Genomic DNA, 56935 nt, shown 5'->3' with positions numbered 1-56935 from the left:
TCACGGCTTCGATCGCCTCGCTCGCCTGCAGCCCCTCGGCACGGTCGCCGATTTCCCGAAGCGCGGGCGCGATCAGACGATCGAAGGCGCCGATGTCCCGAATCTGCGCGGGTTGAAGCGGACCCTGTCTGGTCCGTTGCAAGGCATGCGCGTCCCGTTCCGCGTCGTGGATCTCGGTCGCCGGCATGACCAGCGTTCGCTGCGGCGCTTCGACCTCGACGATGACGCTCTGCACATACACCGGCCCTGCGCTCATGTTGGTCACGAAGCAGCGCGCGGCGAGACCTTCGCCGGGGCCGCGCGTGATCAGCAGCGTGGCGCGAAGCTGTCGACGGTAACTGCTGACGAATACCTGCAAATAGATGACCCACACCAGCAGCGTGCCGACGCCCGTCAGGGCGGTGATCAACTGGCTGTGGTCGCTAATCCATTGCAAGACATGCTCCTCGAAGCCATCAGAGGCGGCCGTCGTCCACGGGGTCGGCATGCCCCGGAGCGCGATTGAGCAGAAGCGTGCGCCGGTTGGCGCTCAACGACAGGTAGCGCTCATATTGGCGCAGGATGTCGGCGATGATTTCCTCGCCGCGCAGGTACTGGATGTCGTACCCCTCCCGGCCATCCTCGAAGAAGGTGATGGGCTCGTACACATGCGATCGGCGCTCGCTCGACTCCGCCGCCTCTCGCATCAGGAACGCCGGCAGCGTGCGGCGCACCGGCCTGACGCCGTAGACGAAATCCCGCAGGCCATCGACCGGAATGGTCAGCCGCACGCCACCATCGCCCGCTTCTTCGAAATGCACGCTGGACTCGACGCCGCGGTGGCGCAGTTCCTTGCTGACTTCGTGCAATGCCGGCAGGACCGTCTCGCGCAGGAACTGGCGCACGTCCTTTTCGGTCGGTTCATGGACGATCTGCGCCAGCCGCTTGCGCCAGTGCTGACCGCTCCAGAAATTGGTCGCCGGCGCAAAGTCCCGAGAGTAGTGGGCGCGGTCGGCGACCAGGCCGCGCCATAGCCCGTAGCACAGCGCCAGCATGATCAACGCCACCGGCAATGCCGCGACCAGCGTCATGGCCTGCAGGGCCTTCAGGCCGCCGGCCACCATCAGCACCGCGGCGGTGGTGCCCAGTACCGCGGCCCAGAACAGCCGTTGCCAGGCCGGGGACCCGGGTGCGCCGCGGGAAGCGATGGTGTCGATGACGTAGGCGCCGGAGTCGGCGGAGGTGACGAAGAAGACCGTAATCAACACGATCGTCAGCCACGACAGCACCGTGGTCAACGGCAGGTAGTCGAAGAACCGGAACAGCAGCGCGTCGACGTTGGTCGCGGACTCCGCCAGCGCGCCCATTGCGGCATGGGTGTCGAGCCAGATCGCGCTGTTGCCGAATATCGTCATCCACAGCAGGTTGAACGCGGTCGGCACAAGCAGCACGCCAACGACGAACTCGCGAATGGTGCGGCCGCGCGAAATGCGCGCGATGAACATGCCGACGAACGGCGACCACGAAATCCACCACGCCCAATACAGGATCGTCCAGCCGCCGAACCAGCCCGGGTCTTGCGTGGGCGTGTACGAATAGGTGCGGAACGACAGATCGACGAGGTTGGTCAGGTAGTTTCCAATGTTGTCGCTCAGCGCCTCGAACAGAAATTGGGTAGGGCCGCTGATGGCGACGAAGGCGAGCAGCAGGAACGCCAGTATCAGATTCATTTCGCTGAGCCGGCGCACGCCCTTGTCCAGACCCGATGCCGCCGAAATGCCCGCGAGCGAGATCACCACCACGATCAGGCCCACGCGGAACGTCGACGAGGATGTCTCCCAGCCAGCCACCGTGCTGAGGCCCGCGCTCAGCTGCAGCACGCCATAGCCAAGCGTGGTGGCGATGCCGGCGATGGTGCCCACCAGGCCGAAGGTATCGACTGCGTGGCCCAGCACGCCATCGATCCGCCCGCGCAGGATCGGATACAGGCCGGACCGCAGCGTCAACGGCAGGTTGTAGCGAAAGCCGAAGTACGCCAGCACCAGGCCCATCACGCCATAAATCGCCCACGCATGAAAACCCCAATGGAAGAAGGTCATCAGCATCGCCTCGCGGGCCGCCGCCGTCGTTCCGCCTTCGGCCAACGGAGGCTTCAGGAAGTGCTGCATCGGCTCGCCGACCCCGAAGTACATCAGGCCGATGCCCATGCCGGCGGCGAACAGCATGGCCGTCCACGACACGAAGCTGAACTCCGGCTTGGCATCGTCGGGTCCCAGCTTGATGTCGCCGAAGCTGCTGGCCGCGATCAGTACCAGGAATACCAGGAACAAGGTGACCGACAGCGTGTAGAACCAGCTGAAATGTCCGGTGACCCACGACTGTGCCGATGAGAACACCGCGCTGGCGCGGTCGGGAAACAGCGCGCACAACGCAATCAAGGTGCCGATCAGCAGGATGGAGGGCACCATCACCTTGAAATCGAAGGTCGTGCGGAACCCTCGGGAAGGCGCCGGTGAAGTGCGTTCGTCCGCGGTGGCTGACGGATCGCCGGCAGAAGGGTTAGGTGCGGAACGCGGCGGCTCGGCGGTGTTATCGGGGTGGTTTGGCATGATCGAGAATCCTCATGTTGGCCGCCCGGCAAGGCCGAGCAAAATTGCCGGCCTTGTCCGATAGCGAACAAGGCGCGGCAATGCTGAGGCGCCATTATCCCACTCTGGTCGTCATACCGAGCCGCTGGACGGCCTGCACAGACCGCCGCACCCGCCGCACCCGATGCGCCGACCCGCTCAGCCGCCATGGCGAAGCGCCGCGCGAAAGCTCGGCGCCGCCTTGCCCAGATGCGCCCACAGACGGTTCGCGACAGGCCCATGCGGGCGATCGCGCCGGCGGGCGGCGACCAGTTCCTCGACACGGCCGGGAAGATAGCGCCCGGCGATCGACAGCAGTTTTCCTTCCGCCAGCTCCTGCTCGATGAGGAACCGGGGCAAGTGGCCCCAAGCCATTCCCTGCAGGATGATTTCCTTTTTCATCAACGGATCGGGCACCGTGCATTGCGGCGCGCCCGCAATGACGAAATGCTCGACAGCCAGTGGTTGTCGGGCGCTGTCGCGGATCACGCACTGCGTCAGCGGGCGCAATTGCTCGGGGCGGATCGCACGCGATACCGGAAACGGCAGAAAGCCGGGCGCGACCACCGGGACCAGCTCGATCTTGCACAGATCCACCCATTCGATCCGCGTATCGCTTTTATCGACGCGATGCACGATCAGATCGGCCTCACCTTCGAACAGCCGCTCCCACGGTCCGGTCACCGCTTCGACGTGCAGGTCCAGCCGCGTTGCGGCGTATTCCGCGAAGAACGGGCCCAGCAGCCGTAGCGTCTGCGACGGCGGACACAGGTCGCCGATCACCACGCGCAGTTCGCTTTCCTCTCCCATCGCCAATTGCTCGGCGTGAAGCTGCAACGCGTGCAACTCGCGCAGTAGCGACTGCGCGTGCCGATGAAAGGCACGGCCGGTTTCCGTCGGCGTGACCCGGTACCCGCTGCGATCGAGCAGCGCCAACCCGAGCTGCCGCTCCAGCCGCGCGACGGCCGCGAATACCGCCGGATGCGTTCGATGCAGAACCGCCGCAGCGGCCTGGAAACCTCCCTCGCGCACCACGGCATCGAAGCACTGCAGATCCTGCAGGGTGAATCGGGACATTGTCGTATTCCGTGACAGAGATATTGAGAACTTTGTAATTTTCGCAGATTCGATCCGCCGCTACGATGACTCCTGTGATGACCCCGGCGTCGACCTGCGCCGGGCCACTACTTTCCAGGAGAACCGAGATGCAAGCGTTTTCGACCTTCACGACCAGCGACGCCCAACGGATTGCCTACCGGCTCGAAGGTGTGGCTGGCCGCCCGGTGCTGATGCTGTCCAATTCGATCGCGACCGATTTGTCGATGTGGGACGGCGTGATGCCACACTTGCTGGAACGCTTCCGCGTGCTGCGCTACGACATGCGCGGCCACGGCGCCTCCGACGTGCCGGCCGGCGCCTACTCGCTGGATCGACTCGGGCTTGACGCGCTGGAACTGATGGATGCGCTCGAACTCGAACGCGTCCACTTCCTCGGGCTATCGCTCGGCGGCATGGTCGCGCAATGGCTCGGCGTTCACGCGCCCGAGCGAATCGACCACCTGGTGCTGGCGCATACGGCGGCTTACCTCGGCCCCGCCGCGGATTGGGAGCCGCGCATTCAAACGATCCTCGCCGCGACGCCTAGCGAGACCGCCGACGCGTTCCTCGGCAACTGGTTTCCCGCCGAGATGCGCGAGAGGAACGATCCGGCCATTCGGCCGTTCAGGGAGGTTCTGCTGAAGACGGACGCCCGCGGTATTGCCGGCGCGCTGGCAGCGGTTCGCGATATGGACATGCGTCGAACGCTCGCGCTGATCCCACGGCCGACATTGGTGCTTGGGGGCAAATTCGACACCGTTACGCGCGCCGAGCACAGCGAAGAGATCGCGGCCGCAATTCCGGGGGCGAAGCTGGTGTTGCTGCCGGCGGTGCATATGTCCAATGTGGAATTGCGCGAGGCGTTCCTGGCTGAGATCGGCGCGTTTTTGCCCTGAGATCCCGACCCGGAAGGCTCAGTTCAGCTTCGTCCGCCGTTCAACGATCAAGGCGCTGCCCTAAGCGTAGTCAGCCGTGTCACGAGTTCTCCCACGCCCGTGTACGGCTCCGGCGCCATTTCGGCCGTGAATCGCCGGCTCAGCTCCTCAGCCCGTCGCGTCGCGGCGTCAAGCTGGTCCCGTTGGCGAACCCTTGCCGAATGATCCCGCGCCATCAGTGACGTCGCCCGATATCGCCGCGCACGAACGGGATGCCGCCATATCGGCCGATCAGATATCCGCGCTCCAGCGCTTCATTCTTGCGAGGGCTGAATTCTGCGAGCGCGATCAGGTTCGAGGCTTGTTCGTTGTCCTTTTCGACAAGCCAGATCTGATCGCGTCGGAAGAGATCCGGAGCATCGAGCAGGGAGGTATCGTGGGTCGTGAAAATCAGCTGCGCGCCGCCGGTATTGATCTCGGGCCGGTGAAACATTCGGACCAATTCGCGAACCAGAAGCGTATGAAGGCTGGTGTCGAGTTCATCGATCACCAATGTCTGACCCTTCTCGAGAATGTCCAGGACGGGACCGGCGAGGAACAGCAGGTTGCGTGTCCCGCTTGACTCATCCATTAGATCGAACACGGCTGTGCCGCGGCCGGTGGTATGCGAGAACCGCAATTGCTGCTGTTCCACTTCCTCGTACCGCAACTCGGACTTGCCGGCGGCGACATCGAAATGCATCGTCTGCCCCGGCACCTTGCGCGTCACGACTTCGATGTCGGCAATGCTGATGTCGGCCGAAGTCAGGAAATCGCAAATCCGCTTGCGTCCTCCAGGCTGCTTGAGCATCTCGATCGAGACCTGCGGGTTGAGCAGCGCTTGCTCGTTGAAGAGGACCAGGCTGCTGGCAAACCAGTCGAATAGCGGCCGCAGCGCTTCGCTGTTGAGCTGCGCGGCCATCGACAGAAATAGCGCATTGGAGCGGGTGGCGTTTTCCCAAAGCGTCTTCGAGCCCTTCAGCCCGGTCCCGAACTCGTAGACGTCCTTGCCCGAGCTTGCGTCGTAATGCCGCTCGAACCAACGCTGCGGCTTGAAGGCTTTATAGACGAGCAGATGTTCCCTGACGATGCGTTGTTGCGTCATGGCAAATCCGTACTGGTGCCGCACGCCGGACAGGATGACGGTCACCTCGAACTCGCTCGGTTCCTCGGCAGAAGCAGTGTCGAGGCGGAATGGCTGGACGGCATATGTTTGCCCCGGCTGTACGACCGTGGCAGATTCCACGACCACGCCACGCATGTATTGCAGCGCCTTGATCAGATTGGATTTGCCGCTCGCGTTTGCGCCATAAACGACAGCGCTGCTCAGAAGCCGGGGAGCGGCTTTGAGCCCGGATTCGACCGTGTTGGTGTCGGCCAGAGAGGCGTCCTTCGACGCCACAAGGCTGAGGACCTGCTCGTCACGAAGGCTGCGGAAGTTCTTGACGCGGAACTCGACGAGCATGTCATTGACCCGGGTGGCGTTGGAATAAGCGGGAATTTTGCGTTTTTTGCGCAGGAAGTCAAGATATCCGTGCCGCTTAACCTCGAATAGAGTTCGGTAGTGTCGTGTCGGAGACGGGTACTGAAGAGCGTTACAGTGCCTTGGCGAGCACTCGAATAGATGGGCTTAAAAAAAAAAGCGCCGCCCAAAGGCGGCGCAATCAGGCTTCGTCCATTAGCCCAAGTGTCGATCATCATTCCGACCCGGATCAGAACCGGTAGGTAACACTCCCCACCACCGTCCGGCGCGAGCCGAAATAGCAGTCGCCGCGGGACAGGCAGGTGGTCAGATATTCCTTGTCGAACAGGTTGTTCACGTTCAGTGCCACGCGAACGGGGCCGTGGTCGTAGGCCAGCACGGCGTCGACCAGCGTGGCGCCGCTGACCTTGTTGCGGTCGGTGCCGTCGTAACTGGAACTGAAATACCGCACGCCCGCGCCGGCCGAAAAGCCCGGCTTGTCGAACAGGTTGAACTTGTAGGTGCCCCACAGCGACGCCATATGCTTCGGAATGCTGGCGATGCGCTTGTCGACTTCGGCGGGGTTGCCGGCGAGGATGCGGGTGTCGAGGTAGGTGTAGTTGGCGAGCAGGTCGACACGGTTGTTCAGCGACGCCAGCGCTTCGACCTCGAAACCGCGGGTGCGGGCCTCACCGATCTGCACGGTGTCCGCCACGCCGTTGACGATGCCGGAGGCACGACGGTTCTTCTCGCGCATATCGAACACCGCCATCGTCACCATCGCATTCTTGCCGGGCGGCTGGTATTTGATACCGGCTTCCCATTGCTTGCCGCGCAGCGGCTTCAGTGGGCCAGCGCGGTTGTTGCCGGGTACGCCCTGGAAGGATTCCGAATAGCTGATGTACGGATTCAGGCCAATGTCCGAGCGATACATCAGCCCGGCGCGCTTGGTCAGTTCGTTGTCATCGCGCGAGCCGGCCGGCGTGTTCACCTGCGAGGCGCGCGACCAGTCGTAGCGCAGGCCGACCATCAGCAGCCATTTGTTCCACGACATCTGGTCCTGCATGTAGATGCCGGTCTGGATCTGCTTGGTGGGATTGACGTGGGCCAGCGTCGGTGCGACGTAATTGCCGTAGACCGGATTGACGATGTCGATCGGCGCGGCGCTGCCGGTACCGTTGATGCCTCGGCGCCCGTCGATATCGGCGTGCTGATAGTCCAGGCCCGTCAGCAAGGTATGGCGCACGCTGCCGGTGTTGAAGTTCGCTTGGGCCTGGGTGTCGACGAGGAAGGTTCGGAGCCGCGGGTTGTCCCAATAGACGGTGCGGTTCAGCAGCCTGTCGCTGCCGGGAACCCAGCCACCGTTGGGCCCATTGAATCGCGCATAAATGCTGCGGTAATCCACCGTGCTGTACGAATACCGCAGGTTCTGCCGAAACGTGAATACCTCGTTGGCCTTGTGCTCGAACTGGTAGCCGATCGCCGCCTGTTCCGCCTTGAAGCGGTCGAAGCCCGGCTCGCTGACGAACAGGCTGTCGCGAATCTTCAGGCCGCCCGGGTTCGGGTAAAGCATCCCGCTCCAGGGGAAGAAGCCCGCAGTGGTATTGCTGTCATCGCGCTGGAAATTGGCCAGCAGCGTAAACGACGTATCGTTGTTCGGCCGATACGTCAGCGACGGCGCAATCAGATAGCGATTGTCCTGGGCGAAGTCGACATGCGTGTCGCTGTCGCGCGCCAGCGCAACCAGTCGATACAGCCATTTGCCATCCGCATCGAGCGGGCCGGTCAGGTCGGCCTGCACCTGCTTGCGGTTGTTATTGCCGAACTGCACGCCGATTTCGCGGGCGGCTTCGGCCTGCGGCCGCTTGCTGACCAGGTTCAGGATGCCGCCGACCGCGCCCTGGCCGAACAGCATCGAGGACGGACCGCGCAGCACGTCGATCCGCTCCAGCGCGTACACATCGGGGCGGACATTGTTGTAGAAGCCGACCGCGTTCAGCAGCCCATCCTGGTATTGCGTGAAATCGGTGCCGCGGAATCGTCCCCAGTCGCCGCGATTGTCGTTGCCGTAGAGGCCCGCGTGGACGCCCGCGGTATAGCCGATCGCCTGCTGCACGGACTGAGCGCCTTGCGCCTCGATGCGGTCGCGGGTGATCACGGTGATCGACTGTGGCGTCTCCATGACCGGGGTATCGGTCTTGGTGGCGGTGGCGCTGCGCTTGGCGACGAAGCCGAACACCGGGCTGGTCGCCGTTTCGTTGTCGCTGGTGGCGCGCACGGTGACCGCGGGCAATTCGCCGGCCGCCGTGGCGGTTGCGGTGGCAGAAGCGGGGGAGGCGGGAGCGGCAGCCGGTGCGGACGCATCGCCCGGGGCGGACTGCTGGGCCCAGACCATGCCGGCGGCTTGCAAGCCCAGGGCGAGAGTCGTCAGGCGAAGGGCATGGCCGCGGTGGCGGCCGCGGCGAAGAGATGCACGCTGTGGCATGGTCGGTTCCGTCTATATTTTTTTCAGAACGCCCGCGGAATGCCGCCGCGGTGCGGCGGCGCGGATCGTGACGTCGATCCGTGCGGGTCGGAGGCTCAGGTCGCGAACGATAAATGCGAATCGTTCTTGTTAACCTTCGCATTGTAACGGTATGTGTCGAGCCGGACATAAAAGGGTGACCGCGTCACGGGGTTAATCGCCGGGCGTGCACGTCGCGAAGCCTTGTCGCGGCATGACAGCGCCCCGGGGAGCACCAAACAGGACAGGAGGGCCGCGATGCCGCTGCCGCCGTTTTTCGCCGATCGCCGGGAAGCCGGCGTCCATCTGGCGCGTCGCCTCAGTGAACTCGGCTATGCAAGGCGCGAGGGCGCCGAGCCGCCGCTGGTGCTGGCGCTGCCGCGCGGCGGCGTGCCCGTCGCGTTCGAGGTTGCCCGCGCGTTGGGCGCCATGCTCGACGTCCTGCTGGTGCGCAAGATTGGCGCGCCCGGCTATCCCGAACTGGCGCTTGGGGCGGTGGTGGAGGGCGATGCCACCGGCTCGCCGCCGCATACCGTGGCCAACGACGATGCATGGACGCGCCGCGCGGTCGACAGCGGCGCCTTCGAACTGGAGCGCGGCCGGCAATTGGGAGAGATCGCCCGGCGCCAGCAGCGCTATCGCGGCGGCGCGCCGGTGGCGGCGATGCGTGAGCGGGTCGTGATCATGGTCGACGATGGCGTGGCGACGGGTGCGACGATGCGCGCGGCGCTGGAAAGTGCGCGCCATGCCGGGGCGGCTCGGGTCATTGCGGCGGTGCCGGTCGCTTCGGTCGAAGGGCTCGCGTCGCTGCGGGATGCGGCCGACGAATGCGTTTCGCTGTGGGTGCCGGAGGGCTTCGGCGCGGTGGGCGCGTACTACGCCGATTTCGAGCAGACCACCGACGAGGAGGTGATGGCGCTGCTGCGGGAGGCCCGCAACGCCTCGGGCGGTTGAGTGCGGCTGAGCGCGGTTCAGTGGGGGGGGCAGGCCTGTTGCTGCGCCAGCCGCCCCTTCAGATGCGGAATCAGCCCGCCGGCGCGCAGCATGTCGAGCAGAAACGCCGGGATCGGCTCGCACGGTACGTGGGTGCCATCGGCGAGCACGATGGCGGCGTCGTCCAGTTCCAGCGTTGCCCGCTCGCCATCGATCAGTCGGCTGGTGTCCGCGCAGACCAGCGCCGGCAGACCGAGATTCAAGGCGTTGCGATAGAACAGACCGGCGAACGATGGCGCGATCACCGCCGCCACACCGAGATGGCGCAACGCCTGCGGGGCCTGCTCGCGCGACGAGCCGACGCCGAAATGCCTTCCGCCGACGACGAGGTCGCCCGGCCGTACGGTCGAAGGGAACTCCGGACGCAGACCGGCCAGGCAGTGGCGCGCGATCTGTTCGATGCCGCCTTTCATCTGCGTGGCGGGGGCCATCGCATCGGTATCGACGTTGTCGCCGAAGCGCCAGATGCGGCCAGCGGCCGGCTGTTCGGATGCGGTATTGCCAAGCGTATCCATGCGGATTCCGGTCATCACAACAGCGTGCGCGGGTCGGTGATGCGGCCGGTCACCGCCGATGCCGCCACGGTCATCGGCGAGGCCAGCCAGACGGCGCTGCCGGCATCGCCCATGCGCCCCGCGAAATTGCGCGCGGTCGAGGCAATCGCCCGCGTACCTGCGGCGAACCGCGTAGGCCCGTAGCCGGCGCAGGCATTGCACGCATTGGGCAGCAATTGCGCGCCGGCATCCAGCAGCGCCGCCAGCGTGCCTTCGCGCTCGGCCTGCTGCTGGTCGCGCAGCGAGGCCGGTGCGACCTGCAGCGCGACGCCCGGCGCGACCTTGCGCCCACGCAGCATCCGCGCGGCCATGCGCAGGTCTTCGAGCTTGGCGCCGGTACAGGCGCCGAGATAGGCGATATCGATCGCTTCGCCCTCGGTCTCGGTCACCGGCACGCCGTTTGCCGGCGAGTGGGGCGCGGCCACCTGCGGCTCGAGTGCGGCGGCGTCGAAGCGATGCACCTCCAGCACCGGCGCGTCGGCATCGCTGCGCCAGTGCTGAAGATCGATCTGCGCCAGCGTGGCGGCGGGCACGCCGGCCTGTTCCAGCCAGTGCAGCGTGGCGGCATCGGGCGCCACCAGGCCGGTCTGCGCGCCCAGCTCCGCGCTCATATTGGTCAGCGTCATCCGCTCGTGCATCGACAGCGCGCTTACCGCCGTGCCGGCATATTCGATCGCCTCGTAGCGGCCACCGCCCAGCCCGAGCCGGGCGCACAGGAACAGCATGATGTCCTTGGCGCAGACGCCATCGGCAAGCGCGCCATCCCATTCGATGCGGAGGGTCTGCGGTACGCGCAGCCAGATCTCGCCGGTGGCCAGCACGCCCGCCATCTCGGTGGCGCCGATGCCGAACATATAGGCGCCGAACGCTCCGCCGGTAGGGCTGTGGCTGTCGCCGCCGACGATGAACTGGCCCGGCAGCACGTAGCCGCGCTCGGGCAGTACCACGTGGCAAATGCCTTCGTTGTCGATCAGATGCGGCAGGCGCTGCTCGCGTACCCAGTCGCGCGTGAAGCGGACGATCGCCTCGGCCTCGGCATCTGCGGCCGGCACGAAGTGATCGGTCACGACGACGAAGCGCTCGGGGTCCCATACCTTGGCGCCCAGTTCCCGCAGCAGCGGTGCGACGCGGCGCGGTCCGCTGGAATCGTGCGACATCGCCAGATCGACCTTGCAGGTCACCACGGTGCCGGGCGTCACGTTGCCCAGGCCCGCGGCGCGGGCAACCAGCTTCTGCGCGAGGGTTTGCGCCGGCGCGGTCGCGGCGCGGGCAGGGTTCATTCCACCTTGGCTCCCGAATACCGGACCACGGTGGCCCAGCGCTTGATGTCCTGCTTGACGAAGGCGCTGAAGGCCTCGGGCGTACTGGCCACCGGTTGGGCGCCATCGCTTTCGAGGCGCCTGGCCACCGATGGCGTTTCGAGGCCGCGGCGCGCCGCCTGATACAGCGTGCGCGTGACCTCGGGCGGCAGTCCCGCTGGACCGAACAGCCCGAACCAGGCATTGGACTCGAAGCCCTTGACGGTCTGCGCGATCGGCGGCACACCGGGCAGCTGTGGTAGCGGCGCAGGGCTGGTGACGCCGAGCGCCTTGAGCTTGCCGGTCTTGATATGCGGCAACACGTTCAGGGTGCTGGCAAACATCAGCTCGACGCGGCCCGACAGCAGATCCGTGACGGCCGGCGCCGTGCCCTTGTACGGAATATTGACGATGTAGGTGCCGGTCATCATCTTGAACATGTCGCCGGCCAGATGCACCGACGAACCGACCGCGCCGATGCCGAAGTTCAGCTTGCCGGGCCGGGACTTGGCCAGCTGGATCAACTCGGCGACATTGTTCGCCGGCAGCGACGGATGGGCCACCAGAACGCTCGGCACGCTGGCCACCAGCGTGATCGGGGTGAAATCGGCCACCGGATCGAAGGGCAACTGCTTGTACAGCGTCGCGTTGATCGTATGGCTGGTGAAACTCATCAGCAGCGTGCTGCCGTCCGGCGCGCTCTGCGCCACCAGCTCGGCGGCGATATTGCCGCCGGCGCCCGGGCGGTTCTCGACCACGACCGACTGGTCCAGCAGCTTGCCCATCTCATTGGCGATGGTGCGGGCCAGCGTATCGGTGGTGCCGCCGGCCGGCGCGCCGACCAGGATGCGGATGGTCTTGCCGCCGGCGATCTGGCCAAGCTGGGTGGCCGTGCCGGTTTGCGTGCCATTTCCCCCGGTTGCGCCGGTGGCGCCCAACGCGTTGGACGGGACCAGCAGCGACAGCATTGGCGTCAGGGATGACACCAGCGACGACAGCAGCGTGGCCGCGCCGAGCCCAAGCGCGGCGCGGCGGGCCTTGACGTGGCCAGCGGTGTGAGCCGATGGCGGCAGGGAACGGCTAACTCGGTGCAGCGGCATGACGCGAGTCTCCTTGTCTGATCGTCAAAGCGCGCAGCATGGCGCGCCTGCGTCAGTCGCGCAAGCTGGTCCGGGTCCCGTTGTCGACCCAGACGTTGGCGCTGTCGCCGCCCGCCGGCGAGAGTTCCATCCGGTATTCGTAGCGGTCGGGACGGTACTGTCCCAGCAGCAACTGAATCGGCCGGCCGGACTTGTCCTGCACCACCCGCCGCGTGGCCAGCAGCGCCGCGCCGACCGGCACGTCGAGCAGCGGGGCCACCACCACGTCGGCCAGCCGGGCCGACAGCACCTGCGTGGCGCGACCGAGCTTCAGGCCGCCGCGGTTCTCGAGCAGCCGCAGGATCGGCGTGGTCTCCAGATCCTTGCGGGTCAGATGGCGGCCCAGATCGGCAGGCACATAGACGGTGATATGGGACAGCGGCTCGCCGTGGTAATGGCGCACCCGCACCACCTTGGTGACCGGGTCGCCGGGCTGCAGGCACAGCGATTCGGCGACGTCGGGGGCGGCCTGTACCTCGTCGATCGAGATCACGTTGACCGAAGTCTTCTGGCCCATGTCGAGCAGGTTGTCCAGCAGGCTGACGGTCTGCGGCGCGTTCGCTGCCGGCGCGATCGGATGCGGATTGACGAAGGTGCCCAGACCGCGATGGCGGCGCACCAGTCCTTCCTGAACCAGGCGATCGAACACCCGCCGCATGGTCACGCGCGATGCATGAAATTGCTTGGCCAGGTCGATCTCGCCCGGCAGAGGCCCCTGGCCAAAACGGCCTTCCACAATCTGTTGGCGCAGCACCACGTAAATCTGGTGATACAGGGGAACGACGGCTTCACTCATGGTTTCCCTTGCGAGTCGACGACAGGTCGGCAATAAGTTTAATGTACTTTAAATCAGACATGGAACATAGTAACAATGCACTGCGTCCGGCCGTGTGAATTCGCACATTGGTTTGGCAAGCGTGGGCCGGGCCTTGTCGGAGCAACGTCGGCGCAATGTCGACGCGATTCCGATCCATTTCGGCGGACGTTTTCTTGCCTGGGTTTTCGTGCTCGGAGGCGGCGCATCAAGCGCCCCGCAGCGATGGCCGCCTATGATCGGCGATGCGGTCCATCCGAAACATCCCCCCAATGCAGGACGTGCTTAAAAAAACACCGCTCGCACCCTGCCGAATTGCGCGTTTCAATTCTGTAACGCCTGGACTGCCACTCCCGTTTTATCGGCGTCACTACTTAACTATCCGGCGATAAACATATTTTTTTCTGCTGGCCGGGATCACGGCGCCGCGATGCTTTCCGTGCGCTGTCACACCAATGTGACATGTCTGTTCCGGTTCACAGTATTCGCACACCCAGTGTCGCACCGAAAGCGGGATTTTGCACCGCAACAGGGCTATTTTGGCCTTGTTTTACAAGGGGAAGAGGCGCCTTCATGGCGCGCTGGCACTGAATATGCGCAGGGCGCTTCGGTTTGGCCAATGCCGGACCATGACCCGGCTACCGCTTCGTTTTCCGTCTGACGAAGGCTGTGCCCGGGCTGAGTCGCAGAGAACATCCTCCTGGGAGCTATGTATGAAAAAGACCTTACTCGCGTCCGCCGTCGCCCTGGCTTTCGGGGTGACAGGGCACGCCTTGGCACAGACCGCAACCGACGATGCCGTGGCGGTGAATGTCAATGTCACCGACAACGACACCACCACCACGACCAAAACCAATTCGGAGAACCGCGGACGCGCATGGGCCGAGGGCCTGGGCACGACTGCGGCAAACAACGGCTCCACCTCGACCGCCAACTTCTCCAATGCCTTCAACACGAGCCGCGCGGTCGCCACGACGCGCCTGAACGGCACGGTCAGCGGCCTGACGGTCAGCCATATCGGCAACGTCGCCCGTCAGCTGGGTAATGCCAGCGGCGGCGCCGGCGGTCGCGGTGGCGCGGGCACCGGCGGCAATGCCATGGGCGGTACCGGCGGCAATGGCGGCAACAGCGGCAATGGCGGCGCCGGCGGTAACGGCGGTGCCGGCGGCCTGGCAACGATCGGCGATGCGACCGCGGGCGATGCCAATAACGGCAGCGCGACCGCGGGCCGTGGCGGCTACGGCGGTAACGCCAACGGCACTGCCGGCCGTGGTGCCAACGGTGTCGGCACCGGTGGCGGTGCATTGGCGGCCAGCGTTGGCGTGGGAGCGCGCGGCGCCAATGGCACCGGTGCCGGCGGCAATGGCACCGGCGGCAGCCTGGCCGGCGGCGGCGATGGCGGCGGAGCTGGTGCGGCATCGGGCGGCTCGCTCGGCGCGAGCGCCGGCCTGGGCGGCAGCAGCAGCTCGAGCGGCGGCGGCGCACGCGGTCCTGGCGCTGACACCACGGCGACCACCGCTGGTGCGGGCGGCGCCGGTACTGGCGGCGCGGTAACCACGGCGGGCGGCACGTCCGGCGCCTCGGGCGGTGCCGGCGGCGCAGGCACCACCGGCGCGGTGGCGGCCACTGGCGGCACGGGTACCGGCACCGGCGGTGCGGGCGGCGCGGGCACGGGCGGCGCGGCGACCGCCTCGGGTGGTGCCGGCACGGGCACCGGCGGTGCGGGCGGCGCGCAGACCAGCGTCGCGGGTAACGGCGGTACCGGCGGCAATGCCACCAACGGCGGCGCCACCACCACGGCCAGCAATGGCAATGCGGCGGCCGGCGCTGGCGCAGTCGGCGCGGCTGGCGCGGCCAGCGGTGCCGGCGGTGCCGGTGGCGCGGGAGCGGGCGGTACCGGTGGCGTCGGCAACGGCGCAACCGGCGGCGCCGGCGGTGCTGGTGGCGTGGCGCTGGCCGATGCGGGCACGTTCAACATGTCCAACGCGATGAGCAGCGTCGGGCAGTCGGCGGCCGGCATCATGATCGCCAATCAGAACAGCGGCCTCGGCTCGCTGGTGCAACAAGCCGTCACGGTCCAGGCCAACCTGGCTGTAGGCAGGTAAGACGCTGCGCGGGCGCGCATGCCGGCGCGAGGATGGCGCGCCGGCATCGCGCCTTGCTCGGTGTTGCTCTGCAGGAGTGGGCGTCCCGGCCTCGCGTCGGGACGCCCGTTCGACGGAACGTCCGGTCGTCCGCCACGCGGAGACGGGACATGAGGAGGCACCATCATGCGAGCGGTCCGCACCGCTGTCGGCGCTTTGACGACAGCAATCCTGCTCTGGCCCGGCCTGCACGCCGCGGCAGAGCCGTCCGCCGCGCCTGAAGCGGCAAGCCCGACGGCCGCGATGCCGACCGGCGTCGCCACGCCGGAGGCCGACAACAAGGACACCACCGTCGCCGCGATACCGCAGGCCACGGTCGAGGCTTCGGCCCACACGCCACCGCAAGCGCGGGCCGGCACCGTGCTGGCCGGTTTCGGCAAGGCGGTCGGCACCGACACGCTGGCCGATATCCGCGGCGGCGCCGAAGTGGTGGTCAACGACATGCGCCTGGCCGGCGTGGTGGCGGACAACACCGCCAATCGCGTCATCACGGGGAGCAACGCCATTTCGGAGGGGGCGTTTGCCAATGCAAGCGGCCTGCCCACGGTGATACAGAACACCGGCGCCAATACGCTGATCCAGAACGCGACGATTCTGAACGTGCGATTCGGACCATGAAGCTCCCACGCCTGGCCGCGCTGGCGGCGCTCGCCTGCGCGTCGGCGACGGTGCCGGCGCATGCCGCCGACACGGTCGTGATTCCACCGGCGGGCAGCGAGTACAAGGTCCGGACGGTGAGCCTGAAGGAAGCACGCTTCAAGACCACCATCCGGCAGCAGTACGACTTCAGCTGCGGCTCGGCCGCAGTGGCGACCCTGCTTACCTATCAGTACGGCCATCCGGTCACGGAAGCCGAAGTGTTCCAGCAGATGTACCTGACCGGCGATCGCGCCAAGATCCAGCGCGAAGGTTTCTCGCTGCTGGACATGAAGCGCTTCCTCGAGTCGCGCGGCTTCATCGCCGACGGCTTCGAACTGCCGCTGTCCAAGCTCGAGGAAACCCAGGTTCCGGCGATCGTGCTGGTGGTCGAGAACGGCTACCACCATTTCGTCGTGGTCAAGGGCGTACGCGGCAACCGGGTGTTGGTCGGCGATCCCGCGCTCGGTACGCGAGCGTTGTCTCGCGAACACTTCGAACGGATCTGGGACAGTAGTCTTCTGTTCGTGATCCACAACCGCACCGATCTCGCGCGCTTCAACCAGGCTTCGGACTGGCGCGTCGCACCCAGTGGGCCGTACTGGATGGGGGTCAATCGGGACAGCCTGTTCTTTACCGTCATGCCAAAGCATGGCGCTGGAGACTTCTAAGGACCCGTCACCATGTATCGACAAGCCATGACTACGCGGCCGGCGCGCCGCAGCGCCGCCCGTGGCGCTGCAAGTTCGGCCGCGGCAGCGGTGCTGCTCGGCGCGGGGCTGGCTTGCGCCGGCCAGGCGTGGAGCGCGCAGGCCCCGCGCGAAGACGGGCTGGACGCCGGCCTGGCGTCGCACCCGGCCGCGGATCCCCATCACGAAGCGATCGCGGCCGCGCGCAGCGGCATGGCCGGCTGGAAACCGGTCGCCTCGGCCCGATTGGAAGAACTGCGCGGCGGCTTCGAGACCGCCGGCCTGCAGGTGTCGTTCGGCATCGAGCGCGCCGTTTATATCAACGGCAATCTGGTGGTACAGACGAGCCTGGTGATTCCCGACGTCAGTCGCATTACCTCGGAGCAGGCCGGGCGGCTTGCCGCGGCGCTGCAGACCGCGGCCAATGCGGGCTCGGTCGCGGCCAACGCGCTCGGTGGTCAGGCCGGGCAGGGCACGTCGACGCCCGGCAGCGGCAGCGCCGGTTCGTCGGCCAGCGCAGGACAGCCGGGCACGGCCACGTCGACGCCGGGCAGCGCCACGGTGGCGGCGCCATCGCCGCCATCGCCATCCGGGGCGCCCGCGATGCCGGCGCCGGCGGTGATCGCCACCGCCACCGGTTCGGTCAGCACCAACGGCCTGCTGAACCTGATCCAGAACGGGCCGGGCAACAGCTTCAACGCGGGGACGCTGGCCGGTGCGCCGGCGACCGTGATCCAGAACTCGCTCAACAACCAGTCGATCCAGAGCCTGTTGACCATCGATGCGGGCGTGAACACCTTGCAGGCGTTCCGCGCGGGGGTCGCCGGCGCGGCATTGAACAGCGCCCTGCAACGGGCGGCGAGCATGCGGTAGAGCCAGACGCATACGGGACCACACGGAACCACACGGAACCACACGGAAGCACGCGGAAGCAATGGATGCAGACGGTCGCATCCGGTCACACAGGGGTGCAGAGCAACAACGCAAAGCAGGTCGCGGACTCCTGAATCAGTCCGCCATCCGGGGGGAGGAGAGCCATGAGGAAAAGGTCGATGCAGGGCATCCGGCAGGCGGGATGTTCGACCTTGCTTTTGCTGGGGGGATTGGCGCATGCGCAGAATCTGCCCGATGACGGACCCACGGCCGCCAAGCTCGAGGCGTTGAAACGCGAGGTCGCCGAACAGGCGGCGGTGCTCGATGCGATGAAGCGCTCGATGGCCCAGCAAGAGGCCACGATCCGCGAGCTGCGCAGCATCGTCGGCGCCGATGCGCTGTCCAACAAGCGCGGCGGACAACGCGGGCCGGGCGTCACCGGCGGCGATATCGCGACCGGCGCTGCCACGGCGCCGGCTGCGGCCAGCGGCAATACCGGCCTGCCGAATACGAGCAACGTGCCGGTGAATCAGGCGCAAGCACCGGCACCGGCCCCCGCTCGCGCAAATGGCGGCACCACGGTGGCGCAGGTTCAGGAACCGGTCGGGCGGCCGCCGGAGCGCGAGACCCGCCCGCCGGAAATCGCGCCGATCTTCGATCAGCCCGGCGTGCTGACGCCACCCGGCCGGCTGGTGGTCGAGCCGGCGTTCCAGTACGGATACTCGTCCAACAACCGCGTCGCGCTGGTCGGCTACACGGTGATTCCGGCGATCCTGATCGGCCTGATCGATGTGCGCGAGGTCAAGACCTCGACTTATGTCGCCTCGGTCGCGTTCCGCTACGGCATTACCAAGCGGCTGGAGATCGAAGCGAAAGTCCCCTGGGTGCACAGCTCCGGCTCGACCATCAGCCGCGAAGTCTTCACCGGCACCGCGGTGGACAACGTCTTCAATTCGAGCGGCAGCGGGCTGGGCGATGTCGAGGCGACGCTGCGCTATCAGCTGAATTACGGCAATGACCGCATGCCGTTCTTCGTCGGCTGGCTGCGCTACAAGTCCAACACCGGCAAGAGCCCGTTCGAGGTGGTGACCGACTGCGTGCAGCGCTGCATCGGCAATACCACCGGCACCGGGCTGCCGCTGGGCATGCCGACCGGCACCGGGTTCCATGCGATCCAGCCGGGCATCACGTGGCTGCTGCCGACCGATCCGGCGGTGTTCTTCGGCAGCTTCAGCTATCTGCACAACTTCGGCCGCGACAACGTCAGCCGGACCGTGCTGAACGGCCAGAAGGAGCCGCTGGGCAAGATCGAGCCGGGCGATATCTTCGGCTTCAACTTCGGCATGGGCTTGGCGCTGAACGAGCGCGCGTCCTTCAGCATCGGCTACGACCAAAGCATCATCTGGCCGACCAAGCAGAACGGGCAGACCGTGCCCGGCTCGGTGCGGATCACGCAGGGCTCGTTGCTGGTGGGCTATTCGTACCGCTTCAGCGACCGCTATACGCTCAATATCTCGGTCGGTGCAGGGCTGACGCGCGATACGCCGGATCTGCAGGTCAACGTGCGGCTGCCGATCACGTTCTGAGCGCCTGTTCTGCGGCTTCGGCCTGGTTTCCGGCTTCGGCCGGGCCTTGTCCTGGCGTCATCTCCGTCACGTCGGCGTGCTGCCGGCGTGACGGCTACGTGACCCGGCGCCGGCCAGGTACACCGCATTCCTCGGCCGCGCTTGCGATTCCCAGCCTGGTGGCGTACAAAAGTAAAACCCGCCCCGCTGGCGGAATCTGCCGCCACCTGCCAGCCTCGGCAGCCCACGGACGGGACCTCGCTCGGAGGAATCCGTCATGCGCAAACGCATCTATTGGTTATTGCCCGACGTGGTCAGCGCGAAGCGCACCATGGACGATCTGCTTGTCAATCGCGTCGAACACCGGCACATCCACTTCGTCGCCCGCGACGGCATGGACATGACCGGCCTGCATGAAGCCAATCTGTTCCAGACCTCCGATATCGTTCACGCCGCCGAAATGGGTTTGATGATCGGCGGTGCGGTGGGCGTGGTCGCCGGCGTGGTGGTGGCGATGTTCCCGATCGTCGGCGATACCCCGCAATGGGGCCTGGTTGGCGTGCTGGCCGTGCTCGGCGCGGTGTTCGGTGCCTGGGCCTCCAGCATGATCGGCAGTTCGGCGCCCAACAGCCGGCTCAAGCCCTTCGAGGCCGATATCGCCGACGGGAAGATCCTGCTGATCGTCGATGTGCCGCGCGGCCGTTGCGAGGAAATTGAAGCCCTGCTGCGCAGCTCGCATCCGGAAGCCCGCTTCGCGGGGATGGACCCGGCGGTGCCGGCGTTTCCCTGATCGTTTCCCTGATTCCGGCGCGCTGCATCGCTTCGACAGCCTGACGATACGTGGTGCACGAGCGTCGTTGCCCGTGCACCACGTTCCCTCTTCTCGCGCCGGCTCGGCGCGGCTCCCTGTGGATTGACCCCCCGCCAGGAAACCGGTAGTTTCCGTGCGACCATTCCATCTCGCTTGAAGATCGATGAATCGCATGCTGCCGGGCACGCGCGCCCTCCGGACCTTTGAAGCGGCCGCGCGGCATTTGAATTTCACGCGCGCGGCCGACGAGGTCGGCCTCACGCCTGCGGCGGTCAGCTACCAGATCAAGGAAATCGAAGACCAGCTCGGCCTGGCGCTGTTCACGCGCACCAGCCGCAGCATCCGGTTGACGCCCGCCGGCGCGGTCCTTTACGAGGCCGCCGCCGAGGCGCTGGACACGCTGCGCCGCGCCACCGCGCGCGCCCGACGCATGGCGCGCGGCGCTGCCCATCTGCGTGTATCGCTCGAGGCGAGATTCGCGACCAACTGGCTGCTGCCTCGACTCCCACAATTTCGCGCTGCCAATCCCGGCCTGGAACTGACCTTCGACATCAGCGAGCAGGTCCGCGATTTCGAAGCCGACGATATCGACGTCGCCATCCGCTTCGGCGCCGGCCAGTACGACGGCGCTCGCGCCGACCGTCTGTTCGGCACGGTGGTGGTGCCGGTCTGCAGTCCTCGCCTGCTCCAGTCCGGTCCGCCGCTGCGCGAGCCGCGCGATCTGCTGCACCACACGCTTTGCCATGTCGATTGCCGGACCGAAGGCATTGTCTGGCCGGATTGGCCGATGTGGATGGCGGCCGCCGGCATCGAGAACTTCGACGGCAGTCGCTGCATGGCCTTCGCCGATTCCACGCACGTCGTGCAGGCCGTGCTGGACAGCGGCGCGGTCGGCCTGGTCGAACTGCCGATGATCGCCAACGACCTTGCGGCTGGCCGTCTGGTCAGGCTGTTCGACATCGACGTCAGCGTGGCGCAGGACTATGCGTATCACCTCGTCTATCCGGAGAGCGCCAGCGACGATCCACGCGTGGTGGCGTTTCGCAGCTGGATGCTGGAAGAAGCAGGCAGCGGATGAAGTGAACACGCGTGGCTTCGGTACGCATCGCGACCCATCGCCCTACCGTCTCGCACTGCCGTATTTTTCTATCCGTTACCGTAGCGTACGGTCTTCGCTTTGAAGCGCCACGGGCGCGCAATATGGCTTGCATTGAATCAGTTTGGTGGCAGTCTGATTCCGATGGAGCCATTTGGCCGTGATGGCACATCGATAGGCCACGAGATTCCGAATCCTTCGATAGTCGTCGCCCAGCGAACGGCCGAAGATCGGTTCATGGTGCGCGATCCGATTCCGCAGCTTTCGGACTTGCTCGAGGTCGCCGTAGATCGCATGTCGTCGTTGCGCGGTGGTGCCTTCCGTTGGCAAGCCTGGGAGTACCCGCTTGAGGTGAGGCGCCCAGACCAGGGCTGCAGGGTCATCGTCAGTGACCACACCTGCCGCCATCTCGTAGCTCCCTATCCGGGCCGGCGACAACGCCGCCTTGACCGCTTCGATCGTGATTCTGTCCTGAATTGACGCCATTCTTCGAACGCTATATATTTCGGCCACTAGCCGCGGGACTTGCGGGCGCAAGCCTCCCCCCGAGGACAGACGATAGTGCCGAAAGAACCCGCCATGTGCGGGTTTTTTCATTTGTTGTCAGTGTGCGCAACGTGGCCGTGTCTTGTGCTGTCGTGGCGGGTCGTCTCACGGCGTGGTGCTCAGGTCTGCCCGTGCGGTATATTTCCTCGCATGTCCGCGCATCCCTCCTCCCATCCCTTCTCCCTGACCGGCCGCGTGGCGCTCGTCACCGGCGGCGCGCAGGGTCTTGGCATCGCCATTGCCAGAGGTTTGATCGACGCCGGCGCCACCGTGCTGGTGGCCGCGCGCAATTCGCAGCGTGTCGAGCAGGCCGTGGCCGCGCTTGGTGAGCGCGCGCATCCTCTGGTGCTCGACATTACCGACGAGGCCGCGGTAGCCAAGGCGTTCGATAGCATCGACACGCAATACGGCCGGCTCGACATCCTGGTGAACAACGCCGGCGCGCGCAATCGGCAGACCATGGCCGAACTCGATACCGGCGACCTGCGCGCGATGATGGAGACCAATCTGGTCGCGCCGTACAACCTGTGCCGGCATGCGGCGACGCGCATGCGCCGCGGTGGCTATGGCCGCATCATCAATGTCAGTTCGATCGCGGGGCAGGTCGCCCGCGGCGACGACGTGCTGTACCCCGCCACCAAGGGTGCGCTCGATGCGCTGACGCGTTCGCTATCGGCGGATCTGGGGCGCGATGGGGTCACCGTCAACGCGATTGCGCCGGGGTTCTTCGCCACCGAGCCGAACCAGCCAATGGTCGGCGATGCGGGCGTCAAGGACTGGCTGCAGCGCCGCACTTCGCTGGGCCGCTGGGGGCAGCCGGACGAAATCGCAGGCGCCGCGGTGTTTCTGGCATCGCCGGCGGCGTCCTATGTCACCGGCCACGTGCTGGCCGTCGACGGCGGCTATCTCGCTCACTTCTGACGCGACCGCCGCTCGGTATCCTGCGTGCCGCGCCGCTTGCGGAAGTGGGCATAGACGTAATCGAGCATCGCGCTGGCCGCGGCTGAGTCGCCGCGGTCGCGCAGCCGGACCAGGCAGATATCGCGTACCAGCGATTCGAGCCGCAGCGGGCGGATCGCCAGGTTTGGCAACTGGAACTGGAACAGCGCCAGCGACGGCACCACCGTGACGCCCAGTCCAGCCGCCACGAGCCCGGCCACCGTGGCCAGATGCTCCACCTCCATCACGCCATTGAGCCGCGTCGGATGCAGCGCGGCATCCAGATGCTGGCGCACGCTGCTGGTCCGCGACAGATGGATGAAGGGCAGGCCGGCGAGCGCGGACGGCGCGATGCTGCGGCGCGTGGCCAGCGGATGATCGGCCGGGCAGACCACGTGAAAGGAGTCCGCCACCAGCGGCTCGATCTTCAGATCCGCATCCTGACCGGGCGCCGGCGCCAGCGCGAAATCGACGCGGCCGCGCCTGACCAGATCGATGCAACCGTCGGCCAGCACGTCGTGCAGTGCGAGCGCGATGCCCGGGTAGCGCTCGCGGAAGGCGGCCAGTACCGGCGGCAGATCGCCGGCAGCGATCGACGGCAGCGCGGCGATCGCGACCCGTCCCTTGCGGCGCTCGGCATGGTCGCGCAGGTCGGCGAAGGCGTCCTCGAAATCGGCCAGCAGCCGCTCGGCCACCTCCTCGAAGCGGCGACCCTCCGCGCTGAGTTCGACAAACCGCGTGGTGCGCTCGAACAGCCGGGCGCCCGCCTGCTCTTCCAGCGTGCGGATCAGCGCGCTGAATGCCGACTGCGACAGATGGCAGGCCTGCGCCGCACGCGTGAAATTGCGCTGCTGGGCCAGTGCGACGAAGGCACGCAGATGCTTGACGGAGAGGTTCATGGGGAGGGATGGATGGCGAATTTATCCAGTACATCGCTAGATTAATCGAAATAATCCGTTTTTCCGAATTGGCCGTCGTGCCTAGAATGCCGAGATCGGCTGCGTAGTTGCGCCGTCCCTTGTTCCGACTGACGTCCTGCTGATATCGCACCTGCCATGGTTTCTCCGCTCTCGATCGGCTCCGGTGCCGGCTTTTCCGGCGATCGCATCGACGCCGCGCTGCCCGTGGTGCGCACGCTGATCGCCGACGGCGGGCCCTCCGCGCTGATCTTCGAAACGCTGGCCGAGCGTACGCTGGCGCTGGCCCATCTGGCCCGACGCGCCGACGCAGAGCGCGGCTACGAGCCGCTGCTTGATGCGCTGCTGACCCCGGTGCTGGGCCAGTGCCTGGCACACGGCATTCCGATCATCGGCAATTTCGGCGCGGCCAATCCCCACGGTGCCGGGCGGCGTGTTCAGGCGCTGGCGGCAGAACTGGGACTGCCCAGGCCCCGCGTTGCCGTGGTCGAGGGCGACGATCTCTCCGGCGACGCCGGGCGCGCATTGCTGTCCGGCATCCTGGGCGAGGCGTTTCCCGAGCGCCGCTTCGTCTGTGCCAACGCCTATATCGGCGCGCAGGGCATTGCCGATGCGCTGGCCGCCGGCGCCCAGGTGGTGGTATGCGGCCGCGTCGCCGACCCGGCGCTCGCGGTCGGTCCGGCGATGGCGCATTTCGGCTGGTCCTGGCAGGACTGGGACCGCATCGCATGCGCGACCATGGCGGGCCATCTGCTCGAATGCGGAGCGCAGGTGACCGGCGGCTACTTTGCGGACCCCGGCATCAAGGACGTTCCCGACGTGCATGCGCTGGGCTATCCGATCGTGCGCCTCGACAACAATGGCGGCATCGAAATCGGCAAAGCGGCCGGCACCGGCGGCTGCGTCGATCTGCGTACCGTCAAGGAACAGCTGCTGTACGAAGTGCACGACCCCGCCGCCTATCTGACGCCCGATGTGATCGCCGACATCGGCGCGGTCACGGTCGAGCAGCTCGGCCCGGACCGGGTCGCGGTGCGCAATATCCGAGGCCATGCGCGGCCGGAGCAACTGAAGGCCAATCTGTTTCACGAGGGCGGCTGGATCGCGGAAGGCGAGATCTCCTACGCCGGACCGAACGCCGCGGCGCGCGCCAGGCTCGCTGGCGACATCGTGCGCAAGCGGATGGCGATGCTGGGCCACGAGGTCCCCGTGCGGCTTGACCTGATCGGCGTGCTCAGCGTGCTGGCCGACGATGGTGGAGCATGGCTCGCCGCGCCGCAACCGCACGAGGCGCGGAGCCAGGACGTGCGGCTGCGTGCCGCGCTGGCGCACGAGGACAAGGCCGTGGCCGAGGCGCTGCTGCGCGAGGTCAATGCGCTGTACTGTTGCGGCCCCGCCGGCGGCGGCGGCGTACGCACGGCGCTGCGGCCGCGGCTGAACGCGATGTCGTGCCTGGTGCCGCGCGATGCGGTGTCGCCGCGCCACACCATGATCGAAGGCTGAACATGACGATGCCCGACACCATTGCGCTTTATCGTCTGGCCCACGCCCGCACCGGCGACAAGGGCGACCGCTCGAACATCAGCGTGATCGCCTACGACGAGCGCGATTTCCCGCATCTGCTGCAGTACGTCACCGAGGACGCGGTGCGGGAGTTGTTCCGCCATCGCCGTCCCGCCACGGTGACGCGCTACGTCGTGCCGAGCCTGCATGCAATGAACTTCGTGCTCGACGGCGTGCTCGATGGTGGCGTCAACGATGCGCTCAATCTCGACGCGCATGGCAAGGCGCTGTCGTTCCTGCTGTTGCAGCTGGAGATTCCGTTGCCGCCGCGCCTGCGTGCGGGCGGCTGACGCGGTGCCTACGCATCGGCCCATCCCGACCTGATAAAACACCCAGAGGAGACCCAACCATGCCATCCCGCTTTCTGCCTGCCGCCATGCGAACGCAGCCGATGCCGCGCCTGAGGACGCTGCTCCCGGCGCTGGCCGCACTGACGGCCTTCACCGCGCTCGCGCTGCCTTCCACACCGGCGCGTGCGGAATTCCCCGACAAGCCGGTCCGTTTCGTCGTGCCCTTCGCCGCCGGCAGCGCCACCGATCAGCTGGCCCGCGCGATCGGACAGGCAATGACCACCGATGCCAAGGTCACCGTGGTGGTCGACAACAAGCCCGGCGCCAACGGCTTCATCGCGGCCTCCGACGTCGCCAAGGCCGCGCCCGACGGCTATACGGTGCTGATCACGACCAACACCACGCACGCGGCCAACGAGCATCTGTTCAAGAAGCTGCCCTACGATCCGGTCAAGGACTTCACGCCGATCACCGCGCTGGGCAAGGGCGGACAGATCATGGTGGTCAACCCGCAGTTGCCGGTGAAGACGGTGGGCGAGTTCATCGCGCTGGCCAGGCAGCAGCCCGGCAAGCTGAGCTTCGGCAGCGGCAGCTCGTCGTCGCGCATCGCTGGGGAGCTGTTCCAGCAGATGGCGCAGGTCCAGCTGCTGCACGTGCCGTACAAGAGCAATCCGCTGGCGGTCACGGACCTGCTTGGCAACCAGATCCAGATGATGATCACCGATACCGCCACCGGCCTGCCTCAGGTCAAGAGCGGCAAGCTGCGTGCGCTGGGCGTGTCGGGCAAGACCCGTTCGCCGCTGGCGCCCGATGTGCCGACCATCGACGAGGCCGGCGTCAAGGGCTACGAGATGAGCTACTGGTTCGCGGCGTACACGCCCGCGGGCACGCCGCAGCCGGTGGTGGCCAAGCTGAACGACCTGCTGGTCAAGGCAGCGCGCAGCCAGACCGCGAGCAACTTCTATCGCAGCACCGGCACCGAGGTCTTCACCAGCACGCCGGCCGAACTGGCGACCTTCCAGCAGCAGGAATCGGCCAAGTGGGGGCGCATCATCCGCGCCGCCAATATCCAGCCGGAGTGAACGAATGTTGTCGTCCCCGCGCAAGCGGGGACCCGGCGACTTGCAAAAGACGCTGGATTCCCGCCTTCGCGGGAACGACGTGGCGACGGTTTCCCGAGTAGCCAGTACGGTCGTGTGCCGTGCACGTGCGGGCCGGAGTATGATCGTCGCCATGCAAGCCTCGATCTTCTCTTCCGCCCATCCGGCCGACCAGTTGGCCGAGTTCACGGACCCCGAAGCCGCGCTGGCGCGCATCGGCGAAATCTACGACAACGCGGTTGGCGCGGTGCGCGCGCGCTTCGATGCCTTTGCCCGCGGCGAGCCGCTGCCGTCCGCCGCCCACGCCTGTTATCCCTATCTGGGCATCTCGGTCAATATCGAAACGATGGTGACCGACAGCCGGCCCTCGTGGGGCACTGTGGCATACCCCGGGGTTTATGGCACCACCGTGACACGGCCCGATCTTTTTGCGGACTACTACCGCGACCAGATCGAACGGCTGATGCGCTATCACCGCGTGCCGGTAGTGGTCGGCACCAGTCGGCGGCCGATACCGCTGCCCTTCGTGATCGAGGCCTCGACCACCGACATCAGCTATACCCAGGCGCGCGAACTCGAGGCATCGTTCGTGCTGCCCGAGCTCAGCCGCATCGACGATGCGATTGCCAACGGCACCTATGAGCCGGTGCCGGGCGAGGCCTGGCCGCTGTCGCTGTTTCCCGCCGAGCGCGTCGATCTGGCGCTGCAACGTCTGTACCACTACACCGGCACGGCGCCGCAGCACTTCCAGCGTTTCGTGCTGTTTACCAACTACCAGCGCTATGTCGACGAGTTCGTTGCGCTGGGCCGCTCGCTGATGAGAGACGGCGATGGCGACGAGTACGTCCGCTTCGTCGAGCCTGGCGATATCGTGCAGAACCACGGCGAGGCGGAGCCCGATCTCGCGCTGTATCCACGCGCGCTGCCGCAGATGCCGGCCTACCACCTGGTGCGCGAGGACCGGCTCGGGGTCACGCTGGTCAATATCGGCGTCGGCCCGTCCAACGCCAAGACAATGACCGACCATCTGGCGGTGCTGCGCCCGCACTGCTGGCTGATGGTGGGCCACTGCGGCGGCCTGCGCCGCTCGCAGCAGCTTGGCGACTACGTGCTGGCGCACGCCTATGTGCGCGACGACCACGTGCTGGACCAGGACCTGCCGCCATGGGTGCCGGTCCCGCCGATCGCCGAGATCCAGGTCGCGCTGCAGGAGGCGGTGGCGCGCGTGACCGGGCTGTCGGGCAACGAGATGAAGACGCGGATGCGAACCGGCACCGTGGTCTCCACCGACGATCGCAATTGGGAGTTGAAATCGAAGACGCTGTACGCGCGCTTCAACCAGTCGCGCGCGATCGCGATCGATATGGAAAGCGCGACGGTGGCCGCCAACGGCTTCCGCCTGCGCGTGCCCTACGGCACGCTGCTATGCGTGTCCGACAAGCCGCTGCATGGCGAATTGAAGCTGCGCGGCATGGCCAACGCCTTCTATCGCCAGCGCGTCAGCCAGCATATGACAATCGGCCTCGAAGCCATCCGCATCCTGCGCGAGAGCGGCGTCGAGGCGCTGCATTCGCGCAAGCTACGCAGCTTCGACGAGCCGGCGTTCCGGTAAGCCGCGATAACGCCTGTATCCCACTGATGTTCCCTCTCCCGCTTGCGGGAGAGGGGTAGGGGAGAGGGCAATGGGCGCCAGCAAACCTCAAGCGGTATCGCCAGCGCTAAAGCCTTGCCCTCTCCCTAGCCCGTCTCCCGCAGGCGGAAGACGGGAGCAGACCACGGGTGTTGCGGGACCAGCCGCGTATCTCAAGCGGCCTGCTGCTCCGAACCGCGTTGCCCTGCCTCGGCGCGCAAATGCCGATTGACCCCCGACACCACCGCCTTCAGCGACGCCGTCACGAGATTCGCATCGATGCCCGCGCCGAAGCCGGTCGCTGATTCCCCGACCCGTACCTCGACATAGCACGCCGCGCGCGCATCGGCGCCCGATGACTGTGCGTGCTCGTGGTAGTCCATCACGCGCACCGGCATGCCGAGCGCGCGCACGAAGGCGTCGATCGGACCGTTGCCCTTGCCGCGCACCACGCGCGTGGCGCCATCCTGCACCAGCGTGGCCTCGATCTCGACCTGATCGTCCGCGCCCGACATCATCCGGTGCGACACATAGCGCAGCGGCGCATCGACATCCAGGTATTCGCGGCGGAACAGCGCGTACAGATCGTCCGCGCTCGCCTCGGCGCCGGTCTCATCCGTCATCCGCTGCACGGCGCGGCTGAATTCGATCTGCAACCGGCGCGGCAGATACAGCCCGTGCACCTGTTCGAGCAGATAGGCCATGCCGCCCTTGCCGGACTGGCTGTTGACGCGGATCACCGCGTCGTAGCTGCGGCCCAGGTCCGCGGGATCGATCGGCAGATACGGCACCTCCCAGATCGCGTCCGGCTTCTGCTGCGCAAAGCCCTTGCGGATCGCATCCTGATGCGAGCCCGAGAACGCCGTGAACACCAGATCGCCGGCATAGGGATGGCGCGGGTGCACCGGCAGCTGGTTGCAATGCTCGACGCACTGGCGCACCTCGTCGATATCGGAGAAGTCGAGCTGCGGATCGACGCCCTGCGTGTACAGGTTCAACGCCAGCGTGACCAGGTCGACGTTGCCGGTGCGCTCGCCGTTGCCGAACAGGCAGCCTTCGACGCGATCGGCGCCCGCCATCACCGCCAGTTCGGCTGCCGCGACCGCGGTGCCGCGATCGTTATGCGGATGCACCGACAGCACGATATCCGCGCGGCGCGCGAGATGGCGATGCATCCATTCGATCTGATCGGCAAACACATTGGGCGTGCTGCATTCGACCGTGCTGGGCAGATTCAGAATCATCGGCCGCGCGGCACTCGGTTTCCAGATGTCTGCGACCGCATCGCTGACCTCGAGCGCGAAGTCGAGCTCGGTCATGCTGAAGGTCTCCGGCGAATACTCGTAGGTCCAGGCGGTGTCGGGAATGGCATCGGTCAGTTCGCGGATCAGCCGTGTGCCCGCCAGCGCGATCTGCTTGACCTCGTCGCGACTTGCCCCGAACACGATGCGGCGAAACGCCGGAGCGATCGGGTTGTACAGGTGCACGACCGCACGCGGCGCGCCGCGCAGCGATTCGATGGTGCGGCGGATCAGATCGTCACGCGCCTGCGTCAGCACGACGATGGTCACGTCGTCGGGAATGCGGTTCTGCTCGATCAGCATCCGCACGAAGTCGAAATCGGTCTGCGACGCCGAGGGAAACGCGACCTCGATCTGCTTGAGGCCAATCTTCACCAGTTGTTCGAAGAAGCGCAGCTTGCTGGCCGGGCTCATCGGCTCGATCAGCGCCTGGTTGCCGTCGCGCAGATCGGTGCTCATCCAGATCGGCGCGCGCGTGATGCGCTGGTTGGGCCAGGTGCGGTCGGGCAGATCGACGGTAGCGGCGGGACGGTATTTGACGGCGGGGTTGCGCAGCATGAACGGGTCCTCCTCGCGAGGAAATCGCGATAGCGAAAGAAAAAGCGGAACGCATGGCAAGCGAACGATCGAATGCCGATCAGCTCCGCAATCGAGGCCGATTGCGGCGTGCCAATGCGAACGGAAAGGTGGCGACAGGCTGCCGAACTGCCACGGGGCGCTAGGCCCGGCAACCGATCGGTAGGTCTAGTTGTAGCGAGGAGAGAGCGCAGGCGAGCGCCAGGACCGAGCCGAGGCCATCGATGGCGATCGCACGACGCGCGCGCGCCGACGCGGCGATGCGCAGGGCATCGGCGGCTTGGCGGTGGACGGTCGGCGCAACGGACATCGTGCTGGCTGGTATGAGGGTGTCGAGATTCGACGAGATTCGACGGAATCGACGGAATCGACGGTGTAGAAGCCACCAAGCGTAGTGCATCGAGCGTCGACTCGTCAAGCACGCACCCGCGCTGCGGCGGTGCGGCACCACACCGCGGTCTCGCCCACATGGACGAGATCGCGCTCTGCGCCTCGTACCTGAACGCGTGCTGCCACACGCAAACCGCGGCGATGGTCCACCGCTTGGCCGGTACAGCGACGCGCGCGTCGCGCCTAGCCTGAAGGGGGACATTGTCCCAGCCAACGGGGAGACATCATGAGAACGGCAACGGGGTCGAAGGCGCTCGCCTGGATTGCGGCGACGCTCACAGTGATGGTATTGGCCGCATGTGGCGGAGGGGGCGGCGGCGATGGTGCGGGGGCGGGTCCCAGCGCGGGATCGGGCTCCGGTTCCGGCAGCGCTTCAGGTCCCGGGTCTAACGGTTCCCCAACGACGGTCAGCTATACCGTGACACTCGGACAATCGGCGGGACAGGTCGGCGTGGGCCGCACGCTGACACTGGCCGCCGTCGTGGTCGACAGCAACGGCAAGGATGTCACCGCCCAAGGCAGCTACGCGTGGACCTCGTCCGATCCCGCGGTCGCAACGGTGACGCAGAGCGCCGACGTTGCCGGCGCCGCTGTCGTGACCGGCATCGCGGCGGGTACCGTCAACGTGCAGGTCGCCGCGACCATCCACGGTGCCGACGGCAGGGCGATCGCGCTGCCGGTACAGACGGCCACGATCACCGTCGCGGCCAGCAACAACTACAGCCTTGCGGTGTCGCATCCGCTGCTGACGCTGGCCAACGGCGAAACCCGGCAGATCCGCGCCACGCTGCTCGATGGCGACGGGATCGATGTGTCGGGCGCGGTGCATGACTGGGCCTGGGCCAGCTCGGCCGCCGGCATACAGCTCAGTGCGGATCGCGAGCGCGCGACGCTGCACGGCGTCAATCCGTCGACCACCAGCACGCTCGAGGGCACGGTCACGGTCGGCGTCACGGCGCCCAATGGCGTCGCGCTGGCCGCGCGGATCGCCGTCGTCGTGCTGAAGAACGGCAGCTACGCCTACACGCTGGAGCTGCTGCGCAACGGCGCGCCGATCGACGCGATCTCTATCCTGAACGGCTATCCGGCCACGCTGTCGGCCCGCGTGATGCGCAGCGACGGCCTTGATGCGACCGCGCAGTTCGACGGCCAATGGTCGTACGCCAGTACTTCGCCGTCGCTGTCGGTCCAAGCCAATGCGCAGTCCACTGCGAGCGGGCGCGGCTTCACGCTGAACACGAGCCGCCCCAATGGCGCCGATCCGCTGCAGAGCCTGTTGAAGATCACGGCCTCCAGCAAGGCGCTGGACGCCACGCCGAGTGCCGGCCTGACGGTGACCGAGCAGCCGACCTGGGCGCTGGTCTACGACGGCCCGCAACCGCTGCGCATCGCCACGATGCCGCCGCTGCCGATCCCGGTCACCGCGACCGTCAGGCATCGCGGCAACGCGCTGACGTTCCTGGAGTGCGAGGCCTGGGATTGGCAGCAGGCCGGCAATGTCGCCGTCACCCCGGCAACGCATCCGGGCCAGGTCGGCGTGACGCCATTAACCCCGGGCGACTTCTCGCTGACCGCGAGCTGCAGCGTCAGGAAGACCGGGCAACGGTTGTCGGTGACGATTGCGGGCACCGCGATCTGAGCCGTGCGCAGCTGGCGCGCCACGCCGTGCCGTTCCGCGCCGTGCGAAGCAGCCCCCATGGCGACCAGCCTGGGGGCGTTTCATCGGTCCGCAACAGAGGCAGCGAGGGACGAGCGTACCCGTTTCTGCGTGCCAAAAAGCACCGGTCCTCAGAACCGATATCCCACGCCGACGCTGAACAGCCAGGGATCCAGCTTGACTTCCGACACCTTGGCGCCGGCCGCCTTCACATCGCTGGAGAGCCACACCTTCTTGATGTCCGCATTGAGATACCAGCTGCGCGTCAGCCGGTAGTCCATGCCGATCTGCAGCGCGGGGGCGATGCTCCAGCGGTCCAGCGACAGCGTATTGCCGGCGATATCGGCGCCCCAGATCCGCGTGAAGTTCAGCCCCGCGCCGATATAGGGCCGGAAGGTGGCATGCGGCAGCAAGTGGTACTGCACCAGCAGCGTCGGCGGCAGATGCTTGAACGATCCGATCCGGTTGCCGTCGAGGTAGACGTCGTGCTTCTGCGGGATGGTCAGCACCAGTTCCGCGGCGATATGCGGCGTGAAGAAATAGGTGACATCGAGCTCCGGGATCCACTTGTTGTTGACGCCGATCCGGTCCGCGTCACCAACACCGCCGACGGGATCGGACTTCTGCGCAAAGTCGAGATAGGTGCCGCGCAGGCGGACCATCCAGTTGCCTTCCGGGTGGGTACCGGCTGGCGTGCCGGCTGCGGCGCCGGCGGCATCGGCGGCATCGGCGGCGGTGGCGTGCAGAGGGGAGAAAGCCATCATCGCGGCGATCAGGCCGGAGAGGGCGGCGGTCGAACGGAGACGAGGAGATTGCATCGGGCTCATGTTGTTATCGACAGGACTGGGAAAGACCCCATGCCGAGTGTGCCCCTGGTACCTGCGGACCCGTTTGACCTAAAGCAAAGGGCCAGCAAAAGCTGGCCCATTCTGCTGCTGCGTGCTACGGCGCGCCTGGTCGAGTATCGCGGCCTAACTTTTGCCTTGCGGCTTGCGCACGATGCGAATCGGTTTTTCCTCGGGCAGCGGCGTGGCGTTCGACGTATTGCTGTCGCAGCTGTTGCAGCCGCCGCTGTCGCAACCAGTCGCGCACCCCGACGCCACCGCCTGCGGCGCCAGCCGGGCCACCAGCCGCGCGCGCCATCCGCGTGCCTGCGCGCCGCCAAGGCTGGCGGCCAGCGCGGCCTTGGCGCGCTCGCGCGTGCGCGGCATATAGCGCGCCGCCACCGACAGCGCGCATACCAGCACGATCAGCGGCACCAGCACGGATTCGACGACGTGATAGAGCGGCATGATGGCTTCCGGCCGCCTCAGCTGAACAGCAGCGCCACGCGATAGGTGACGAATGCCGCCAGATACCCCAGGCCCGCGAGATAGAGCGTGGAGGCCGCCATCACCTTCCACGAGTTGGTCTCGCGGCGGATCACCGCCAGCGTCGAGATGCACTGCGGCGCGAACACGAACCACGCCAGCAGCGCGAGCGCGGTGGCCAGCGACCACTGCGCGGCGATCATCGGCGCCAGTTGCGCGGCCACCGTGTCTTCGCTGCCCGACAGCGCGTAGACGGTTGCCAGCGCGCCGACCGCGACCTCGCGCGCCGCCAGGCCCGGCACCAGCGCGATACAGATCTGCCAGTTGAAGCCGACCGGCGCAAACACCTTCTCCAGCGCGTGGCCGATCATGCCGGCAAAGCTGTAGTCGATCGGCGGCAGCGTCGCGCCTTCCGGCGGCGCCGGGAAGGTAGCCAGGAACCACAGCAGCACGGTCAGTGTCAGGATCACCTTGCCGACGCGCGACAGGAAGATGCGGGCGCGTTCCCACAGGCCGATCAGCACGTCGCGCGGATTCGGAATGCGGTAGGCCGGCAGCTCCATCAGCAGCGGATGCTCGGTGCGGTCGCGGCGGAAGAACTTCAGCGCATAGGCGACCACCAGCGCACTGACGATGCCGGCCACATAAAGCGCGAACAGCACCAGCCCCTGCAGGTTGAACACGCCCATCACCGTGTCCGCCGGAATGAAGGCGCCGATCAGCAGCGCATAGACCGGCAGCCGCGCCGAGCAGGTCATCAGCGGCGCGACCAGAATCGTGGTCAGGCGGTCGCGTGGATCCTGGATCGTGCGGGTCGCCATGATGCCGGGAATCGCGCAGGCGAAGCTCGACAGCAGCGGGATGAACGATCGGCCCGACAGCCCGGCGCCCATCATTAGGCGATCGAGCAGGAAGGCCGCGCGCGGCAGGTAGCCCGATTCCTCCAGCGTCAGGATGAACAGGAACAGGATCAGGATCTGCGGCAGGAACACCACCACGCTGCCCAGGCCGGCGATCAGGCCGTCGACGATCAGGCTGCGCAGCAGTCCGTCGGGCAGCAGGCCCCCGACCAGTTCGCCGGCATACGCCACGCCCCCCTCGATGCCTTCCATGACCGGCTCGGCCCACGAGAACACCGCCTGGAACATCAGGAACAGCAGCACCGCCAGGATCGCCAGGCCGAACACCGGATGGAGCACCACGCGGTCGATGCGGTCTTCCAGGCTTGCCGACGCGGTCGGCATCGCCACCGCGGCGTCCAGCAGGCGCTTGACCTCGGCATGCGTGTCGAAGTCGTCGGCCTGGGCCGGCGGAGCGGGCGGGGCCGACGGCAGCGCGCCATCGAGCACCGACAGCAGCGCCGCGGCGCCGCCGCGCCGCACGGCGACCGTCTGTACCACCGGCACGCCCAGCGCCGCGGCGAGCTTGTCGCGATCGATGCGGATGCCGCGACGTTCGGCCGCGTCGCTCATATTGAGCACCACCACCATCGGCAGGCCGAGGCGGCGCAGTTCCAGCACGAAACGCAGATGCAGCCGCAGATTGGTCGCGTCGACCACCGACACCAGCAGGTCGGGCACCGTCTCGCCCGGGCGGTTGCCCATGCAGACGTCGCGCGTGATGGCTTCGTCCAGGCTGGTCGCGTGCAGGCTGTACGCCCCGGGCAGATCGAGGATGCGGACCTGCCGGCCGGACGGCGCGACGAAATAGCCTTCCTTGCGCTCGACCGTGACGCCGGCGTAGTTGGCCACCTTCTGGCGGCTGCCGGTCAGCCGGTTGAACAGCGCGGTCTTGCCGCAGTTGGGATTGCCGACCAGCGCGACGCGCAGCGGGGCCTGCGCGGTGGCGGCGGAAGCGGGAGTGGCGGGAGAAGTAGCGACGGACATGGCGTAATTCGAATCGGTCCGCTTCACGCGGTACGAGCGGTATCGGCCGCAGCGGTCGGATTGCCGGTGGCTGCGCCCTCGGGCTGCACCGTCACGCGGGCGGCTTCGGCGCGGCGCAGCGCGAAGCGCGTGCTGCCGACCTGGGCGACCAGCGGGTCCTTGCCGAACGGTCCGAAGGTGATGATCTGCACGGCCTCGCCGGGCACGAAGCCGAGTTCGCGCAGGCGTCGGGCGATGGGATCGTTCGGGGTGCTGTCGTCGACCGACAGTACGATGGCCGCGGTGCGCCGCGGCAAATCTGACAAGCGCATGAGCTTTGGTCCCGCGGGCGGGTTTCCGGCGTGGCGCCGGCACTACCTGACCGCTTGCTTAGTGATGAATCAGCGAGCGTAGATGAGAATCGTTTGCATTGTACTGCATATGATCACGCTCGATGTGCCGTACTGGCGTGGGGTGCCGCAAGAAGAGCGCAAATACTGGGCGAAAAAGAAGAGCGGCCCGGCCAACGCAGCCGTTGCGGGGCTGCGCTGGCCGGGCCGTGTCGTTGCCCCGCTCAGCCGCCCAGATAGGCGCTGCGCACCTGGTCGTTGGCCAGCAGGTTCGCGCCGGTGTCGGCCAGCACCACCTTGCCGGTTTCCAGCACATAGCCGCGGTCGGCTACCTGCAGCGCCTTGTTGGCGTTCTGCTCGACCAGGAACACCGTCACGCCTTCCTCGCGGATGGTGCGGATGATGTCGAAGATCTGCGCGATGATCATCGGTGCGAGACCGAGCGTCGGCTCGTCCAGCAGCAGCAGGCGCGGGCGGCTCATCAGCGCGCGGCCGATCGCCAGCATCTGCTGCTCGCCGCCCGACATCGTGCCGGCGCGCTGCGAGGCGCGCTGCTCCAGCCGCGGGAACAGCTTGAACACATGGGCGATGCCCGCCTCGATCTCGTCGCGCCTGGCGAAGAACGCGCCCATCTTCAGGTTCTCCAGCACGGTCAGGCTGGGGAACACGCGCCGCCCCTCGGGCGAGATCGCCATGCCCATGCGCATGATCTCGTGCGTCGAGCAGCCGGTGATGTCGCGGCCTTCGAACAGCACGCGCCCGCTGGAGGCGCGCGGGCTGCCGCAGATCGTCATTATCAGCGTGGTCTTTCCCGCGCCGTTGCTGCCGATCAGCGTGACGATCTCACCCTGGTTGACCTCGATCGATACGCCACACAACGCCTCGACGGCGCCGTAATGGGTATGGACCTGTTCCAGCTTCAGCATCAGTCCTCTCCCAGGTATGCCTTGATCACGCGCGGGTCGTTGCGCACGTCCTCGGGTTTGCCGATGGTGATCGGGCGGCCGTGCTCCATCACCAGGATGCGGTCGGACACGCCCATCACCAGGCTCATGTCATGCTCGATCAGCAGCACGGCGATGCCGAACTCGCGCCGCAGCTGATCGATCAGCATCTTCAGCTCGGTCTTTTCCTGCGGGTTCAGACCGGCGGCGGGCTCGTCCAGCATCAGCAGGCGCGGCTGCGTGATCATGCAGCGGGCGATCTCGAGCCGGCGCTGATGGCCGTACGACAGCGTGCCGGCCTCGCGGTTGGCTACCGCGCGCAGGCCCATGCGGTCGAGCCATTCGGCGGCGCGCTCCAGCGCCTCGCGCTCGGCGCGGCGATAGGCGGGCGTGGCGAACAGCCCGTGCAGCAGCCCCGCCTTGACGCGGCGATGCTGCGCTACCAGCAGGTTCTCCACCACCGTCAGGTTCTTGAACAGGCGGATGTTCTGGAACGTGCGAACCAGGCCCTGGCGCGCCACGATATGGCTCGGCAGGCCGGCGATGGGCCGGTCATCCAGCATCACCTCGCCCGCGGTGGGCTTGTAGAAGCCGCCGACACAGTTGAAGACGGTGGTCTTCCCCGCGCCGTTCGGGCCGATGATGGCGAACACCTCGTCGTTGCGGACGCTGAAGTCGATGCCGTCCACCGCCAGCAGGCCGCCGAAGCGCATCTGCAGGCCCGACACTTTCAACAGTTCTGTGCTTTGTGCACTCATTGCGGCAACTCCACGTGCGGGCGGCTGGCGGGCAACAGGCCCTGCGGGCGCCACATCATCATCAGCACCATCACCAGGCCGAACAGCAGCATCCGGTATTCGGCGAAGCCGCGCGCGACCTCGGGCAGCACCGTCAGCAGGATCGCGGCGATGATCACGCCCAGCTGCGAGCCCATGCCGCCGAGCACCACCACGGCCAGGATCAGCGCGGACTCGATGAAGGTGAACGATTCGGGATTGACCAGGCCCTGGCGCGCGGCGAAGAACGCGCCGGCCAGTCCCGCGAAGGTCGCGCCCAGCGTGAAGGCCGACAGCTTGATGCGGGTGGGATTCAGACCCAGCGAGCGGCAGGCGATCTCGTCCTCGCGCAGCGCCTCCCAGGCGCGCCCCATCGGCATGCGGATCAGCCGGCTGGTGACGAACAGCGTCACGCCGACCAGCAGCAGCGCCAGCAGGTACAGGAAGATCACCATGTGTTCGCCGCTGTAGTCCAGGCCGAACAGATCGTGGAAGGTGCGGGCGCCATCTTCGCCGGCGCTGCGGGTCATCGGGATGCCGAACACGGTCGGCTTCGGGATGCCATAGATGCCGTCCGGACCGCCGGTCAGGCTGGTCAGATTGTTCAGCAGCTGGCGGATGATCTCGCCGAAGCCCAGCGTGACGATCGCCAGATAGTCGCCGCGCAGGCGCAGCACCGGAAAGCCCAGCAGGAAGCCGAACAGCGCGGCCATGCCGGCCGAGATCGGCAGGCATTCCCAGAACGACAGCCCGAAGGCCTGGTTCAGCAGCGCATAGGTGTAGCCGCCCACCGCGTAGAAGCCGACATAGCCGAGGTCGAGCAGGCCGGCAAAGCCGACCACGATGTTCAGACCCAGGCCCAGCATCACGTAGATCAGCGCCAGCGTGGCCACGTCGACCGCGCCGCGCGAGCCGAAGAACGGCCAGATCAGGCCGACCGCCAGCAGCACCCAGACCGCGGCGCGCTGCTGCCCCGGTGCGAGCGCGGGCAGCGCCGGCAGCTTGACCGCCGAGGTGGTGCGGTGGATCAGCGGCTTGAACAGCTGGAACAGGAACACCGCCGCCACCGCGATCCAGACGGGGCGCCAGTGCGGTTCGAGCACCACGCGATAGCCCTCGAGCTTGAGCTGCAGGCCAAGGATGGGGATCGTCAGGATGGCGGTCAGCACCGCCGCCGAAACGGCGTTCTTCAGCGATTGCGTCATCGAAATGGAGGAGTTCATGGCGCGGTCCTCAGACTTTTTCCACATCCGGCTTGCCGAGCAGGCCGGTGGGACGGAACAGCAGGATCAGCACCAGCAGGGCGAACGCGACCACGTCCTTGTACTCGGCCGGCATATAGCCGGAGGCGAAGGTCTCGGCCAGGCCCAGCAGCACGCCGCCGAGCATCGCGCCCGGAATGCTGCCGATGCCGCCCAGCACGGCGGCCGTGAAGGCCTTGATGCCGGCAACGAAGCCGATGAAGGGGTTCAGCTTGCCGATGCTCAGGCCGATCAGCACGCCGCCCGCGGCGGCCAGCATCGCGCCCAGCACGAAGGTGAAGGAGATCACGCGGTTGGTATCGATGCCCAGCAGATTGGCCATGCGCATGTCCTCGGCGCAGGCGCGGCAGGCGCGGCCCATGCGCGAGTGGCCGATGAACAGCGTCAGCGCGATCATCAGCACCAGCGTCACGCCGACGATCAGCAGGCGCGAATACGGCACGGTCACCGTGAAATCGCCGCCCATCTGGAGTTCGAGTGCGCCGCTGATCAGCACCGGCACCGACACGTCGCGTGCGCCCTGGCCGATCTGCACGTAGTTCTGCAGGAAGATCGACATGCCGATCGCGGAGATCAGGGGCACCAGCCGCGGTCCGCCGCGCAGCGGCCGGTAGGCGACCCGCTCGACCGCGAAGCCGTACAGGCCGGTGACGATCACCGACACCAGCAGCGCGGCGCCGAGCACCAGCGGCAGCGGATAGCCGGCCGCGACCCCGATGGCCGTCAGCGTTACCAGGCCCACATAGGCGCCGATCATGTAGATCTCGCCGTGGGCGAAATTGATCATGCCGATGATGCCGTAGACCATCGTGTAGCCGATGGCGATCAGCGCATAGATCGCACCCAGCGTCAGGCCGTTGACCAGCTGCTGGGTGAATTGAGGTAGGAATTCGTTCATGGGTACGTCCCGTCTGTACTGCACGTCGGCCGGGGGGCGGGCGTGGTCGGCCCGCATCGGTGAAGCCGGCGTGCTGTCGCGGCGGGCCCCTGCCGCGCAGGCAGGGGCGCGATCGAAGCGGCCCGGGATATCAAAACGCCCCGTTCGGCGACGAACGGGGCGTTGGCACGGACCGCGCCGGCGATCAGTTGGCGGCCGTCTTGGTGGCGTCCTTGTGCCAGGTGAAGACAACGAACTTGAACGACTTGAGGTCGCCTTGCGCGTCGTATTCCACCTTGCCGATCGGGGTCTGGAAGGCGTTCTTGTGCATGTACGCCGCGACCTTGGTCGGATCGGTGCTCTTGGCGCCCGCGATCGCGTCGGCAATGATCTTGACGCCCGCGTAGGCCGGCATCTGGAACGGGCCGTTCGGATCGCGCTTCTTGTCGGCAAAGGCCTTGACCAGCGCCGCGTTGGCCGGATCGGCCGAGAAGTCGGCCGGCAGCGTGACCAGCATGCCTTCCGAAGACGGGCCGGCGATCGCGGTGACGTCCTTGTTGCCGACGCCTTCCGGTCCCATGAACGTCGCCTTGACGCCCTGCTCGCGCGCCTGGCGCAGCAGCAGGCCCATTTCCGGGTGATAGCCGCCGAAGTAGACGAAGTCCACGCCCTGCGACTTCAGCTTGGTGATCACCGCCGAGTAGTCCGAATCGCCGGCGTTGATGCCTTCGAACAGCACCACGGGGATCTTGGCCGCTTCCAGGTCCTTGCGCACCGAGGCGGCGATGCCCTGGCCGTACGACTGCTTGTCGTGCAGCACGGCAACCTTCTTGGGCTTGACCTTGCCGATGATGTACTGCGCGGCGGCCGGACCCTGCTGGTCGTCGCGGCCGATCGTGCGGAAGATCATCTTGCGCTTCTTGCCTTCGGTTAGCTGCGGCGCGGTGGCCGACGGCGTGACCATCACGACGCCCTCGTTCTCGTAGATGTCGGCGGCGGGAATGGTCGAGCCCGAGCAGACGTGGCCGATCACATAGCGGATGCCCTGGCTGACGATCTTGTTGGCGACCGCGACGGCCTGCTTGGGTTCGCAGGCATCGTCCATCAGCACGACTTCGAGCTTGTTGCCGCCGGCGCCGCCGGCCGCGTTGATCTGCTCGATGGCGGTCAGCGCGCCCGCCTTGACCATGTCGCCGTACTGCGCGACCGAGCCGCTCATCGGACCCGCGATGGCGATCTTGACGGTTTCCGCTTGCGCGACGGCACCGAAGGTGACCAGCGCGGCGGCGAGAGAAAGGGAGGTAAGACGGGAATGCTTCATTGGGAGCTCCTCGATCGTGTTTGTTCGAATCATCCAGGCGCGGGCCTTGGACGTGCGCAAAATCGAAGAACTCCCCGGCGACTTTGACAGGCTGGTCGGGGCGCGCATGCACGACCGCGGCTCAGGCCTGAAAGGGCACTACATGACCACGTTCTTGTTATTGCGCAGGCCAATCGCCCGCCTGCCCTCCGCACCGGTGAGAACTGGGTAAGTCCGTTCGATGTCGGCCAGGTGGCGGCATTATAAGGTGAATCTACGGGCGGCCTATGCGCGCTGCACCAATCCGGCGCGGTTGTGGCTTCCGCGGAACACTCGGGTGCGCTGGACCCCTGCCAATGGGGGGAATGCGCGCTGGCGCACGGCTCAACGCCCTGCCGTCACCATGCCGCGCGTGGCCAGCGCCAGCGCGCTGTGCCGGTGCCCGCCGCGCAGGCTGGCCGAAATCTCGGCGGCGGCATGCTGGACCATCTCGGCGAAGGTGCGCACCTTCTGCGGCTTGAAGCGTTCCGCCGGCCCGGACAGGCCCACCGCGGCGAATACCTGGCCATGGCCGTCGACGATCGGCGCGGCGACGCCGTGGACCGACTCGCGCCATTCGCCGCGATTGACGGCATAACCCTGCCGCCGCACCTTCTCCATCTCCTGCAGGAAGCGCGCCGGTTCGACGATCGAGTTGGCGGTGGCGCCTTCGAGGGCCGTCGACATCCGCTGCAGCACGACGGTCGGCTGGAATGCCAACATGGCCTTGCCGGTCGCCACGCAGTGCGCCAGCGCGCGGCCGCCGATCTGCGTATAGGCGCGGACCGGATTGAGGCTGTCGATCTTGTGCACGTAGACGACCTCGCCACGGTCGAGCACCGACAGGTGGACGCTTTCGCCGCTGTCGTTCATCAGCCGTTCCATCCATCCTTCGGCGTGACGGCGCAGATCGAGCCGCCCCAGCACCGCGGAGCCCAGCTCCCACAGCTTGATCGAGGCGCTGTAGGTGGCGGTGGCCTCGTCGCGAATCACATAGCGAAGCTCGGTCAGCGCCTGCAGCAGCCGATGGACATTGCTCTTGGCCATGCCGAGCCGGTTGGCGATCTCGGTCAGCCCCAGCGGCCGGTCGCTATGGGCCAGCAGCTCGACGATGCCGAGGCCTTTGATCAGGGTGTTGTTCATGTTTGCTGGTATCGCTGGGCGCTCACGCGGGTTTGCCTTCTCCCCCAGCCCCTCTCCCGCGCGCGAGAGAGGGGAGCGAGGAATCTGGCGACGGACATCTGCCATCGGCGCCCCTCTCCCGCTTGCGGGAGAGGGGCGGGGGAGAGGGCAGCGCCTCCACTGGCGGCGTGTTCTCAAATACGGAACCGTTGTCCCGTATTCCGGCACGTTCATATAATGCCTCGCATGCCCCGCCGCCCGCAAGCCGGCCGCCGGGGCGGCCTTTTGCCAACCGCCACCACCCATCGCTGCCATCGTCATGCCCGATCTGAACGAGAAGGACCTGCCGCTCGCCGGCGTCAAGGTATTGGAGTTCTGCACCGTCGCCGCAGGGCCGTTCTGCGGCATGTTGCTGGCCGACATGGGCGCCGACGTCGTCAAGATCGAGCCGCCCGACGGCGATACGCTGCGGCAATGGCCGCCGATTTCGGCCGGTTTCTCCGAGAACTTCGCCTCGCTGAACCGCAACAAGCGCTCGGTCGTGCTGAACCTGAAGCAGCCGGAAGACGTCGCGCTGGCGCGCCGGCTGATGCTCGAGGCCGACGTGGTGGTCGAGAACAACCGGCCCGGCGTGATGGATCGCCTGGGCCTGGGCTATGCGAGCCTGCGCGAGGACCATCCGGGCCTCGTCTATTGCTCGGTGTCGGCCTACGGCCAGAGCGGGCCGCGCGCCACCGAGGGCGGCTTCGACCTGACGATCCAGGCCGCCGCCGGCGTGATGAGCGTGACCGGCGAGCCGGACGGCGCGCCAGTCAAATGCGGCGTGCCGCTGGCCGACTTTGCATCCGGCCTGTACGGGGCGTTTGCCATCGCCAGCGCGCTGGCCCGTGTGCGGGCAGGCGGCGCCGGCATGCATATCGATGTGCCGATGTATGGCTGCACGCTGGGCATCGCCGCGCTGCAGACCAGCGAGTACTTCGGCACCGGCCGCAGCCCGGCCAAGCTGGGCTCGGCGCATCCGCGCAACGCGCCGTACCAGGCGTTCCGCGCCGCCGACGGTTACTTCGCGATCGCGGCCGGCAACCAGAAGCTGTGGCTGGAAGTCGTGCGCGTGGTGCAGATGCCGGAGCTGGCCGGGGATTCGCGCTTTATCACCACGCGCGATCGCGCCGCCAACCAGACCGCGTTGAAGGATCTGCTGGAGCAGCGCTTTGCCCGCGCCGGCGTCGAGCACTGGATCGCCGCCTTCCAGGCCGCCGGCGTGCCGCATGCGCGCATCAACGACTATGCCGCCGCGTTGCAGGATCCGCAGGTCGAGCATATGCAGTGGGTGCGTCCGCTGACGCTGCCGGGCGGCGTGGCGACGCGGACCTTCGTCTCGCCGCTGCGCCTGGACGGCATGGGTTTGCCGGTGCGCCGGCCGCCGCCTGGGCTTGGCGAGCATACCGAGGCAATTCGCGCCGCTGATGCCGGCGGCGCCGTGCAGGAGCAAAAGCAAGCGCAGGAGCAAACGCAGAAGCAAGCGCAGAAGCAAGCGCAGCAACAAACGCAGGAGAACACGCCATGACCCGCACCATCGAGCCGCTGCGGACCTTCGTCGCCGGCGTCACGTCGCTGATCGAGGGGCCAAACCGCGACGAGGCCGCCTTGCTCGAAGGCACCCGTCCCTTGCTGCAGGCGCTGGTCGCCCGCGACGACTGGCTGCCCGACGCACTGGCGCAGCCGCATCCGACCTATTACCAGCAATACCTGTTGTACGGCGATCCGCTCGATCGCTTCTCGGTGGTCAGCTTCGTCTGGGGTCCGGGCCAGCAGACGCCGGTACACGACCACACGGTGTGGGGCTGGATCGGCGTGCTGCGCGGCGCGGAGATCGACATCCGTTATCGGCGCGATGGCGACGGCATGCACCAGGACGGCGGGGAAACCCGCCTCGAAGCCGGACAGGTGGCGGCGGTGTCGCCTTCGCTGGGCGATATCCACCGCGTGCGCAACGCCTTCGACGACCGCGTCTCCGTCAGCGTCCATCTGTATGGCGGCAATATCGGCCGCATCCGCCGCCATGTCTTCGATCCGGCGACCGGCGCGCCGAAGGAATTCATTTCCGGCTATGCCAACCGCTTCGCGCCGAATCTGTGGGCCGCTCCCGATGTCTGACACGGCGTCGTCGATGCCCAGCCTGGCGCCGCCGCCGCTGCTGGTCGATCGGCAAGGCGATATCACCCGGCTGACGCTGAATCGTCCGCAACGCGGCAACGCCTTGTCGGCGGAACTGGTGCAGGGACTGCACGATGCGGTGCTCGCCTGTCATCGCGATGGCACGCGGCTGCTGCTGATCGAAGGCGCGGGCAAGCACTTCTGCACCGGCTTCGATCTGGGCGACCTCGACAGCGAAACCGACGACACGCTGCTGGCCCGCTTCGTCCGCGTCGAGCTGATGCTGCAGGCCGTCTACACGGCGCCGTTCACCACCGTGGCACGGGTCCAGGGGCGTGCCATGGGCGCCGGCGCCGATCTGGCGGTGGCGTGCGAACAATGCTGGGTCGCCGATGACAGCCGCTTCGCGTTCCCCGGTGCGGCCTTTGGCCTGGTGCTGGGCACGGCGCGGCTTTCTGCCCGCGTGGGTCCCGCGCTCGCGCGCCAATGGATCGGCGCCGGCGCGACGGTCGATGCCGATACGGCGCTCGCTGCGGGCCTGGCCTTGCGACACTTCGAGGTGGACGAACACGGCAAGCCCGACACCGCACTGGAGGTGTTGGCCCGTCAGGCACGCCGCCTCGACAGCGATACGCAGGCCGCGATCCACGCGGCCTCGCGCGTCTCCGATGGCGAACTCGCCAGGCAGCTGGCCGCGCTGGTCCAGTCGGCCGCGCGCCCGGGTTTGCGCGAGCGCATCCGCGCGTATCGCGAGGCGTCGGCGCGCTAGGCGCTGCGCGGCCGCGCGGCCGCTGGCGCAGGAAAGATGCCGACGAAGCGATCGCGTGCGGGATGGTCCGGCGCCGCCTTCCACACGCAATAGACCTCCGACGGCACCGTGCTGTGCTTCAGCGGCCGGAACGCCGCGCCGGCCAGCGCCGAATGCCGCAAGGCCGCCGGCACCACCGCCACGCCCATCCCCTGCGAGACCAGCGACACCACCGACAGCCAGTGGCGGACCTCGTGTCGGATCTGCGGGTAGAAGCCCTCGGCCGCGCACATGTCGACGATGCGCGCGTAGTAATCGGGCGAGGCCTTGCGCGAGAACAGCACGAAGGGCTCGCCGCGCAGTTCGGTCAGCGCGACGGTGCGGCCAGTGTTGCGGCGGGTGGCCAACCGATGGCCGGCCGGCATGCAGCAGACGAAGGGCTCGCTGTGGATCAGCCGCGCGGCCAGCTCGTCCGGCACGCGGCTGGTATGGATGAAGCCGACGTCCAGCTGCCCGTGCAGCAGCGCCTCGATCTGTTCCTGCGAATTGAGCTCGGTCAGCGCGATCTGGATGCCGGGCTGGTCGGCCTCGAACTGCTGCAGCTTCTGCGGCAGGCCCCGATACAGCATCGACCCGACGAAACCGACGCGCAGTCTGCCCACGGCTCCGGCTTCGATCTGCCGGGCCAGCAATCGCGCCTCCTCGGCCTGCGCCAGCAGCGCGGTGGCCGATTCGCGAAAGGCCCGGCCGGCCGCGGTCAGGCGTACCCCCTTGCTGTCGCGCTCGAACAGACGGGCGCCGACCGAGGCTTCGAGCTGCTGGATGTTCAGCGACAGCGGCGGCTGCGAGATCGACAGGCGGCGCGCCGCCCGGCCGAAATGCAGCTCGTCGGCCAGCACGAGGAAATAGCGCAGATGGCGAAACTCCATGACAGGGGGCGGCGTTCGATGACGCCTCGGTGACGGTTGGATGAAGGGTTCGGAAAGCGGGCCTCATTCTATGCCCTACAGTTTGCCCGCGGCATGCCGTTATCCCTTCGATGTGCCGGCTGAACAGGTAGCGCAGCAGCAGTGCCGGCTGCGCCGACGGCGAACACAAGGCCCCCGTGACGCACCATGACCACTACCAGACCCTAGGCGTTGCCCCGACGGCCACGGCGGACGAGATCCGGCAGGCGTATCGGCGGCTGGCCATGCGCTGGCATCCGGACCGCAATCCGGACGATCCGCAGGGCGCGGAAGAGCGGTTCAAGCGATTGCAGCATGCCTTCGCGGTGCTCAAGGATGCCGGCCGCCGGATGGCCTACGATGCCGAGCGCGCCGCGCCGCATGGCAAATCGGCCAACGGGGCGGGCAACGGCGCCGGCAACGGCAGGGGCACCGGCGGCCCGCGTCCCGCGCGCGAAGCCTGGCCCCATGGCGGCCCGCGGCGCCACGGACCGGGCAAGACGGGCGTCGACTATCTGTGCGAGACCAGCATCGCGCTGGAAACGGCCGTGCTGGGCGGCATGGCATCGACCCGGGTCAGGATGACGGTCGATTGCCTGCACTGCGATGCGCGCGGCATCCGCATGATGCCCTGCAAGCCGTGCGGCGGCACCGGACAGGTGCGGCGCGGCCTGTTCAACGCGTACGGCACCTGCGAGCGCTGCGCCGGCCGGGGCGTCGAGCCGGCTGCCTGCGATGCCTGCGGCGGCACCGGCAAGCTCCGCGTCGACAAGGCGCTGCGGGTGCAGATCAAACCTGGGGTGATCGACGGCACGGTGCTGCGAGCCCGTGGCATGGGTGGTGCCGGCATCGACGGCGGCCCCAACGGCAATCTGCTGTGCAAGGTCCGCGTGCGCAAGGACCGCGTGTTCGGCGTAGATGGACTGGACCTGACGCGCGAACTGAAGATCGACTTCGTGCTGGCCTGCCTCGGCGGCCGTGTGCCGGTGGTGCGCTTTCGCAAGACGGTGATGGCCGAGATTCCGGCAATGACGCGCAGCGGTACCGTGATCCGCGTACGCGGCATGGGCCTGCACGACCGCGCGAAACAAAAGACCGGTGATCTGCTGCTGACGGTGGCCATCGATCTGCCGTCGCGGCTGCGCACGCTGACCGAGTCGCAGCAGATGCTGCTGCGCGAACTCGGCCGCGGCGCGGGCGAATGAATCGAACGAGCGGTATGAACCTTATTGGTTCTTCATCGCCTCGGCCAGCCGCTGAATGATCGCCCCCTCGGTCTTGAAGGCCTTCTGCGCATAGGCGGTGTACTGCTCGGGGCCCATGTAGTTGGTCGACATGCCGTACTGCTGCGTCACGGCCAGCAGCTTCGGATCCTTCAGCGCATTGCGGAACGCGGTATCGAGCTTCTTCACGACTTCGGGCTTCATGCCGGCGGGGCCGACGATGCCGAACGGCGAATTGGACCAGACCGGATACCCGATCTCTTTCAGCGTCGGCGCATCGGGGAAGTCCGGCGCGCGCTTTTCGGACAGCACCGCCAGCACGCGCAATTGGCCGTTCTTCACGTAGGGCAGCAGCGTGTTGGTCAGCATCGCGACGTCGCACTGGCCGCCCAGCAGCGAGGTGATGGCCTCGGCGTCGCCCTTGTACGGGACATGCGTCCAGTTCGATTGCGTGATGCGCGCCAGTTCCGAGATCGTCAGATGCTGGCTGCCGTAGATGCCGGTGGTGCCGTAGCTGATGCCGCGGCTGGACGCCTTGGCCTCGGCCACCAGCTCCTGCATGGTCTTCCACTTGGCATCGGTACGGACCGCGACCGCGAAGTTGTAGTCCGCGATCATCGAGATATAGGTCAGATCCTTCAGCGGGTCGTAGCGCATCTTCTGCACGTGCGGCAGACGAAAGATCACCACCGGCGCCATCGTCAGCGTATAGCCGTCGGGCTCGCTGGTCGCCATCTGCGTCGCACCCAGCGTGCCGCTGACCCCAGGCTTGTTCTCGACGATGATCGTTTGGCCGAGCTCCCGTCCGGCGGCGTCGGCCAGTGCCCGGCCGATCTGATCGGTGATGCCGCCGGCCCCGTAGGGCACGATCAGCTTGAGCGGACGGGTGGGAAAGTCCTCGGCGTGCAGGCGTCCGACCGGCATGCCGGCCACACCCGCCACCCAGGCCGCGCCGGCGAGGCGCAGGATTTGGCGTCGTTGCATGTTGTCTCCTTTGTATGGTGTCGATGCGACGTAGGCGATTCGACCACCAGGCTGTCCCGCCCGGCTCGCACGGCTCCGGCCGTGGCGGGACAGTATGCAACGCGTTGCGCATCGGTAGTGAGGGAGGGCGGGTATTTCCCTAGCCCCAGGTCCGCGTGGAAGAAGCACTGCCATTGAGATTGCCGGGTCTGGAGGGCAAAACACGGCCGTGCCCCTGTGCGAAAATAAGCTCCTCTAGCGATTGGCGTGAAGGAGGCAGCATGCGTCCCGTCTCAATAAAGCCCGTTTCGGATGTCTTTAGTACATCGGCAGATTTCGAAAAGGCCATCGCAACGCAAGGTGAAGCCGCGGCTCACAAGCACTTGGCAGAGGGGCGGCCGGTTTACTATGCCAAGCCCGAGTATCCCGGCTTCCTGGTCAAGAAGAACCCGGACGGTAGCGAGCAATTGGTGCGAGTGGATTCGCACGGCAATATTTCGGTCGTACGTGGGCTCTGATCCATGCCACAACTATGGGTCATCGGAGGACCGAACGGCGCAGGAAAGACAACCGTTGCCGACCGCTGGTTTGCCGACCGTATTTCTGTGGTGTCGCCCGACTCCATCGCGGCTCGGCGTGGCGTGACTGCGGTCCAGGCCGGGAAACTCGCCATTGAAGAACAAGAGAAACACCTTGCAGAACAGGAGTCGTTCGCGGTCGACACGACGTTCTCAGGCAAGCGCGAACTAGCGCTGATGCGGGCCGCAAAGGCCGCCGGCTACAAGGTCAATCTGGTCTTCATTGGCGTCCCGGAACCCGATCTGTGCATGGCGAGAATCGTGCAGCGGGTCGCAGACGGTGGACACTGGGTTCCGCCGGACGACGTTCGGCGCCGCCATGCACGAAGCCTGGCCAATTTCGCCGAAGGCTTCGCCATTGCCGACCGAACATTTGTTCTGGATAACGCTGCGCTTCGCCCACGACTGATCCTCTCGTGGGAAAACGGACGAATTCGGCAGCACTCCTGCCGCATACCGCAATGGGCACTCAGCGCATTTCCAGCCGATCTGCTCGGCCGGCTGCACGTGTCTGACTCCTGGAACACGCTGTGAGACCGTCATGGCGGGAGCCGACTGACCGGCCCTCCATATAAAAAACATATCGTCCAAGCCATTCTTAGTATTGGACGCGAATCGCTGTTTCCTCGAACATTCCACCATCCGGCGGGCTACGTCCCGGCCGATATCGAGAAGTGGGAAGAGGAGACAAGCATGCCGAGCAGCGCTGTCCGTCAGGAAAATTCATCGCAACCCATCGCCGCGACGCCCGCCGTGCATCCGGTGCCCGATCAGCATGGCGTCAATCTGTTTGCCAGCGATCCCGATCTGCGCGCGCTGCTGCCGCTGTATCTGCCGGCCGACCTGTACCAGCACCTGTTGCCGCATCTGGACCGGATGGGCGCGCTGGCGGGCGGCGTGCTCGATGCACTGGCCAACACCGCCGACCACCATCCGCCGACGCTGACGCATCGCACGCGCACCGGCATCGATGCGCAGCGCATCGACAAGCATCCCGCCTATGTCGAGCTCGAACGCGTGGCCTTTGCCGAGTTCGGCCTGGCGGCGGTATCGCATCGCGGCGGCGTGCTGGGCTGGCCGCAGCCGATGCCGGCGGCCGCCAAGTACGCACTGACCTATCTGTTCGTGCAGGCCGAGTTCGGCCTGTGCTGCCCGCTTTCGATGACCGATTCGCTGACGCGCACGCTGCGCAAGTTCGGCGATCCGGCGGTGGTCGAGCGCTTCCTGCCGAACCTGACCACGCAGGTGTTCGAGGACCTCTACCAGGGCGCGATGTTCATGACCGAGCAGGGCGCGGGCTCCGACGTGGCTGCGACCGCCACGCGTGCGATTCCCGATCCGGACGCGCAAGGCGGCTGGCGCCTGACCGGCGACAAGTGGTTCTGCTCGAATCCCGACGCCGAGCTGGCGATGGTGCTGGCAAGACCCGATGGCGCGCCGGAGGGCATCAAGGGCGTGTCGCTGTTCCTGTTGCCGCGCCGCCTCGCCGATGGCAGTCCGAACCACTATCGCATCATCCGATTGAAGGACAAGCTCGGCACCCGCTCGATGGCGAGCGGCGAGATCCGTCTCGAAGGCGCGCACGCATGGCTGGTCGGCGAACCTGGCCGCGGCTTCGTGCAGATGGCCGACATGATCAACAACTCGCGGTTGTCCAACGGCGTGCGCGCCGCCGGGCTGATGCGCCGGGCGTTGTCGGAAGGACTGTTTATCGCGCGCGAACGGCGTGCCTTCGGCAAGCGGCTGATCGACATGCCGCTGATGCGGCGCCAGCTGCTGAAGCTGACGCTGCCGACCGAGCAGGCGCGCACGATGGTGTTCCAGACCGCCGAGGCACTGCGCCGCGCCGATGCGGGCGAGGCCGACGCCTATCCGCTGATGCGCATCCTGACCCCGCTAATCAAGTTCCGCGCCTGCCGCGACGCGCGCAAGGTCACCGGCGATGCCATGGAGATGCGCGGCGGCTGCGGCTACATCGAGGAATGGAGCGATCCGCGGCTGGTGCGCGACGCCCACCTGGGTTCGATCTGGGAAGGCACCAGCAATATCGTCGCACTCGACGTGCTGCGCGCGATCCGGCGCGAGGGCGCCTTGCCCGTGCTGCGGGCCCATCTGCAATCGCTGCTGGCGCAGACGCCGATGCATGCCAACGCGCGCGCGGCGTTCGACAGCGCGCTGGAACGCGCCTGCGGGCTGGCGGCCGATGCCGGGCGAACCGATGCCGCCGGTGATGTGCTGGCCCGCCAGGCCGCGTCCGCGCTGTATCACGTCACCAGCGCGGTGGCGATGGCGTGGGAAGCGGGCCGCATCGGCTCGGTGCGGCGCATGCGCCTGGCGCAGCTGGTGCTGATCCACCTCGTGCTGCCGCGCGATCCGCTCGCGGGCGGCGCCGAGCCGGACTGGCTGGCGGACACCGTGGCGCCAGCGGCCGAAGGCGCGGTGCAGCCGGCCGGGGCGGTCGATCAGGTCGATCTGTTCTGAAGATCCGCGGACCGACCCGCCGCGAGGCGCATGCCTTCGCGACGCATCCCAACGAAATGCACAACGCGGCAAGCCACGCAGCAAGTCCACGCAACAAGCCACGCAACAAGCAATCCCACAAGCGCCCGGGACGACGAATCCCGACGGCGCATGGCCCGACAAGGAGACACGAGATGACCCCCTGGCAACGTATCGCGGCGCTGGCTGCCGCTTCCACGCTGACGCTGTGCGCCGGCATTGCACCCGCCTTCGCGCAGAAGGACTATCCATCCAAGCCGATCATGATGGTGGTGACCTACCCGCCGGGAGGCCCGACCGATGCGATGGCGCGCACGCTGGCCGCCTCGCTGAAGAACACGCTCGGCCAGCCGGTGGTTGTCGAGAACCGTGCCGGTGCCGGCGGCAATATCGGTGCGGAAGCGGTCGCCCGCGCCGAACCCGATGGCTACACGCTGATGTTCGGCACCTCGGCGCCGCTGGCGATCAACGTCAGCCTCTATCGCAAGATCAACTACGACCCGGTCAAGAGCTTCACGCCGGTGATCCAGATCGGCCATCTGCCTAACGTGCTGGTTGTCAATCCTTCGGTGCCGGCGAAGAACGTCTCAGAGCTGATCGCCTATGCCAAGGCCAATCCCGGCAAGCTGACCTATGCCTCGTCGGGCAACGGCGCGTCGTCGCATCTGGCCGGCGTGCTGTTCAACAACCTGGCCGGCACCGACTTCCAGCACATTCCGTACAAGGGCACCGGTCCGGCGCTGAACGATCTGCTGGGCGGCCAGGTCAGCATGACCTTCACCGACGTGCTGACCGCGCTGCCTTTCATCAAGAGCGGCAAGCTGCGCGCGCTCGGCGTGACCACCAGCGAACGCTCGCAGGCACTGCCCGATGTGCCGACCGTCGCGGAGCAGGGCGTTGCCGGCTTCGACGTGTCCGTGTTCTTCGGCGTGGTGGCGCCGGCCGGCACGCCGAAGGAAGTCATCGGCAAGCTCAATGCCGCCTTCGCCGATGCGCTGAAGCAGCCGGAGGTCCGCAAGACGCTCCAGGGACAGGGGCTCGAATTCGCTCCCTCGACCCGACCCGAGCAATTGGGCGGCTTCATCAAGGCCGAGGTCGCCAAATGGCGTGCGGTGGTGCAGAAGTCCGGCGCACAGCTCGACTGACGACACCGACGACACCGACGATACCGACGATACCGACGATACCGACGATACCGACGACACGGACGGCGATGACAACGATGGCAATGACGGCAGCCAGCAAGGGAATCCGATGATGCAAGCAAGCACCGGCGCGCTCGCCGGCATCCGCGTGGTCGACCTGTCTCGCATCCTGGGCGGCCCGTACTGCGGGCAGATCCTCGGTGACCACGGCGCCGATGTGCTGAAGGTCGAACCGCCGCAGGGCGACGACACGCGGACCTGGGGTCCGCCGTTCAAGGACGGCGTGGCGTCCTACTACTTCGGTCTGAACCGCAACAAGCGCGTGATGCGGCTCGATCTGACGGTGCCGGCGCAGCGCGACGTATTGCTCGCGCTGCTGGCCGACGCCGATGTGCTGATCGAGAACTTCAAGACCGGGACCATGGAGAAATGGGGCCTGGGCTACGAAACGCTGTCGGCGCGCTTCCCGCGCCTGGTGCACTGCCGCGTGTCGGGCTTCGGCGCCGACGGACCGCTCGGCGGCCTGCCGGGCTACGATGCCGCGATCCAGGCGATGGCGGGCATCATGAGCATCAATGGCGAGGCAGACGGCGAAGCGCTGCGCGTCGGCTTGCCGGTGGTCGACATGGTGACCGGCCTGAACGCCGCGCTCGGCGTACTGCTGGCCCTGCAGGAACGCGAGCGCAGCGGCCGCGGCCAGTTCGTCGAGGCGGCGCTGTACGACTCCGGGCTGTCGCTGCTGCATCCGCACGCGGCCAACTGGTTCATGAGCGGAAAGGCGCCGCAGCGCACCGGCAACGCCCATCCGAACATCTATCCCTACGACACGGTGGCCACGGCCACCGATCCGATCTTTCTCGCGGTCGGCAACGATCGGCAGTTCCGCATCCTGTGCCAGCATCTTGGCGTGGCCGCGATGGCCGACGACGCGCGCTATGCGACGGCCGGGGCACGCTCGGTCAATCGGTCCGCGCTGAAGGCCGAGCTGGAGGCGCTGTTGAGCACGCGCGACGGCAAGGCGCTGGCCGACGCGCTGGTCCAGGCAGGCGTGCCGTGCGCTCCGGTGCTGTCCGTCCCGGATGCATTGCAGCATCCGCACACCGCCCATCGCGAGATGGTCGTCGAAATGGAAGGCGGCTATCGCGGACTGGGGGCACCGGTGAAGCTGTCGCGCACGCCGGCGACCTATCGCTTCGCGCCGTTGGCCGAGGGCGACGCCTTCCTACCGCGGGAGGGGGAGGGCTAGGCGCTGTCCACTTTGGACATCGAGGATCTTGCACTATCGTATCGAGACGCATTCCGAGCGTGAGGCTGCGCCACCCGGCGCGGACATGAGCGCCGGTGCCAATCGATTCCCAAGGAGACCACCATGTCCTATGTCGACGGATTTGTCATTGCCGTGCCCACCGCCAATCGCGAGGCCTACCGTGAAATGGCCCAGAAGGCCGCGCAGGTGTTCAAGGAGTACGGCGCCCTGAAGGTCTACGAATGCTGGGGCGACGATGTGCCCGAGGGCAAGGTCACGTCGTTCACGATGGCGGTCCAGCGCAAGGACGACGAGTCTGTCGTGTTCTCGTGGATCGAGTGGCCGTCACGCGAGAAGCGGGACGAGGGCATGAAGGCTGCAATGGCCGACCCCCGGCTGGCGAACGACATGCAGAACATGCCGTTCGACGGTCAGCGGATGATCTATGGCGGATTCGAGCCGATCGTCCAGGCCTGAGCGGACAGGCAAGTAAGGAACTGGCCGTCCGCCGTGTCAGGCGGATGGCCCACCGCCGCCAATTATTTGGCGAGCAAACGGACGCGCTTGGCGTCCATCTGCTCCAGCCGGGTCTCGACTGCACCGACTCGGACCTCCAACGCATCGAGTCGGGATCCGAAGCGATCCAGCCTTCTGTCGACGGCGTCAAGCCGCCCGGTCAGCCGCTTGTCCATCTCGACAATCAGCCCGGAATCATCCCCGTCAACCAATACGCCTGCACCATCGTGATGATCCCGACGATCACCGCGAACAGCAGGCTGTGCTTGACCGTGAAGCGGAACAGCTCCGATTCGCGGCCCACCAGTCCGGTCGCCGCGCACGCCACCGCGATCGACTGCGGCGAGATCATCTTGCCGGTCACGCCGCCGGTGGTATTGGCGGCCACCAGCAGCGTGTCCGAGACGCCGATCTGATGCGCGGTCGTGCTCTGCAGCGAGCAGAACAGCGCGTTCGACGAGGTATCGGAGCCGGTCAGGAACACGCCGAGCCAGCCGAGGAACGGCGAGAAGAAGGGGAAGGCCGCGCCGGTGCCGGCCAGCAGCAGCGCGAGCGTCGACGACATGCCCGAGTAGTTGGCGACGAAGGCGAAAGCCAGCACCAGTCCGATCGACAGGATGGGCCGGCGCAGCTCGAGCAGCGTCTCGCCGAAGGTCGCCAGCAGCGCGCGCGGGGACATGCGCAGCAGCACGGCGGAGATCAGCGCGGTCAGCAGGATCGCGGTGCCGACGGCGGACAGCAGGTCGATCTTCAGCACGGCATCGTAGGCCTTGGGCTCGGCGACGATCGGCGCGGTTTTGATGACCAGCTTGTCGAGCCAGGGCACCGAGAACTTCAGTACCGTGCCCGCCAGCGCGCCGCCCTGCGCGAACAGCGCCTTGAACGGCTGCAGGCTCCAGACCGTGACGATCGCCGTCAGGATGCCGAACGGCGCCCAGGCGCGGATGGTTTGCGCGAGCGTGTACGGCGAGGCCTTGCGCTGGTTGCGCGGGTCCTTGGCGCCGATCGTCGGGAAACCGCCCATGTCGCCGAAGCCGCCGAGCGCCGCGGCGCCGCCGTGACCGGCACGCACCGATGCCTCGGCCGCCCGCGTTGCGCTGCGCGGTTGCCACACCTTCAGGAACGCCGACAGCGACACCAGGCTGACAAGCGCCGACGTGATGTCCGGCAGTTCCGGCCCGATATGGTTGGCGGTGAAGTATTGCGTCACGGCGAAGCTGGCGCCGGTGACCAGCGCGGCCGGCCACGTCTCGCGCACGCCCTTGACGCCGTCCATCATGAACACCAGCCAGAACGGCACTGCCAGCGACAGCAGTGGCAATTGCCGGCCGGCCATCGCGCCGATATGGAAGGGGTCGATGCCGGTGACCTGCCCGGCCACGATGATCGGGATCCCCATCGCGCCGAAGGCCACCGGCGCGGTATTGGCGATCAGGCACAGGCCCGCTGCGTAGAGCGGATTGAAGCCCAGGCCCACCAGCAGTGCGGCGGTGATCGCCACCGGCGCGCCGAATCCGGCCGCGCCCTCGAGGAAGGCACCGAAGGCGAAGCCGATCAGCAGCACCTGCAGCCGCTGGTCGTCGGTGATCGCCAGCACCGAGGCGCGAATCACATCGAACTGGCCGGTCTTGACGACGATCTTGTACAGGAACACCGCGGTGACGATGATCCAGGCGATCGGCCACAGGCCGTACAGGAAGCCGTAGCCCGCCGATGCGAGCGCCTGCGGCACCGGCATGCCGTAGCCGGCGATCGCCACGGCCAGCGCGAGTGCCAGCGTGATCGCGGCGGCCACATGGCCCTTCATGCGCAGCACCGCCAGCGCGACGAAAAAGAACAGGATGGGAATGGCGGCCGCCAGCGAGGACAGCCACAGGCTGCCCAGCGGCGTATAGACCTGTTGCCAGGTTTGCATATCGGTCTCCTCCGAGGGATGCGAGTCTAGAAAGGGAAAATTGGGCTTGTCGCAGTGCTGACCACGTCGGCGGTCACCATGGCGTGGTTCCCGCGTACGCGGGAATCCAGCGTTTTCAGAAGCTGCTGGGCCCCCGCCGGCGCGGGGACGACAGACGCTTGCTATTCCGGCTGTCCGCGCTCGCGCAGCAGATCGGCCAGGCTGCGCGCGGCTGGCCGCAAGGGCTCGCGGTGGTCGGTCCACCCCATCTGGCGCGATGGCGTGAAGGCCCGCAGCCGCGTCGCGGCCCAGCGGAACAGCCGGTACAGGCGCGGATGCGCGAACGCGCCGCGCCAGAAGCGCCAGATCAGCTGCTCGCCGCGGCTGTAGCGCGCGCCCTGGCCGCGCAGGGGGTGCTGTACCGCCTCGTCGGGATTGCGGTTGGCCTCGGTGCGCAGCCGGATCAGCAACTGCGGAATCGGGATCCGCACAGGGCAGACCTCGCCGCAGGCCCCGCACAGGCTCGAGGCGGTCGGCAGATCGGCGGTGGCATCCAGCCCCAGCAGATGCGGCGAGATGATCTTGCCGATCGGGCCCGGATAGGTGGTGCCGTAGGCGTGCCCGCCGATGCGGGTATAGACCGGGCAATGGTTCATGCAGGCGCCGCACCGGATGCACTGCAGCGTCGCGCGCAATTGCGCGTCGGCGTAGGCCTGGGTGCGTCCGTTGTCGAGCAGCACCACGTGCATCTCGCGCGGACCGTCCAGTTCGCCGGCGCGACGGGGCCCGGTGATCAGGTTGAAGTAAGTGGTGATCGCTTGCCCGGTGGCCGAGCGGGTCAGCAGCGTGGCGAGCGGCACGATATGGTCCAGGCTCGCCACCACCTTCTCGATGCCCATGATGGCGATATGCACCGGAGGCACGGTGGTCGACAGCCGGCCATTGCCCTCGTTCTCCACCAGCCACAGCGTGCCGGTGTCGGCGGCGGCAAAGTTGACACCGGACAGGCCGATATCGGCATCGACAAAGGCCTGCCGCAGGGCGCGGCGGCCCGCCTGGATCAGCGTGTC

At 67.0% G+C, this 56935-nt stretch carries 51 protein-coding genes (2 of these 51 only partly in view); 25 read left to right on the top strand and 26 right to left on the bottom strand.

Annotated features, from left to right (window positions below):
* From HTY53_RS09485 to HTY53_RS09475, 3 genes are all read right to left on the bottom strand, one after another.
* Positions 1-487 carry the 5' portion of a hypothetical protein gene (locus tag HTY53_RS09485; RefSeq protein WP_254599883.1) on the bottom strand. The gene continues 179 nt to the left of window position 1, outside the view, so only the first 487 of its 666 coding nucleotides appear in the window; its start codon is at positions 485-487; its stop codon lies beyond the left edge, outside the window.
* On the bottom strand, positions 456-2588 hold the full coding sequence (locus tag HTY53_RS09480; protein ID WP_438820939.1) for a BCCT family transporter: 2133 nt from the start codon (positions 2586-2588) through the stop codon (positions 456-458). Before HTY53_RS09480 ends, HTY53_RS09485 begins: the two co-directional genes overlap by 32 nt.
* A 177-nt stretch (positions 2589-2765) precedes the next feature.
* A complete protein-coding gene (locus HTY53_RS09475) occupies positions 2766-3683 on the bottom strand; it encodes a LysR family transcriptional regulator (RefSeq protein ID WP_174106232.1) in 918 nt (305 codons plus the stop codon).
* 128 nt (positions 3684-3811) lie between these two features.
* Between HTY53_RS09475 and HTY53_RS09470 the strand changes: the two genes are divergently transcribed.
* Positions 3812-4600: an alpha/beta fold hydrolase gene (locus tag HTY53_RS09470; RefSeq protein WP_174106231.1), complete on the top strand. Its 789-nt coding sequence runs from the start codon at positions 3812-3814 to the stop codon at positions 4598-4600.
* Between the two features lie 214 nt (positions 4601-4814).
* On the opposite strand, the gene HTY53_RS09465 is transcribed toward HTY53_RS09470, so the two are convergent.
* Both HTY53_RS09465 and HTY53_RS09460 read right to left on the bottom strand, forming a co-directional pair.
* Entirely contained in the window at positions 4815-6083 is a 1269-nt protein-coding gene (locus HTY53_RS09465) for an AAA family ATPase (RefSeq protein WP_174106230.1), read from the bottom strand.
* 247 nt (positions 6084-6330) lie between these two features.
* On the bottom strand, positions 6331-8565 hold the full coding sequence (locus tag HTY53_RS09460; protein ID WP_254599882.1) for a TonB-dependent siderophore receptor: 2235 nt from the start codon (positions 8563-8565) through the stop codon (positions 6331-6333).
* Positions 8566-8841: 276 nt separating this feature from the next.
* Here HTY53_RS09460 and HTY53_RS09455 point away from each other — a divergent pair, with 276 nt between their 5' ends.
* The gene (locus tag HTY53_RS09455; RefSeq protein WP_174106229.1) at positions 8842-9537 is read left to right on the top strand and encodes a phosphoribosyltransferase; all 696 of its coding nucleotides are present in this window, start codon (positions 8842-8844) and stop codon (positions 9535-9537) included.
* A 17-nt stretch (positions 9538-9554) separates the two neighbouring features.
* On the opposite strand, the gene HTY53_RS09450 is transcribed toward HTY53_RS09455, so the two are convergent.
* Genes HTY53_RS09450 through HTY53_RS09435 form a run of 4 tightly spaced genes read right to left on the bottom strand, consistent with a single transcriptional unit; the run spans position 9555 to position 13363 of the window.
* Complete coding sequence (locus HTY53_RS09450; protein WP_254599881.1) at positions 9555-10091, bottom strand: 3-isopropylmalate dehydratase; 537 nt, start codon at positions 10089-10091, stop codon at positions 9555-9557.
* Positions 10092-10105: 14 nt separating this feature from the next.
* The gene (locus tag HTY53_RS09445) at positions 10106-11410 is read right to left on the bottom strand and encodes a 3-isopropylmalate dehydratase large subunit (RefSeq protein ID WP_174106227.1); all 1305 of its coding nucleotides are present in this window, start codon (positions 11408-11410) and stop codon (positions 10106-10108) included.
* On the bottom strand, positions 11407-12528 hold the full coding sequence (locus HTY53_RS09440; RefSeq protein ID WP_174106226.1) for a tripartite tricarboxylate transporter substrate binding protein: 1122 nt from the start codon (positions 12526-12528) through the stop codon (positions 11407-11409). The genes HTY53_RS09445 and HTY53_RS09440 overlap by 4 nt, the downstream gene beginning before the upstream one ends.
* Before the next feature lie 52 nt (positions 12529-12580).
* Positions 12581-13363, bottom strand: a complete 783-nt coding sequence (locus tag HTY53_RS09435) for a GntR family transcriptional regulator (RefSeq protein ID WP_174106225.1) — start codon at positions 13361-13363, stop codon at positions 12581-12583.
* 731 nt (positions 13364-14094) lie between these two features.
* Here HTY53_RS09435 and HTY53_RS09430 point away from each other — a divergent pair.
* The 8 genes from HTY53_RS09430 (at position 14095) to HTY53_RS09395 (ending at position 22662) form a co-directional block, all read left to right on the top strand.
* Positions 14095-15486 carry a hypothetical protein gene (locus HTY53_RS09430; RefSeq protein ID WP_174106224.1) on the top strand — a complete coding sequence of 464 codons (1392 nt, stop codon included), beginning with the start codon at positions 14095-14097 and terminating at the stop codon, positions 15484-15486.
* A gap of 165 nt (positions 15487-15651) precedes the next feature.
* A complete protein-coding gene (locus HTY53_RS09425; RefSeq protein ID WP_174106223.1) occupies positions 15652-16143 on the top strand; it encodes a hypothetical protein in 492 nt (163 codons plus the stop codon).
* Entirely contained in the window at positions 16140-16832 is a 693-nt protein-coding gene (locus HTY53_RS09420) for a C39 family peptidase (RefSeq protein WP_174106222.1), read from the top strand. The genes HTY53_RS09425 and HTY53_RS09420 overlap by 4 nt, the downstream gene beginning before the upstream one ends.
* Before the next feature lie 12 nt (positions 16833-16844).
* The gene (locus HTY53_RS09415) at positions 16845-17723 is read left to right on the top strand and encodes a flagellin (RefSeq protein WP_254599880.1); all 879 of its coding nucleotides are present in this window, start codon (positions 16845-16847) and stop codon (positions 17721-17723) included.
* Between the two features lie 164 nt (positions 17724-17887).
* Positions 17888-19309, top strand: a complete 1422-nt coding sequence (locus tag HTY53_RS09410) for an acetate kinase (RefSeq protein WP_174106221.1) — start codon at positions 17888-17890, stop codon at positions 19307-19309.
* Positions 19310-19565: 256 nt separating this feature from the next.
* Positions 19566-20078, top strand: coding sequence for a DUF1269 domain-containing protein (locus tag HTY53_RS09405; protein ID WP_174106220.1), 513 nt, complete (start codon positions 19566-19568; stop codon positions 20076-20078).
* Between the two features lie 184 nt (positions 20079-20262).
* Positions 20263-21177 (top strand): transcriptional regulator GcvA, encoded by a 915-nt coding sequence (gene gcvA / locus HTY53_RS09400; protein WP_174106219.1) that lies wholly within the window; start codon positions 20263-20265, stop codon positions 21175-21177.
* A gap of 714 nt (positions 21178-21891) precedes the next feature.
* A complete protein-coding gene (locus tag HTY53_RS09395; RefSeq protein WP_174106218.1) occupies positions 21892-22662 on the top strand; it encodes an SDR family oxidoreductase in 771 nt (256 codons plus the stop codon).
* On the opposite strand, the gene HTY53_RS09390 is transcribed toward HTY53_RS09395, so the two are convergent.
* Entirely contained in the window at positions 22653-23579 is a 927-nt protein-coding gene (locus HTY53_RS09390) for a LysR family transcriptional regulator (protein ID WP_174106217.1), read from the bottom strand. The genes HTY53_RS09395 and HTY53_RS09390 overlap by 10 nt on opposite strands.
* Before the next feature lie 156 nt (positions 23580-23735).
* Here HTY53_RS09390 and HTY53_RS09385 point away from each other — a divergent pair, with 156 nt between their 5' ends.
* From HTY53_RS09385 to HTY53_RS09370, 4 genes are all read left to right on the top strand, one after another.
* The gene (locus HTY53_RS09385) at positions 23736-25100 is read left to right on the top strand and encodes an acyclic terpene utilization AtuA family protein (protein ID WP_174106216.1); all 1365 of its coding nucleotides are present in this window, start codon (positions 23736-23738) and stop codon (positions 25098-25100) included.
* Positions 25101-25108: 8 nt separating this feature from the next.
* Positions 25109-25450 (top strand): AtuA-related protein, encoded by a 342-nt coding sequence (locus HTY53_RS09380; protein ID WP_174106295.1) that lies wholly within the window; start codon positions 25109-25111, stop codon positions 25448-25450.
* Between the two features lie 101 nt (positions 25451-25551).
* Positions 25552-26532: a Bug family tripartite tricarboxylate transporter substrate binding protein gene (locus tag HTY53_RS09375; protein WP_174106294.1), complete on the top strand. Its 981-nt coding sequence runs from the start codon at positions 25552-25554 to the stop codon at positions 26530-26532.
* Between the two features lie 139 nt (positions 26533-26671).
* Entirely contained in the window at positions 26672-28162 is a 1491-nt protein-coding gene (locus HTY53_RS09370) for an AMP nucleosidase (protein WP_174106215.1), read from the top strand.
* A 191-nt stretch (positions 28163-28353) separates the two neighbouring features.
* Here HTY53_RS09370 and leuA read toward each other — a convergent pair whose 3' ends face one another.
* On the bottom strand, positions 28354-30039 hold the full coding sequence (leuA, locus tag HTY53_RS09365) for a 2-isopropylmalate synthase (protein WP_174106214.1): 1686 nt from the start codon (positions 30037-30039) through the stop codon (positions 28354-28356).
* An 826-nt stretch (positions 30040-30865) separates the two neighbouring features.
* On the opposite strand from leuA, the gene HTY53_RS09360 reads away from it, so the two are divergent.
* On the top strand, positions 30866-32086 hold the full coding sequence (locus tag HTY53_RS09360) for an Ig-like domain-containing protein (protein WP_368040955.1): 1221 nt from the start codon (positions 30866-30868) through the stop codon (positions 32084-32086).
* A gap of 149 nt (positions 32087-32235) precedes the next feature.
* Here HTY53_RS09360 and HTY53_RS09355 read toward each other — a convergent pair whose 3' ends face one another.
* The 10 genes from HTY53_RS09355 to HTY53_RS09310 all read right to left on the bottom strand — a co-directional run bounded on the left by HTY53_RS09355 (position 32236) and on the right by HTY53_RS09310 (position 41970).
* Positions 32236-32865, bottom strand: a complete 630-nt coding sequence (locus HTY53_RS09355; protein WP_438820941.1) for an OmpW/AlkL family protein — start codon at positions 32863-32865, stop codon at positions 32236-32238.
* A 210-nt stretch (positions 32866-33075) separates the two neighbouring features.
* Positions 33076-33396, bottom strand: a complete 321-nt coding sequence (locus HTY53_RS09350) for a DUF6587 family protein (protein ID WP_174106213.1) — start codon at positions 33394-33396, stop codon at positions 33076-33078.
* Between the two features lie 17 nt (positions 33397-33413).
* Positions 33414-35300 carry a ferrous iron transporter B gene (feoB, locus tag HTY53_RS09345; RefSeq protein ID WP_174106212.1) on the bottom strand — a complete coding sequence of 629 codons (1887 nt, stop codon included), beginning with the start codon at positions 35298-35300 and terminating at the stop codon, positions 33414-33416.
* 23 nt (positions 35301-35323) lie between these two features.
* Positions 35324-35611: a FeoA family protein gene (locus HTY53_RS09340; RefSeq protein WP_174106211.1), complete on the bottom strand. Its 288-nt coding sequence runs from the start codon at positions 35609-35611 to the stop codon at positions 35324-35326.
* 242 nt (positions 35612-35853) lie between these two features.
* Positions 35854-36555, bottom strand: a complete 702-nt coding sequence (locus tag HTY53_RS09335; RefSeq protein WP_174106210.1) for an ABC transporter ATP-binding protein — start codon at positions 36553-36555, stop codon at positions 35854-35856.
* Positions 36555-37331 carry a high-affinity branched-chain amino acid ABC transporter ATP-binding protein LivG gene (gene livG, locus HTY53_RS09330; RefSeq protein WP_174106209.1) on the bottom strand — a complete coding sequence of 259 codons (777 nt, stop codon included), beginning with the start codon at positions 37329-37331 and terminating at the stop codon, positions 36555-36557. Before livG ends, HTY53_RS09335 begins: the two co-directional genes overlap by 1 nt.
* Positions 37328-38572 (bottom strand): high-affinity branched-chain amino acid ABC transporter permease LivM, encoded by a 1245-nt coding sequence (locus HTY53_RS09325; protein WP_371557872.1) that lies wholly within the window; start codon positions 38570-38572, stop codon positions 37328-37330. The genes livG and HTY53_RS09325 overlap by 4 nt, the downstream gene beginning before the upstream one ends.
* A gap of 10 nt (positions 38573-38582) precedes the next feature.
* Entirely contained in the window at positions 38583-39509 is a 927-nt protein-coding gene (gene livH, locus HTY53_RS09320; RefSeq protein ID WP_174106207.1) for a high-affinity branched-chain amino acid ABC transporter permease LivH, read from the bottom strand.
* Between the two features lie 184 nt (positions 39510-39693).
* A complete protein-coding gene (locus tag HTY53_RS09315; RefSeq protein WP_174106206.1) occupies positions 39694-40809 on the bottom strand; it encodes a branched-chain amino acid ABC transporter substrate-binding protein in 1116 nt (371 codons plus the stop codon).
* Between the two features lie 363 nt (positions 40810-41172).
* Positions 41173-41970 carry an IclR family transcriptional regulator gene (locus tag HTY53_RS09310; protein WP_174106205.1) on the bottom strand — a complete coding sequence of 266 codons (798 nt, stop codon included), beginning with the start codon at positions 41968-41970 and terminating at the stop codon, positions 41173-41175.
* 298 nt (positions 41971-42268) lie between these two features.
* Between HTY53_RS09310 and HTY53_RS09305 the strand changes: the two genes are divergently transcribed.
* From HTY53_RS09305 to HTY53_RS09295, 3 genes are read left to right on the top strand one after another with little or no spacing between them, the layout of a single operon-like run.
* Positions 42269-43516: a CaiB/BaiF CoA transferase family protein gene (locus tag HTY53_RS09305; RefSeq protein WP_174106204.1), complete on the top strand. Its 1248-nt coding sequence runs from the start codon at positions 42269-42271 to the stop codon at positions 43514-43516.
* A complete protein-coding gene (locus tag HTY53_RS09300; RefSeq protein ID WP_174106203.1) occupies positions 43513-44106 on the top strand; it encodes a cysteine dioxygenase in 594 nt (197 codons plus the stop codon). The genes HTY53_RS09305 and HTY53_RS09300 overlap by 4 nt, the downstream gene beginning before the upstream one ends.
* 13 nt (positions 44107-44119) lie before the next feature.
* Positions 44120-44875, top strand: coding sequence for an enoyl-CoA hydratase/isomerase family protein (locus HTY53_RS09295; protein WP_174106202.1), 756 nt, complete (start codon positions 44120-44122; stop codon positions 44873-44875).
* Here the strand turns inward: HTY53_RS09295 and HTY53_RS09290 are convergent.
* Positions 44872-45783, bottom strand: a complete 912-nt coding sequence (locus tag HTY53_RS09290) for a LysR substrate-binding domain-containing protein (protein WP_174106201.1) — start codon at positions 45781-45783, stop codon at positions 44872-44874. The genes HTY53_RS09295 and HTY53_RS09290 overlap by 4 nt on opposite strands.
* Before the next feature lie 176 nt (positions 45784-45959).
* On the opposite strand from HTY53_RS09290, the gene HTY53_RS24760 reads away from it, so the two are divergent.
* Positions 45960-47006: a DnaJ C-terminal domain-containing protein gene (locus tag HTY53_RS24760; protein WP_174106200.1), complete on the top strand. Its 1047-nt coding sequence runs from the start codon at positions 45960-45962 to the stop codon at positions 47004-47006.
* 21 nt (positions 47007-47027) lie between these two features.
* On the opposite strand, the gene HTY53_RS09280 is transcribed toward HTY53_RS24760, so the two are convergent.
* On the bottom strand, positions 47028-48008 hold the full coding sequence (locus HTY53_RS09280) for a tripartite tricarboxylate transporter substrate binding protein (protein ID WP_174106199.1): 981 nt from the start codon (positions 48006-48008) through the stop codon (positions 47028-47030).
* Between the two features lie 260 nt (positions 48009-48268).
* On the opposite strand from HTY53_RS09280, the gene HTY53_RS09275 reads away from it, so the two are divergent.
* The 6 genes from HTY53_RS09275 (at position 48269) to HTY53_RS09250 (ending at position 53932) form a co-directional block, all read left to right on the top strand.
* Positions 48269-48505, top strand: coding sequence for a hypothetical protein (locus tag HTY53_RS09275; protein WP_082928364.1), 237 nt, complete (start codon positions 48269-48271; stop codon positions 48503-48505).
* Positions 48506-48508: 3 nt separating this feature from the next.
* Positions 48509-49099 (top strand): AAA family ATPase, encoded by a 591-nt coding sequence (locus HTY53_RS09270; protein ID WP_174106198.1) that lies wholly within the window; start codon positions 48509-48511, stop codon positions 49097-49099.
* 159 nt (positions 49100-49258) lie between these two features.
* A complete protein-coding gene (locus HTY53_RS09265; RefSeq protein ID WP_174106197.1) occupies positions 49259-51046 on the top strand; it encodes an acyl-CoA dehydrogenase family protein in 1788 nt (595 codons plus the stop codon).
* 173 nt (positions 51047-51219) lie between these two features.
* Positions 51220-52209 carry a Bug family tripartite tricarboxylate transporter substrate binding protein gene (locus HTY53_RS09260; protein ID WP_174106196.1) on the top strand — a complete coding sequence of 330 codons (990 nt, stop codon included), beginning with the start codon at positions 51220-51222 and terminating at the stop codon, positions 52207-52209.
* A gap of 109 nt (positions 52210-52318) precedes the next feature.
* Complete coding sequence (locus HTY53_RS09255; RefSeq protein ID WP_174106291.1) at positions 52319-53455, top strand: CaiB/BaiF CoA transferase family protein; 1137 nt, start codon at positions 52319-52321, stop codon at positions 53453-53455.
* Positions 53456-53578: 123 nt separating this feature from the next.
* A complete protein-coding gene (locus tag HTY53_RS09250; protein WP_174106195.1) occupies positions 53579-53932 on the top strand; it encodes a DUF1428 domain-containing protein in 354 nt (117 codons plus the stop codon).
* Positions 53933-53994: 62 nt separating this feature from the next.
* Here HTY53_RS09250 and HTY53_RS09245 read toward each other — a convergent pair whose 3' ends face one another.
* The 3 genes from HTY53_RS09245 to HTY53_RS09235 form a co-directional block, all read right to left on the bottom strand.
* Positions 53995-54147: a hypothetical protein gene (locus HTY53_RS09245; RefSeq protein WP_174106194.1), complete on the bottom strand. Its 153-nt coding sequence runs from the start codon at positions 54145-54147 to the stop codon at positions 53995-53997.
* 8 nt (positions 54148-54155) lie between these two features.
* The gene (locus HTY53_RS09240; protein ID WP_174106193.1) at positions 54156-55886 is read right to left on the bottom strand and encodes a lactate permease LctP family transporter; all 1731 of its coding nucleotides are present in this window, start codon (positions 55884-55886) and stop codon (positions 54156-54158) included.
* Between the two features lie 161 nt (positions 55887-56047).
* Positions 56048-56935: the 3' portion of a LutB/LldF family L-lactate oxidation iron-sulfur protein gene (locus HTY53_RS09235; RefSeq protein WP_174106192.1), read on the bottom strand. 558 nt of this gene lie beyond the right edge of the window; the window shows 888 of its 1446 coding nt (coding positions 559-1446); its start codon lies beyond the right edge, outside the window; it ends in the stop codon at positions 56048-56050.

Origin of the sequence: Cupriavidus gilardii (assembly GCF_013314895.1) — a bacterium.
GTDB lineage: Bacteria > Pseudomonadota > Gammaproteobacteria > Burkholderiales > Burkholderiaceae > Cupriavidus > Cupriavidus gilardii_C.
The sequence above is the reverse complement of the archived record's forward strand: the minus strand, read 5'-3'. Positions and strand labels throughout refer to the sequence as shown.

Excerpts from the sequence above, each read along its gene's own strand:
- HTY53_RS09455 (WP_174106229.1), top strand. The coding sequence starts at position 8,842 with ATGCCGCTGCCGCCGTTTTTCGCCGATCGCCGGGAAGCCGGCGTCCAT.
- HTY53_RS09440 (WP_174106226.1), bottom strand. The coding sequence starts at position 12,528 with ATGCCGCTGCACCGAGTTAGCCGTTCCCTGCCGCCATCGGCTCACACC.
- HTY53_RS09435 (WP_174106225.1), bottom strand. The coding sequence starts at position 13,363 with ATGAGTGAAGCCGTCGTTCCCCTGTATCACCAGATTTACGTGGTGCTG.
- HTY53_RS09405 (WP_174106220.1), top strand. The coding sequence starts at position 19,566 with ATGCGCAAACGCATCTATTGGTTATTGCCCGACGTGGTCAGCGCGAAG.
- HTY53_RS09480 (WP_438820939.1), bottom strand. The coding sequence starts at position 2,588 with ATGCCAAACCACCCCGATAACACCGCCGAGCCGCCGCGTTCCGCACCT.
- HTY53_RS09450 (WP_254599881.1), bottom strand. The coding sequence starts at position 10,091 with ATGGATACGCTTGGCAATACCGCATCCGAACAGCCGGCCGCTGGCCGC.
- HTY53_RS09370 (WP_174106215.1), top strand. The coding sequence starts at position 26,672 with ATGATCGTCGCCATGCAAGCCTCGATCTTCTCTTCCGCCCATCCGGCC.
- HTY53_RS09460 (WP_254599882.1), bottom strand. The coding sequence starts at position 8,565 with ATGCCACAGCGTGCATCTCTTCGCCGCGGCCGCCACCGCGGCCATGCC.
- HTY53_RS09420 (WP_174106222.1), top strand. The coding sequence starts at position 16,140 with ATGAAGCTCCCACGCCTGGCCGCGCTGGCGGCGCTCGCCTGCGCGTCG.
- HTY53_RS09465 (WP_174106230.1), bottom strand. The coding sequence starts at position 6,083 with ATGCTCGTCGAGTTCCGCGTCAAGAACTTCCGCAGCCTTCGTGACGAG.
- HTY53_RS09470 (WP_174106231.1), top strand. The coding sequence starts at position 3,812 with ATGCAAGCGTTTTCGACCTTCACGACCAGCGACGCCCAACGGATTGCC.
- HTY53_RS09425 (WP_174106223.1), top strand. The coding sequence starts at position 15,652 with ATGCGAGCGGTCCGCACCGCTGTCGGCGCTTTGACGACAGCAATCCTG.
- HTY53_RS09315 (WP_174106206.1), bottom strand. The coding sequence starts at position 40,809 with ATGAAGCATTCCCGTCTTACCTCCCTTTCTCTCGCCGCCGCGCTGGTC.
- HTY53_RS09295 (WP_174106202.1), top strand. The coding sequence starts at position 44,120 with ATGCCCAGCCTGGCGCCGCCGCCGCTGCTGGTCGATCGGCAAGGCGAT.
- HTY53_RS09415 (WP_254599880.1), top strand. The coding sequence starts at position 16,845 with ATGTATCGACAAGCCATGACTACGCGGCCGGCGCGCCGCAGCGCCGCC.
- feoB (WP_174106212.1), bottom strand. The coding sequence starts at position 35,300 with ATGTCCGTCGCTACTTCTCCCGCCACTCCCGCTTCCGCCGCCACCGCG.
- HTY53_RS09280 (WP_174106199.1), bottom strand. The coding sequence starts at position 48,008 with ATGCAACGACGCCAAATCCTGCGCCTCGCCGGCGCGGCCTGGGTGGCG.
- HTY53_RS09255 (WP_174106291.1), top strand. The coding sequence starts at position 52,319 with ATGATGCAAGCAAGCACCGGCGCGCTCGCCGGCATCCGCGTGGTCGAC.
- HTY53_RS09340 (WP_174106211.1), bottom strand. The coding sequence starts at position 35,611 with ATGCGCTTGTCAGATTTGCCGCGGCGCACCGCGGCCATCGTACTGTCG.
- HTY53_RS09410 (WP_174106221.1), top strand. The coding sequence starts at position 17,888 with ATGAGGAAAAGGTCGATGCAGGGCATCCGGCAGGCGGGATGTTCGACC.
- HTY53_RS09250 (WP_174106195.1), top strand. The coding sequence starts at position 53,579 with ATGTCCTATGTCGACGGATTTGTCATTGCCGTGCCCACCGCCAATCGC.
- HTY53_RS09325 (WP_371557872.1), bottom strand. The coding sequence starts at position 38,572 with ATGAACTCCTCCATTTCGATGACGCAATCGCTGAAGAACGCCGTTTCG.
- HTY53_RS09275 (WP_082928364.1), top strand. The coding sequence starts at position 48,269 with ATGCGTCCCGTCTCAATAAAGCCCGTTTCGGATGTCTTTAGTACATCG.
- HTY53_RS09290 (WP_174106201.1), bottom strand. The coding sequence starts at position 45,783 with ATGGAGTTTCGCCATCTGCGCTATTTCCTCGTGCTGGCCGACGAGCTG.
- HTY53_RS09430 (WP_174106224.1), top strand. The coding sequence starts at position 14,095 with ATGAAAAAGACCTTACTCGCGTCCGCCGTCGCCCTGGCTTTCGGGGTG.
- HTY53_RS09375 (WP_174106294.1), top strand. The coding sequence starts at position 25,552 with ATGCCGCGCCTGAGGACGCTGCTCCCGGCGCTGGCCGCACTGACGGCC.
- HTY53_RS09380 (WP_174106295.1), top strand. The coding sequence starts at position 25,109 with ATGCCCGACACCATTGCGCTTTATCGTCTGGCCCACGCCCGCACCGGC.
- HTY53_RS09260 (WP_174106196.1), top strand. The coding sequence starts at position 51,220 with ATGACCCCCTGGCAACGTATCGCGGCGCTGGCTGCCGCTTCCACGCTG.
- HTY53_RS09245 (WP_174106194.1), bottom strand. The coding sequence starts at position 54,147 with ATGGACAAGCGGCTGACCGGGCGGCTTGACGCCGTCGACAGAAGGCTG.
- livH (WP_174106207.1), bottom strand. The coding sequence starts at position 39,509 with ATGAACGAATTCCTACCTCAATTCACCCAGCAGCTGGTCAACGGCCTG.
- HTY53_RS09300 (WP_174106203.1), top strand. The coding sequence starts at position 43,513 with ATGACCCGCACCATCGAGCCGCTGCGGACCTTCGTCGCCGGCGTCACG.
- HTY53_RS09305 (WP_174106204.1), top strand. The coding sequence starts at position 42,269 with ATGCCCGATCTGAACGAGAAGGACCTGCCGCTCGCCGGCGTCAAGGTA.
- gcvA (WP_174106219.1), top strand. The coding sequence starts at position 20,263 with ATGAATCGCATGCTGCCGGGCACGCGCGCCCTCCGGACCTTTGAAGCG.
- livG (WP_174106209.1), bottom strand. The coding sequence starts at position 37,331 with ATGAGTGCACAAAGCACAGAACTGTTGAAAGTGTCGGGCCTGCAGATG.
- HTY53_RS09265 (WP_174106197.1), top strand. The coding sequence starts at position 49,259 with ATGCCGAGCAGCGCTGTCCGTCAGGAAAATTCATCGCAACCCATCGCC.
- HTY53_RS09350 (WP_174106213.1), bottom strand. The coding sequence starts at position 33,396 with ATGCCGCTCTATCACGTCGTCGAATCCGTGCTGGTGCCGCTGATCGTG.
- HTY53_RS09355 (WP_438820941.1), bottom strand. The coding sequence starts at position 32,865 with ATGGCTTTCTCCCCTCTGCACGCCACCGCCGCCGATGCCGCCGATGCC.
- HTY53_RS09475 (WP_174106232.1), bottom strand. The coding sequence starts at position 3,683 with ATGTCCCGATTCACCCTGCAGGATCTGCAGTGCTTCGATGCCGTGGTG.
- HTY53_RS09310 (WP_174106205.1), bottom strand. The coding sequence starts at position 41,970 with ATGAACAACACCCTGATCAAAGGCCTCGGCATCGTCGAGCTGCTGGCC.
- HTY53_RS09240 (WP_174106193.1), bottom strand. The coding sequence starts at position 55,886 with ATGCAAACCTGGCAACAGGTCTATACGCCGCTGGGCAGCCTGTGGCTG.
- HTY53_RS09395 (WP_174106218.1), top strand. The coding sequence starts at position 21,892 with ATGTCCGCGCATCCCTCCTCCCATCCCTTCTCCCTGACCGGCCGCGTG.
- leuA (WP_174106214.1), bottom strand. The coding sequence starts at position 30,039 with ATGCTGCGCAACCCCGCCGTCAAATACCGTCCCGCCGCTACCGTCGAT.
- HTY53_RS09445 (WP_174106227.1), bottom strand. The coding sequence starts at position 11,410 with ATGAACCCTGCCCGCGCCGCGACCGCGCCGGCGCAAACCCTCGCGCAG.
- HTY53_RS09390 (WP_174106217.1), bottom strand. The coding sequence starts at position 23,579 with ATGAACCTCTCCGTCAAGCATCTGCGTGCCTTCGTCGCACTGGCCCAG.
- HTY53_RS09335 (WP_174106210.1), bottom strand. The coding sequence starts at position 36,555 with ATGCTGAAGCTGGAACAGGTCCATACCCATTACGGCGCCGTCGAGGCG.
- HTY53_RS09270 (WP_174106198.1), top strand. The coding sequence starts at position 48,509 with ATGCCACAACTATGGGTCATCGGAGGACCGAACGGCGCAGGAAAGACA.
- HTY53_RS09385 (WP_174106216.1), top strand. The coding sequence starts at position 23,736 with ATGGTTTCTCCGCTCTCGATCGGCTCCGGTGCCGGCTTTTCCGGCGAT.